Here is a 57,671-nt window from a genome sequence, read left to right on the forward strand (position 1 = left end):
TCAATCCATGGAAAATGGAGATATGGTATGGTATGGCTATCTGACAGATATAAGCCAGCAAAAAGAATTTGAAAGCAAATTGGATGTGGCTCGGAAAACTGCCGAAAAGGCGAGCCAGATCAAGTCTGATTTCCTATCCATGATCAGCCATGAATTGAGGACTCCACTCAATGCCATCTCTGGATCAGTCTACGCTATGCTCCAAGATGACCCATCGGAAAATCAAAAAAGCACACTGGGAACAATCAATTTTGCGGTAGAAAATCTAATCATCATGATCAATGATCTATTGGATTTTCAAAAAATAGAAGCCGGAAAATTGTCCATTGAAAATGCACCTTTCCAATTGAAAGACTTGGTAGAGCAGGTTATGAAAGGCTTGACTTTTCATGCCAAGGATAGTAAGAATGACTTGAACCTGCATCTGGATGGTGATCTCAACTTGATGGTAAAAGGAGATAAAACTCGCCTTTCCCAGATTTTGAATAACCTGATCACCAATGCACTGAAATTTACCCAAGAGGGGAATGTCGACGTGAGTTTGAAACTGCTACGCAATTCTGGGACTCAGGCCAAAGTCTATTTTGAAGTTAAAGACAATGGAATCGGCATAGCTGCTGAAAACCAAGAAAAAATCTTCAATGATTTTGATCAAGTGCAGCCGAGCTTCAGTACCAAATATGGTGGTACAGGTCTTGGATTGGCGATTACCCGGAGACTACTTCAACTGATGGGAGGGACCATTGGGCTCGACTCCCAGCTGGGTAAAGGAAGCACTTTTTATTTTGAGCTGCCTTTTGAGGTAGTGAATACACCGATAGCCAATGGTGCTCAGCCCGATAGATCTAGAAGAGATTTTTCCAACCTTCACTTTTTGATGGCGGAAGACAATGATGTCAATGCCTTGGTCTTGGGAAAGATAATTAAGAGATGGGGATTTACCTATGATCGCGTGGAGGATGGGGCTGAAGCTGTCGAAGCCTGCCAAAGTAAGCGCTACGATTGTATTCTGATGGATATCCAGATGCCTGTCATGGATGGATTTGAAGCGACTGTCGCCATCAAAGAAATGGTTAACACTCCGGTGATCGCTTTGACAGCTGCGGCCAAACTGGAGATTATGGAAAAAATAGAGGACTGTGGCTTTGATGGGTTTGTAGCCAAACCCATCGATGCATCAGAGCTTCTCAAGAAAATCCAGGATGTCATCCTTGAAGTAGATCACAGTTCCTGAGCTTTCTCAAAGTACTCTTCTACCAAGTCCATTTCTGGATAGTCTTGGTATAGCTCATCTAGAAACTGCAACGCAGAAATCTTATCCCCTTCCAGCACATAATAGATTCCTTTGTTTCTATAGGCATAGGGGTTGTTTTCATCCATTTGTATGCTTTGATTGATCAGGTCGATTCCTTCCTCATTTTTGCCTAGATAGAGGAGATAGAGCCCTTTGTTATTATAGAAATAAGCCTGTCGGTTGTTGAAGGAGATCGCTTTATCGACTGCATCCAGTGCTTCCTGATAGTTGCCTTCGTCAAATGCGATCATGGACCGAAGATTATGCAGGTTTGGCTCAAAAGGATTGATGCTTTCGGCCTGGATCAGCAAATCTTTGGCTTTGTCAAAATCTTTGAGGTAATAATGAATCGTCGCTTGATTGACCAGCAGGTCAGAATTATCCGGATCCAATTCGCTGGCTTTTTGAAAATGCAGAAGAGCATCATCGAATTCCTCGAATTTTTCGGCTACCAAACCTGCTAAAAAGTGACCTTCCCAATTTTCTGGATCATTTTTCTTCATCCAGTCGGCATCACTCCGAGCATTGTAAAACTCACCATTGTCCAAGTAGCTCAGTCCCCTCTGAAAATGGGCCTGAGAATAATCAGGACGATAATAGATTGCTTGCGAAAAGTCCGAAATCGCCTGACCAAACTGATTGAGTTGCACATGGGCCACGGCTTTGTTAAACCATGCGTCCGCATAGGCCGAGTCCAGTTCCAAGGCTTCCTGATACAGTTGGATGGCCGAACGAGGGTCATTTTCCTCTAGCTTTTCATTTCCTTTGAGAAGAAACCTTCCTTTTTTGTCCTCTACGGAGTCACAAGAAAGGATACTAAATGCCAGTATTCCGTAAAGAATACTATTCTGAATTTTCATTGTCTTCTGTTGGTTTGGCTTTCTTAGAATTGGGTTCTTCTCCCATGAGATATGCAAAAGGTCTCGTTTCCTCACTTAGGTCAAATATTTCTCGGAGAATTGCCATAGTAGGGATCACTAAAACCATACCAGCTACTCCCCAGATTGTACCTCCGATCAACAAACCCAAAAACGTGATAAATGCATTTAGGTTGACATTGCCTCCGACGATCTTGGGAGTCAGGAAATTTCCCTCTACCAACTGGATGATCTGATAGCAGACGAGCACCGCCACAGGGTAGAACAAGCTGTCTTTGGTCAGAAATGAATAAGTCACCGGTAGCAAGACGCCGATAAATGGTCCTACATAAGGTATGATATTCAATATCGCTCCCAGCACTCCAAAGAAGATCGCATGCTGGATGCCCAAGGCGGTATATGCAGAGATATTGAGAATTGCCAAAATGATCATGACTTTGCCTACTCCGATGATGTAGTGCTGAATCACATTGGTCAGACTGTTGATCCTCATCCTCACGAGTACAGGATCCCGGTCCCTATAGATCATAATCATCATCCTCGTCAGATGATGCCTATAGATAAGGAAGAAAAACATAAAGACAGGAATCAACACCAGCCCTGATAGTGAGCCTACAGTCTTAAGAGCAAAGTCAGAAATACTGGAACTGTTCTCCACCAGCACACTTTTGAGGTAGTCCGTATTTGCTTTCTTTCTTATCTCATAGTCTGCTTGCAGATTGGCCTGAGTCCACTCATCGATCTGCTCGCCATACGTAACAAGCTTGGTAGACACATTGTCAAAATCATTGGTGAATGATGCGACATTGGCGATGATAAAAGTCAATAGGCCCCCTACGATCAAAGTCATGGAAAGCAAAGAAATCACACACGATAGACTCTGCGGCACTTTTTTTCTTTCCAGCCAATTGGTCAAAGGCGTAAAAAGGATCGCAAAGAATCCTCCCAAAAAGAGCGGAATCAGAAGGCTTTTGCCAATTATCAGGAAAAACACCAAGACGATGATGAAAAGCATAATCGACAAGGCAGAAAGATAGGGGGGGATATTGAGCTTTTTGGAGACCATTATCTTAATTTTTGAGAAGATAGAGCTACTATTTCAGAATTCAAAAATCAGGAAATCAATCCGGCTCTTCGGAGAAGCGCTTCGGGTTGAGGCTCTCGACCTCTGAATCTTTTGTAAAGTATGGAAGGGTGCTCCCTGCCACCTGCAGAAAGGATATGATCCTGAAAAGCCTGCGCGGTATTTTTGTCAAACACACCTTTCTCCTGAAACAGCTCAAAGGCATCTGCATCCAAGACCTCCGCCCATTTGTAACTATAATAGCCGGACGCATAGCCCCCTTGGAAGATGTGGGAAAAGGAAGTACTCATCAGGGTACCTTCCACTTCTGGCAAAAGGGCAGTTTTCTCCATACAGGATTTTTCGAAATCAGGAATGCTCGAGATCTCATTGGGAGCGATGGAGTGAAATGCCATATCCAAAAGCCCAAAGCTGATTTGTCGGACAGTCTGATAGCCCTGCTGGAAATTTGCCGCTTTTTTGATTCGCTCCACTAAGTTTTCTGGAATTTTCTCTCCAGTCTCATAGTGTACCGCAAATAGATCCAAACATTCTTTTTCATAGCACCAGTTTTCAAAAATCTGCGAAGGAAGCTCTACAAAGTCCCAAAACACACTTGTGCCGGAAAGCGATTCATAAGTACCTCTGGCCAGCATGCCATGAAGGGCATGACCAAACTCGTGGAATAGCGTCGTCACTTCATTGAAGGTCAATAGACTCGGCTTGCTTTTGGTAGGTTTGGTAAAGTTGCAGACAATAGACACATGAGGTCTCTGCTCTTGGCCTTGGGAGACAAATTGCCCTTTGTAGCTGGTCATCCATGCTCCGTTGCGCTTGCCGGCTCTTGGGAAATAGTCAGCGTAGAAGACGGATACAAAATTCCCGCTTTCGTCTTTGACTTCATAGGCCAAGACATCTGGATGGTAGACAGGAATGTCTTTGTTGGGGATAAATTGGAGACCATAAAGCTTGGAAGCTGTCTGGAATACTCCTTCTATTACCTTTTCCAATTGGAAATAAGGTCTCAGCAACTCATCATCTAGCTCATATTTTTCTTTTTTGAGCAATTCGGAATAGTAAGCAAAGTCCCACTTTTCCAACTGCTTCAGGCCATCCCGTTTTTGGGCATAGGCTTCCAGTTCTTTCACTTCCTCTTTTGCTTTGGGAAGTGCTTTTTCCAGTAAGTTTTCCAAAAAGTCCATCACTGCTTTTGGGCTTTTGGCCATGCGCTCTTCAAGGACAAATTGCGCATGAGAAGAATAACCCAAGAGCTGAGCACGCTCATTGCGAAGTCGAAGAATAGAGCGGATGATTTCCTGATTATCCAGCTCATCACCTTTACATGCCTTGGTGTTGTAGGCCATAAACAAGGTCTTGCGAAGCTCACGATTGTCTAGATAAGTCATCGCTGGGATATAAGACGGAAAAGCCAAGGTGAAAGCCCATTGGCCAGGTTTTCCTTTTTCTTCTGCAGTCTGGGCAGCAGCTTCTTTGATACTTTCCGGTAATCCTTCGATAGCTGCCTCTTCCTCTACATAATGCACATACTTATTGGTTTCAGCCAGAACATTTTCTCCAAACTGAAGTGAAAGCTGCCCCAGTTCCTGATCGATTTTTCGGAGTTTTTCAGCATCCTCTTGGTTGAGGTTTGCACCATTTCTCACGAAGGACTTGTATGTTTTATCCAACAGTGTCTCTTGCTCTGGACTCAGCGTCAATTGGTCTTTTTGGCTAAAAACCTGAGCAACCCGCTCAAATAATGCCTGATCCAAAAGAATGTCATTGGAATAGGCGGTCAGCAAAGGGGAAATCTCCCGAGCCAATTTTTGGATTTCATCATTGGTTTCGGCCGAATTGAGATTGAAAAATATACCGGAAACGATACCGACTTGCTTTCCTGCCATATCCAAAGCCTCGATGGTGTTTTCAAAAGTCGGAAGTGCTTGAATTTTGATTTGCTCAATTTCCTTTTTTCCGGACTCTATGGCTTGTTTGATGGCGGGCAAAAAGTCCTCAGTTTTGATCTGATCAAATGGCGCTGTTTCAAAAGGCGTCTGGAAAGGCGCCAAAAGTGGGTTACTCATACAGAAATATTGCTTTAGGGTATTAATCGGGAGCGATCCATTTTGGTTCTAGCAAATGCCCGACTTTTTTCATTTCTGATGCTAATTTACCCAATTGTTGCTGAAAGCTCTCCACTTGCCAGGGATGATGTTGGATTTTTTCGGATTCGGCGAGTGCCATTTTGTATTCTTCAAACCTTCCCAAGCCAAAAAGCGCCTCTGCCTTGTTGACCAGTATCCAGTATTTTTGGGAAAAATAATACTCCCGTAACTCCTGACCATCTTTGCTGCCATCATTCATAAGTGGGGAATCATTCTTTTCCTTGCTGAGAATGATGGGCCAATCCCGCTCACAGAGAAATAACACACGATTCCATGTTCTCTGCGCAAAGATCAGGTCTGCAATTCGCTCCTGATCATTGTTGGCCAAACTAGAAGTAGCCCGATAGACCAAAGTCATGGCCAGATTGATCCCATTGTAGCGATTGTTGAGTAGGTAGTAGCTTCGCTGATAGTAGAGAATGGAGTCCTCCAGATGCTGATTGCCCTGCCCATTCTCATAGAGTTTTTTCTCTACTGCACCTGCAGACGAGACCGTCTCCGGATCATTGGTGTGTGCCAAATTGATGGATTTGAGGAGATCTAGAGCTGCGTAGAGCGAACTCAAACTGTCTGGGTCCGCAGCTTTGTATGTGCAAAAAGCCAATCTGTGAACCAAATAAGTGTCTTTTTGATCTCCTGAAAGCAACATGGCTGAGCGAAATAAATCCCTGGCTTTTTTAAATTCCTTCACCTCAACGGCATCTTCCGCCTCCTGGATAATCAGGGAAAGGGCCTTGCCGACGCTGGGGCTGGCAGGATTGGGAGCTGCAGGCGCTTCCAATATCGCCTCCTTGATTTCTTCTTGGATCTTTGGTGGGATCAGGGAATTGAGATAGGTGTATACCGGGCTGTCTGACTCATCTTTGTCTATCACTGAATCGATCAGCTTGCCCAAAGCTAATCTGAACCGCTCCACCTCTTCGTAGTCGATCGCGTCTCCCAGATGCTGGTAGCTGGTGATCAGGATATGATTGAGATCAAAAGGATAGACCAATTTGTCCTCTGAAATGACGATGGTGGTAAAAGGACGCAATGCATGTCTGACTCCCAATTCATAAAGTGCATTCGGGTTGGCAGTAGAAAGATCTGCTATCACCAAGTCCGCTTCCAAAAGCTCCCGGTACATCTGCACATCGATATTGCCGGAATGAAGGATCTCATCAGCCCTTACACATTCCAGATTTTTTGCTTCTACGACAGGCTTGATGAGGAGGCGGTAGGATTTATTCAGATCTAGTTTTCTTCCGTTTACAAAATCGGTTTTGATTCCAAATCCCATCACGACAAAACATCTTCGTTTAGATTCTCCCATTTTTAAAAAATTGATAAAGAGTGGTTTAATCTGTTAATCTAAGTTTTTCATAGAAGAATTCATATTTCCCTAAGGGATATCTTGGGCTGAAAAAGAAAACAAAAAAATAGGCCGGGATTTCCCGGCCTAGATCAAATCAATACTCAATATCGCAACTCATGCTTTCGCTTCCTATCGGAGATCCATCCGGTACTTTCAAGCTTTCCTGTACGACCAACTCCTCTGGCAATTCCAAATATGCGTGAATTTTATCTGCCAGATAGGCGGAATGTGCTCCTATCAGACCAGATGAGTTTCTACCTTTCAGTTTTGAATCAGCCAGATTTGCAAGTTTGTATCGAACCAATGCTCTCACGGAATTGGATGCCTCAGAACTTTTGGACAAAGCAATCAGCTGATCCACAAGTTTCGCTTCAGTCATCAATTTAATCTCCGCCTGAAGTCCTGATGGGAGAGAAGGAGAGAAAACTTCATCACTCACTTCATTCAGGATGTCTTCAAAGCCCGGAAGCTTGCTGTCCTGTAGATTTTGTAGGAACATCCGGTTGGCTCTGCCAGTTTCAAACAAAAAGCTAAATGTCAGATCCACAATGCTTTCCGCAGGGGCAATCGGATCAAATACCGGCCCGGTACGTGAAACGAAAGTCTCTCGGTTTCTATAAAATCCATAAGGACGAGGTGGGATCAGGGCCAAAATATGGGCTGGTACTTCCAATTCTTCAGGAGAGATAGTTCTCATCAAAGCATCCAAGGCTTTTTGCTGGTCAGCATCAGCTACCCATTGATGTCTGGCTTGATTATCCCCCTTCACTTTGTAAGTATAATCCAGTCCTCCGATCACTTTGCTGGTTGCTTCCAGCTGATAGCGATGCATCAAAAACAAAGGAACCAATACTTCTTCGAGCATGGCTTCTGGAGTTCCTTCAGGGATGGCATTCAGCCCAAAAGTGGCCAGTTTGGCTTTTCTGACACCCAACATGCGTTCGAGTTCGTCGGATGCTGAAGCCCCATTGTCCCAAAGATGGGAGCGCGGATGAGCACCACTCGGATCTCTGGAGTCGGAATCCGTGATGAATTCGTAGCCAGCATCGTAGGTTTTTTCCAGAGTTTCATTGATGAAATCAGCTTCGCTTTGTCCTGCTGCAGGATAGCCATATCCTACGGTAATAGCCCATTTGTCCCATTCGCCGATTTTATCATCATAGGCCTCACTCAGGTTGATTTCTCCAGAAGAGTCCAGAGTGATCATCGGGTAAGGGTAGTCCATCACAGAAGATCTGCTCTCTGCGGAGGTTGCGTAGCTGTGTGCCAAACCAATAGTGTGCCCGATCTCATGAGCTGAAAGCTGTCTCAAACGCGCTAAAGCCATTTCCAACATTCTTGGGTCAGCTTCTTTGCCCTCTTCGAATGGCTGTATCAAGCCCTGGGCAATCAAGTAGTCTTGTCTCACTCTCAGAGAACCCAAGGATACATGTCCTTTGATGATTTCACCTGTTCGGGGATCTCTCACACTACTACCATAGGACCATCCTCGGGTAGATCGGTGAACCCATTGGATGACATTGTATCGCACATCCATCAGATCCATGCCTTCAGGTGCCAGTTCCACACGGAAGGCATCCTTGAACCCGGCAGCTTCAAAGGCTTGGTTCCACCAGTTACCCCCCTCAATCAAGGCAGATGCTACTGGTTCGGGAGTCCCGCGATCAAGATAATAGACAATCGGTTCTACTACTTCAGAGACTGCGGCGTCGGGATTTTTCTTTTCAAGTCTATGTCTTGATATAAATCTTTTGACAATAGGCTCGGAAATTTCCGTGGTGAAATCCATGTAGCTGATAGAGAAGAAGCCTGCTCTCGGATCAAAATCTCGAGGGCTATAGGCATCGTCCGGCAATTGGATAAAGGAGTGTCTCTGACGGACCGTAACCGCATCTGCACTCGGTGTCACAGAGCGGATCAATCCACCGGATGCATTACCCGTAAGTGTGACTATTGCTTCCACCTCGGTGTTTTCAGGGAAATTTTTGGTCATCGGGTAGTAAAGTCCAGAGCGGGAAGCATCAGCTCTATAGCTGCCTTGACGTCTTTGGGTCAGTCGATCCGCTACACCATGGGTGTCTTGCAGGTAAAAACTCGTGGCATCTACGACATAAGTGCTGCCATCTTTTTGGGCGATCTCAAACCCCCAAAGTACGGATTCGGCAAAAGCATCTTGAACAGCCTTTACTTCGGATGGATTATCCGAATAAGCTCTGAAATCGTAGTTTTTCTGTACCAGAAGCAACTTGTTGCCGGTTTTTCTGAATTCCACAATCCGAGTACCGCCCAATTGCCCACGATCCAGACCAAGATCATTGGAGCCGACACCGGCGGTCAGGGAACTCACATAGAGGAACTCTTCCTCCAGTTCATCTACCTGTAGGTAGATTTTTCCTTTTTCTTCATCTAGGTAAAAGTCAATAAACCCTTCTTTTTTGCTCATTTTGGACAAGTCCAGGTTTTGGGCCTGTACCTGAAACAAACAGAAAAGAAGGACTAAGGTGGTGGTAAATGTTCTTTTCATAAGGTTTGATCTTTGAGGTCAAATTATCAAATTTTAAAAGGTATCCGCACACCATTGATGGAAAATTAGCGATTGATAAAATATCGGATCAAAAATGTACTTTCAGTTTGCGTATTTCCCTCAATAGTCTGTAAGCCGCTGCTGATTTGCTCCCGATCTGTATAGCTGGTACGTGCTATTCGGCCATAGACGGTGATTTTTCGGCTGAGATCATATTCTCCTATGAGGTAGTAGCGCTGCCCCTGTCCAAAAAATGCTGGGACGGAAAAAGTCCAAAGCACGTGATTTTCGAAAGCGTAGATTCTGGAGTCGTAGTCTTGGGTGTCAAATAGGGCATAGCGAGCCGTTAGCTTCCAGTTTTCTCCTCCATATTTCACATCCTGCAAAATCAAAAACCCGGGATTTTTCTCATTCAAATGATAAATCTGGCTCCATTGGATTCTAGACCGGATGCTTAAGTTTCGGTTCACTTGATAGTCAAGATTGAGCGTGCCGTTGAATCGGGTTAAAGCACTCGTTTGATAAGCCAAACTGGGTTCTCCACTATCGGGAATATTTCTATCCTTTTGCTCCTCTCTGACTTGAAGGTATGCTTGGATCGTTCGATTGGGCCGATAGGTGACTCTCGCAAGCCACTCATAGCCCTTTGAAGGAGCATAGACCCGGTATTTCAACCAAGGGAATCTAAAGAAATCATAGAAAAAGTTGAGTTTCCAAGGAGTGGAAGGCCGAATTTCCAATCCCAAATAGCTGCCTTGTTCATTGATGGGGCGAGTGCTTTCAGCAAAGGAATTTCCATAAAACGTATGAAAGTCTTTGTCATACTTTCTCCAGAGAAAAGATAAGTCCACTTGCTTATGGAGGCTGCTGACAAAACCAATGACTGTTCCCATTCCTCCCGAAATCGACCTTGCTGTCTCTCCAAATAGGAAGAAATTCTTCCAATTGTAATTGACATACATACTGGCGATTTGGTTGTTTTTGCCTTGGAATTCATATTGGTTGTAGATCGTGGGATTACGTATCCACTCATGGTCAAATTCAGTGAGTAGGTAGTTGACTCCGACTGTCAGCCGATTTGAAGGATGGCGGTATTGGACATTTGCTCCCAGGCTCAGTTCTTTCAATTGATTTTTGGTGCTCAATTCACTTACTGTTCGGTGAAGTCCGCTTTGATTCAGTGAACTTACGGTGAGTTCTTCTTGACTGAGGCTATCCAGACTTTCAGCGATTCGACCATCTCGGGGAGCATAGGAGCTAAGCAGGCTGAATTCCCAGTCTTTATATATATAAGTGGCTCCCAAGCCTCTGAAAAATCCAAATTCCAAGGCAGCTGTGTAGGGAAGAATCCCGAAAGAGCTTTTGCGGATCGTAGGGACAGTTTCAGCGCCTTTGCCCAAAGCATATCCAGCTCCGAATACCAAACCTTGTCCAAAAGAAGCCTGATAGTCTCCCAAACTGATTGTTTTCCATTTTCCCACCTGATAGCGGGTCAGATGAAATGAAACGAAATTGAACCCATAGCGAGCGGTAGGACGATCCCAGATGAATTGCTCTCCGGCATCTTTGTCCAAAGTCATTCCCATGCTAAAATCCCGCGGATGCTGAATCCTCCATCTAAGATAGAGATCATTGGGGTCGCCGAGATAGCGTGTGCTCAATGCTCCGGTACTGCTCGTGTCTGGAGCAGTGAATCCCCGCCTTGTCTCCCAAATTCTTCTACTTCGAAATAGCACATACGCTTGCTCTTCCTGACTTACTCTTTTCCAAAAACTCTGTTGATTTTTTGACGCTTGGTTTAGCTGGACAAAAGGGAGAATCTGATTGATTGTTTGTAGATCAAAGCCAGGAATGGCCTGTAATTCGTACAAAGAGATCAATTTTCCATGTTGGTTTCTATAGTTCAAAAGCTCACTCACTTGATGGGGAGAGAGGAGGTAAGTGGCTTGTAGGACTTCGGCATCTGCTTCATTGATATCTATGGGATTTTGATAAAGTTGGAAAAGCACTTCATAGATGCTCTCATAGTCCAAATCTTCATCCTGAACAGCAAATAGTCGCTCGATGAGTTCTTCCAAGGGAATAGTGGGCTTGGGAGGGTTTTGTGCCTTTATAGACATTCCCAAAAAGGAGAGCAAAAGACCCATGAATATGCGTTTCAGTCTTCCTTCCATTTCATTTCCAAACTAAGGTGATGACTGGCTCCCAAAGCGGAATTTTGCCCATAGGCATAGTGAATGGCGAATCTTCCAGGAAGTATACCCAAACCAAAAAACAATCGAGATGGCTGGGTATTGATCCCGGTTCTTAGAATGACCCATTCCTGAATCGAATAGGAAAGGCCAAGTTTGCTGACAGGCTTTTCGCTGATGTCCTTTTCTATTTCTAGATACAGGTTCAAACTCTCCTCTACCTGATAGTGAGCTCCCATCTGGATGGCGGTAGGTAGCCTCTCGGATGATGCTGCGCTGATCTTGGCTCGGTTGATATTGCTGATATGTGCTCCCAGAAATAAATCAGGGCTGAGCTCTGCGATCCCTCCAAAACTGAAGATCATACAACCCGCGGATCCAAATCCCTCGATCTGGGTTTGATACCATTCTGCCTTCAGGCCCATAGATACGATCCCTAGCTGATTGGAATAGCCTAGCCCAAAGCTTTGCTGATTAAACAGTTTTCCTCCAAATCGACTGATGCCCAATCCCCAACTTCCTTTAGCACCTGGTATCACTGCAGCGAAATCCAAGGTGCTCAAATCACGAAGACCATACCTCTGATCATAGCTCACAGCAATAGCAGACTCCGAAATGCGGGCAAGCGCTCCTACATTATTGAAAATGGACCAAACATGCGGATTGTGAACCTTGATATTTCCCAAAGCCTGATTCTCCGCTCCGTGGGTTTGGGTCAAAGGACCAGTCTGCCCAAATGAAATGAATGGGCATGCCAGCATCAAAACCAGATAAAAGTAAGGTTTCATAAAACTGCTCAAAAAGTAGATAGATAAGTTAGTTAAATTTTATCTAACTAGCTATCGCTGAGGCAGTAATTAAAATGGAGCTTTGAAGTTGAGGAAGAAATTGGCTCCTCCATTGTCATTGAGGGAATACTCAAACCGGATCACATTGTCATACAGGCCCACCATATCGATACCCAAACCATAGCCGATCAGATATTGATTGGTGAGTTGGGCATTTTCTGGTTTGAAGTTTCTGTCTTTGACATAGCCGTGATCAAAATTACCACTGAGATAAAAGCGGAAAGGAATGGTGCTAAACTGCTCAAGCGGGACAATATTGGAGATGTCCAGTTCCAAGTCAATAAACTTCCATCGGAAGCTGTTTTTATGGACATAGAGCTGTTGCCCTTCTATGACATTCAATTCATAGCCTCGGATGAAATTGGGACTGTATCCGATGCCGCGTACCAGCGTGTAGGGCTGACTGATGCTTAGAAACCAGTTAGCTGTCAGTCCGGTAGCAAAGTGAAACTTGTCACTGATCTTCCAGTATTTGTTGGCGGTAAGGTTGACTTCCACTTCATCCAACTCATCGGTATAGAAGATTCCATACTTGGTCGCACTGAGTTGGAGCAATTCCCCATCTGTGGCATAAGAGACATTATCTCTGCGGTCATGTCTAAAGGTATAGGTCGCGTAGAGATAGCGTAGCTTGGTATCATCCGTCTGAAAATACTCCGGATTTTGGATCAGTACATCAGGATGGATCTTGGTGTTGTTGTAGCCCACTGTCAAAAAGTGGAAATTGTAGAAAGTCCGACGATAGGTATATCTCAGGGCTGTACCAAAGTTTTTCCGAAGGATGTCCTCATTGTCATTGGTGTAAAACACCTGCTTGTTGTTACTTGACTTGAGAGGGATGTTTTTCTGCTCGAAAAAATTCACCTGAAGCGCCAAACCATGCTTCTGATTCTTGTCAATGTAGGGTTTGCTATATTGGATATCCAGCTCTTTGGTAAAGCCAAGTTGTCCGGCAAACCTTAACTTTTCATTTCGTCCGCCCACATTGGAGTGGGAGAGTCTCAATCCATAATTGACCCGGGAAAAATCCCTGTTTTGATTGGTCCACCATTCGGAGAAGTTTCTGTCAGCCAATTCAAAAATCACAGAAGGCAGGACATACCATCTTTCTTTGACGGCGATGAGCACTTCTACTTCTTCCTCTCCCGTGATCAAGGGAGTGATTTCTACCGAGGTAAAAAGCCTCAGGTTATAGATTTTCTTTTGATCTGCCTGGATGATTTCCAGGAAGGTATTCCAATCGTAAAAATAATCCGTCGTGAAGTCCAGTTCTCTCAGGATGACATTCTTCTGGGTTTTTTCATTCCCGATGATAAAGATATTATTGACCTTGACCCGCTCAGGTGTAGCTGAAGTGACAGGAGCGAGGGAAGTGTCCTGAGCTGTAGCCGATGGCTGAGCTCCGAGCATTCCCAAGGCGATCAAAAGAAATAGATATTTAAATTTAAGTTTCAAAAGGAATTCTGATTGGGTACTTTTGGTTGAGATGCTAGACCTCGCCAAAAGGTAATACAAATGCTGAAAACCCTCATTAGAAAAATTGCAATTTTCCCTGTGTTGGTCTATCAATACATGATTTCACCTTTGTTTCCGGCGAGTTGCAGATTTACCCCGACCTGCAGTCAGTATATGAAGGAAGCCATCCTAAAGCATGGGCCTCTCAAAGGAGGCTGGCTTGGGATCAAGCGGATTTCCAAATGCCATCCCTGGGGAGGTCACGGACATGATCCTGTCCCTTAAGCTTTTGTAGGAAATCCCTTTTTCAGGGCACGGATCACAAGGAATATTCCGGCAGCGACTAGCGGTATACTGAGCAGCTGGCCCATATTGTATTGCATGCTGTCCTCAAATGCTACTTGGTTTTCCTTGAGAAATTCCCACCCAAAACGCATTCCAAAGACCAAGATCAGAAACAAGCCCAAAAGCAAACCTTCCGGTACACCTTGTTTGTATTTGACCCAAATGCCCAATAGAATCAGGAATATCAGGAAGTAGGATAGGGATTCGTAGATCTGAGTCGGATGCTTGACTCGGCCAAAGGTCTTCACCGTGGCGATATATGCTGATGCATTTTCTTCCAATACCAGATCCAGAGGACTTTCCGGAGCTTCTGCCAAATTGATTTTGGAGGACTGGAACTGCGTCAATGCATATTTGATGTCACTCTTCAGAGTAGATTCCAGCGTTTCTTTGGTATAGTTTCCCTTGTTGATGACCAGTTCGATATTGACGGGGACTATGCCATTGCCTTGAAGCTCTTCATCACGATCAGCAGGTTTATAGGCGTCTATGCTCTCTATCGGTACCCGAAGTGATCCCAAAAGGTCTTCCGTATCTCTCATGTAGACGATTCCTGTATCAGAACCTGTATCCTTTCCACCGATTTCCGAATTCATCAGATTTCCAAAGCGGATCAAGGCTCCGGTCATAGCCGTCACGATCACGATGCGATCTACTACCCAGAGATAGCTTTGTCCGGGAGTCTTTTTGGCATACAGCCAAAGTGCAAAAAGAATCGCTATGGCTGCACCGTGTGATGCCAGTCCACCTTCCCATACTTTGAGTATCTCGATCGGGTTGCTCAGATACTTGTCTGGCTCGTAGAAAAGCACATGGCCCAAACGGGCTCCGATGATGGTAGCGAGTACCATGTAGATGGTCAATTTGTCTACCAATCGCTCATCCTGACCTTCTTTTCGGAAGAAATAAACCATGAACTGCTGGGAAATAATAAATCCCAAAGCGAAGAGGATACTATACCATCTGAGCCTTTCAAATCCCGGAATGATGGCAGGATTGGGATCCCATACGATGTAATTCAGCAAATAGGTCAGCATGATGGCTTATTCTGATTGTTCTAAAATTTGTAATTCTTCGGCAAATCCACCCGACAAAATCGGGAATCTGTACCAAGTTTTTGGGTCTACATTGAATTGATCCAAGTGAAAGCTCGGAGCCAGTCGCTCTCGCTTCCATTGATTTCGGGACCAAAGTTGAAAGAATTTTTTAATATATCCCTTCAATACGGAAGCTTCTAGTTGGAGTTCTTCTTGCAAGATCAGATAAATGTCCAAAGGAGAACGCTGATCTCGGATGGCAAGCTTCTCTATTTCTACGATCACCTCGTAAGGCATAAGATCTTTTTCATCCGTCTGTGTGCGCTCCAGAGGCCTGAGTTCTGCCGTAGGTTGGAGTGAGTTGACATAGCGAAGTCCGGGACGATCAAGATTTGCCTCTGCCCATCTCAACCACTGCAAGATGAAATACTTATCCACAGCGGCGATAGGGGAGATACTGCCGCTGGTATCTCCATCCATAGTGGCATAGCCCACATCTCCCTCAGATCTATTGGAAGTAGATAGGAGTAGGGCATTCTGGATATTGGCCAGCATCCAGATGATCGGAGAGCGGGCCCTGGCCTGGATATTTTGTAAGGTGATGTCATCTTGCTCCCAGGTGAGTTTTCTCCCAAGTGCTTTTTCTATTTTGGAAGTATACGAATTCACTTCCTCATCGATGGTCCAGTGATGAAAGACTGCCCCAAGACTTTCTGCCAATTTTTTGGCACTTTGAAGGGTGTCTTCTGAGGAGTTTTTGGTGCCTTGGTAGGCGGTGGTCAAGAGTCTTCCAACTAGGGCCTTTTCAGGATCTCCGGAAATGGTGGAGGCGTCTAGACCAGTTTTTCTACAAAACTCTTCCAATCCCAGCTCTCCCAGGCCTCTTCTCACCATCTCAGCCACCAGAATAGCAATCGTGGAACTATCCGCTCCACCCGACAGAGAAAGAACAAACCCTCTACTGCGACTCTTGCGAAGGTAATCAAAGAGCCCCAGGCTGGCCGCCTGTACAAATTCCTGCTCTTTCTCTAGCACAGGAGCGACTGACTGAACCTTGTCTTCTAAATAGAAAGACTGTAGCTGGACGTCCTGATAGGAAAGTAATTGGTTGCGATGGAGCAGTTTGCCTGATTTGGCTAGCATGGTTTCCCCATCAAAGATCATTCTTCCGGCTTCATTTCCCAGTAGATTGACATAGCAATAATAGCAGTCAAAAATACTGGAGCTGGACTCAATCAGTTCTTTTCTTTGTAGCGTTTTGCCCATGGCAAAATGGCTTGCGCTGGGATTGAATATCAAATCGACTTTGCGCTCCTGAAGTCTGTAACCCGGGCGCACGGGGCCTCGCCAGGCATCTTCACATATTTCAAACCCATAGTGAACGTCCTCCAAATGGAAGGTCAGATCTCCAAAAGGGATCTGCTCCCCGAAGAAGTCCACTTCTATTTGCTCGTGGGCTATCCATGGGGTAAACCATCGGAATTCGTAATGAACTCCGTCTATAGCTAAAAATTGCTTGGCCACGAAGCCTTTGAGCTGTCCGTTTTCCAGGATGGCCACAGTATTGTAGACTTTTTCCTGAATACGGAAAGGAAGGCCTACTGCTACCGTAATGTCTTTTGTATGGGGGAGGAGTTTGCGGAGCTGCTCCAAAGCTTTTTTGGGATACCAATAACTAAGAAACAAATCCTCAGACCCATAGCCTGTGATTGCGAGTTCAGGCAGGCATAGCAATCGAATGCCTTCAGTTTTGGCTTGACTGATAGCTGCTGTAATCCTGCTAAAATTGCCTTTCCAATCGAGTGGTGTTTGATTGAGAGTGGCTGCTCCGATTTTGAGTCCAGTCATGGTTTGAGTTAAAGCAAATCAAGTGGCGATGTTCAGTTCCTCACAGGCATTTTTGGAAGCGTCCTGTTCCGCTTTCTTTTTGGTACTTCCCTTGCCTTGGGCGATTTCTTGGCCTTCCACTTCTAGGGATACAATAAATTCTTTGAATCGCTGGTTCCCTCTCACCTGCAAAACTTTATATTCTACAAACTTGGAAGATCTCTGGGACCATTCGATGATTTTGCTTTTGTAATTGGTCGTGGTGGCTATCATGCCTTCCAGATCAAAATGAAGCAAAATCCGTCTGAGAATAAATTTTTTGGTAAAGCTGTAGCCATGATCCAAGTAGGTGGCTCCTATGAGTGCTTCCAGCATGTCTCCATAGAGGGATTTATTGCCGGTGAAGTTGCGGTCTCCGAGCTCCATATCCAGGATTTTTTTCAGTCCTATTTTGATTCCTGTTTGGTTGAGGCTTTCCCGATTGACCACTTTGGAGCGGGTTTCGGTCAGGAAACCTTCATCCCGAAAGGGATACTTCTGGAATAGATGCTCAGCGATGACAGCGCCCAATACGGCATCCCCCAAAAATTCCAGTCTTTCGTTGGAGATCTTGAATCCCTTGTCGGTTTCTTCTCCCAGTCCGGCTGGAGTCAGGGCGAGTTTGTATAGGGAAATATTAAAAGGCTTGCTACCTGTCATCAATTTGATGGAGGCAGCAAGCCTTTTGTCTTTTTTACTGAGAAAGAGAAGATGTACTCCGAGTTTCTGAAAGAGTTTCAAACCCAGATCAGTTAATTTTTTTGAAAATGACAGAACAGTTGTGTCCGCCAAATCCAAACGTATTGCTCAGCGCATAGTTTACTTCTCTTTGCTGTGCTTTATTGAAGGTCAGATTTAATCCCGGATCAAAGGTTTCATCGTCGGTGAAATGGTTGATGGTAGGAGGGATGATACCATGATTGATGGCAAATATGGAGGCAATCGCTTCGATCGCACCTGCAGCTCCCAGCAAGTGACCAGTCATAGACTTAGTACTGCTGATATTGAGTTTGTAGGCATGCTCTCCAAATACCTTCTGAATGGCTTTAGTCTCACTCACATCTCCCAAAGGAGTAGAAGTCCCGTGTACATTGATATAGTCAATATCCTCTGGCTTCAAATTGGCATCCTGAAGTGCATATTCCATCACGGTGCTGGCTCCCAATCCTTCCGGATGTGGGGCAGTGATGTGATTGGCATCTGCGGACATCCCACCGCCTACGAGCTCAGCATAGATCTTGGCTCCTCGGGCTTTGGCATGTTCGTATTCTTCCAGGATAAGTGCTCCTGCACCTTCACCTAATACAAATCCATCGCGATCTTTATCAAATGGTCTGGAGGCAGTCTCAGGAGAATCATTTCTCTGGGAAAGCGCCTTCATGGCATTGAATCCACCGATACCGGCTTCGGTCACGGCAGCCTCAGAGCCGCCGGAGATAAAGATGTCTGCTTTGCCAAGACGGATGTAATTAAATGCATCTATCAGGGCATTGGTCGCAGAAGCACAGGCAGATACAGTCACGAAGTTTGGACCTCTAAAACCATACTTGATGGAAATAAAGCCCGCACTGATGTCTGCGATCATTTTAGGAATAAAGAAAGGATTGAAACGGGGCGTCCCGTCTCCATTGGCAAAGTCAGTGACTTCGTCCTGAAACGTTTTCAACCCGCCGATCCCGGAGCCCCAAATGACACCTGCTCTGGATTTGTCGATTTTTTCTAGATCCAACCCGGAGTCTGTCATGGCCTCATCGGCAGTGATCATGGCATATTGCGTATAAGGGTCCATTTTGCGGGCCTCTTTGCGGTCTATGAACTGATCCAACTCGAGGTTTTTCACCTCACATGCAAACTGGGTTTTGAAAAGTGAAGCGTCGAACTTGGTGATTGGCGCAGCGCCACTTACTCCCGCAGTCAAGCCCTTCCAAAATTCAGTGGAAGTATTGCCTATGGGGGTAAGGGCACCAATACCAGTTACAACAACTCTTTTTAAATTCATGGAATGAATTTATTGGTTATTATTTTACGTTAGCCTCAAGGTAGGAAACAGCCTGTCCCACCGTGCCGATTTGCTCAGCCTGATCATCTGGGATAGAGATGTTGAATTCTTTTTCGAATTCCATAATAAGCTCTACAGTGTCAAGAGAGTCAGCTCCCAAGTCATTGGTGAAGCTCGCTTCCATGGTCACTTCAGATTCTTCTACGCCCAGTTTGTCAACGATGATGGCTTTTACTTTTTGTGCAATTTCAGACATTTTGTGATCAGTTTAGTTAATAACACTCCGCAAAGAAATATATTTAAAAGCTAATTGACAAAGAAATGATTCAAGTAAATTTTTCGCCAAATTGCCTTTCCTTTGTGTTGAATTTTTATTTCTAACTTTGTTTTGCTCCATTTTCTTCCTCCATGAAGAAGGTAAAATTACAGATTGAACATACGTATGATTTTGATGTTTTGGGTCTTGTGTCCCCAGTGAAGGACTATAAGATGGCCTGGTTGATCAATCGCCAATTGGACCTGGATCTCATAAAAGTTGACGATTTAGAAATTGAGTTTCTTTCCGATCCTCATCTGAAAATTAGTCAATATTTCCTTTCTTTACCCCATGGATACGTTCAGCTTCTCAAAAACAAAGCCCTAGATACCCATCATCAGGTGTCTTATCTCATCCCGGAGCTTAAGTACATGGACTATTTCCTTTTGGTACAAGACCAAACCTTTCAAATAAGTATTCATACCTTTGCCAGCGAACTTGCGAAAAATCCATTTGTTCAAAACGTGATGAAACTGGACGTCAGCAAACTTAAATCTAAAGAAAATCTGTTAACTTATTAAAAATCAATGAGTCATATCAACAAGACCAAGATACTAGCGACTATCGGCCCTGCTTCTAACAATTATGAAATGATTAAGAGCTTGGCAGCTGCCGGTGCAAACGTTTTTAGATTGAATTTTTCTCATGGTACACACGAAATTCATCATGAAGTCATCCAGATCATCCGTCGTGTCAATCAGGAGAATGGCCTGAACCTCGGTATCTTACAAGATCTCCAAGGTCCCAAAATCCGCGTAGGTGAAGTAGAAAACAACGGGGTAGAAATCAAACCTGGTGAGCCTATCACCATCACCAACGAACCTGTAGTAGGTACCAGCAGATTGGTCAGCACCGTCTACCAAAATCTTCCCAACGATGTAGTAGCAGGGGACCGTATCCTGATCGATGATGGCAATCTGGAAGTGGTAGTCAACGATACAGATGGCAAAAACGTCAACTGTACCGTGATCCATGGAGGTATCCTTAAATCCAGAAAAGGAATCAACCTTCCAAATACTAAAGTTTCTGCTCCTTCTCTGACAGAAAAAGATATTGAAGACTTGGCATTCGGACTTAGTCAGGATGTAGACTGGATCGCTCTTTCCTTCGTCCGCTCTGCGGATGATATTTTGGATTTGAGAGAGCGTATCCAAAAAGCAGGAAAGCATTGCAAGATTGTCGCCAAGATCGAAAAGCCTGAAGCCCTTGAAAACATCGATTCTATTATAGAAGCGACTGATGCGATCATGGTAGCCCGTGGCGACTTGGGTGTGGAAGTTCCAATGGAAATCGTTCCGCTTTGGCAAAAAAGAATGGTTGAAAAATGTAAGCTAGCTTGCAAGCCTGTCATCATCGCTACCCAGATGATGGAGAGCATGATCCAAAATCCTCGTCCTACCCGTGCTGAGACCAACGATGTAGGGAATGCGGTATTGGATGGAGCAGATGCTGTCATGCTTTCTGCTGAGACCGCTTCCGGCAAATACCCTGTGAATGCTGTCAAAGCAATGACCAGCATCATCAGCTACTTGGAGCAAAATGCCGATGTATATCACAACCTCTACAAAATCCCTGAGGATGACAATACCTTCCTAAGCAATAATCTGATCCTAATGGCTGCCAGACTTTCCAGAAATGTGAAAGCAAAAGCAATCGTGGGAATCACTTCGTCTGGATTTACAGGATTTAGAATTTCCTCGCATAGACCTTTGGCGAATATTTTCATTTTCACCCGCAACAAAAGCCTAATCACTCAGATGTCTTTGGTATGGGGTGTGAAGGCCTACTTCTACGAAAACCAAGTGTCTACCGATGCAACTTTTGATGACATCGAAAATACGCTGAAAAGTGATGGACATGTCAACTCAGGCGATCTGATCATCAATACTGCAAGCATGCCTCTCAAATCCAATGGCCGTACCAATATGCTTAAAATTCATATGGTCAACTAGGCCGGAGTCTCTGAGCTATAAATGGAAGGCTGTTCTTAATTCTAAGAGCAGCCTTTTTCTTTTTTGTGTATATCCGCATTTGCACCACAATCCAAATTCTCCTTGTTAATCAGGGCCGGAAGACCGATGACCGAAGTTTACTAAATTGGTATTTCATAGCTGTTTTTTAGCCGATTCCAGATTTAACTGGCAAGATTGCGGACAATCATATTTTTTTTCAGGTACTACCACGATTTTTATGGAGTTTACTACTGGCTGTTCATAGCTGGCTTCTAGCTTTAAAAATTAGTATTCTTCCTTATTCTAGTTCAGTTTTTTCAAAAGCTAAAAATGTCATTTCATTGATTTCAGGATGAGTAGTTAATGCACCTGTTTCTTTAGGTTAACTGTTTAATCCTACAATTCACACCTCTTCCGCTACAGTTCATCCACATCAATTGATCAATTTTTCAGGCTTTGAGTTGTCTTAGAAAAATCTACAACTATGACAAAACTACTCAAATACCTACTTGCCGTATTTTTTATCGGCTTGGCAGCGGCCTGCGAAAATGAAGATTATCAAGGTCCTTTGCCTTATCCTACACTGATGCAAACAGCCGAGGAATCCGGCCTGACTACTTTTGTGTCTGCGGTCAGAGCGATTCCAGGTTTGGAAGCTAGCCTTCAGGATCAAACCGAAATAACTGTTTTTGCCCCATCCAATCAAGCTTTTGAAAATGCCCTGATGGCTTTTGGAGCTTCCGATCTGAGCGAACTGATGATGAAGATCGGTGGAGCAATGAACCTAGAGACGGTGCTTGGTTTTCATGTGATTCCGGGTTCCTATTTGGTACGTCAGCTGGATGAAACAGCGACTATCACCACTTTGGCTGGTCAGCCTCTGCAAATCAATAATGACCTGGGAGCAGTGACAGTAATCGATGCGGCTGGCAATACATCTAGAGTCGTAGAGACAGATATCAAAATGGAGAATGGGGTAATTCATGTGATCGACCAAGTATTGATACCTTCCATCGAATTACCAAAACCTACCTTGGTAGAAGCTGCGCAAGATGCAGGCTTGACAACCTTGATTGCTGCTGTATCTGCAGTGGATGGATTGCCAGAAGCCTTACTGTCCGCAGAAGCGATTACCGTATTTGCACCTACCAATGAGGCATTTGCAGCTGCTCTCGATGCTTTCGGTGCAGCAGATTTGGATGAATTGATCATCAAGCTGGGTGGAGTAGACAATTTGGAAAAAGTGTTGGGCTTCCATGTAGTGCCAGCAGTTGCTTTTTCTGGAGATCTGCAGGCGATGAATACATTCACTACCCTGTCTGGTCAGGAGATTATGGTGGAAGTATCCGGTAGTACGGTGACTGTGACAGATCAGTGGGGGAGAACTGCTCAGGTAGTTGCTGCAGATGTCGAGATTGCCAATGGCGTAGTGCACGTCATCAATAATGTCATGCTACCGGATCTGATGCTGCCTACCATTGTGGAAGCTGCTCAATCGGCTGGTCTGACTACCTTGATTGATGCTGTGACTGCAGCAGATTTAGGAGAAACACTCTTGGGAGCAGAGGCGGTGACTGTCTTTGCGCCAAGCAATGATGCTTTTGCTGCAGCTTTGGATGCCTACGGTGCCGCAAATCTTGATCAACTCGTAGCCAAACTAGGAGGGATGGAAAATCTTCAGACCGTACTTGGATTTCATGTGGTGCCGGCTGTAGCTTTCTCTACAGATCTCGAAGCAACCAATACCTTTACCACACTTGCTGGACAAGATCTTATGGTAGAAATGTCTGCCTCTGGCGTGACTGTGACCGATGCGATGGGAAATACCGCTAATGTTGTTGTTGCCGATGTAGCCGTGGCAAATGGAGTAGTTCATGTGATCGATGGGGTTTTGCTTCCTGAGATCAGTTTGCCAAATGTGGTGGAGGCTGCTACCGCTGCCAACTTGACTGTGTTGCTAGATGCTGTGACAGCTGCAGGCCTTGGGTCTACACTTTTGGAGGCTGAAGCTATCACCGTTTTCGCTCCCACCAATGATGCCTTTGTCAATCTTCTAAATGAATTGGAGCTGTCCACTTTGCAGGAGCTGATAGATGCGATTGGAATAGAAGGAGTGCAGAAGGTATTAGGCTTTCACGTAGTACCGGCAACCGCCTTTTCTTTTGATTTGCAAGATGGTACACAGTCAGTGCCTACCCTAGCCGGAGAAAATTTGCAGGTCACTCGCACTGGAGCCACCGTCATGGTGATGGACAGTGAGGGTAATACCTACTCAGTAGTGGCTGCGGATGTTGCGATTGAAAATGGCGTAGTCCATGTCATCGACGGAGTGCTACTGCCATCTATGTAAGTTAGTTTATTGGTTGAAAGGGGCTTGTCTCAGATCTTTTTTATTCGATCCAGTGATTTTAAAAACTAGATTGGATTAGGTTTGAGGCAGCTTCTTTTCTTATTAAACTTTTTGACACCCTTTTTCTTATCGTTAACCAAATAAACACAAGCTTATAGTTCTTTTGGAGCCATCACGATTTTAATGCAGTTTACTTCTGCATTGTTAATAAATGGTTTCTGGAGGCTTTCATCCGGATGGGTGAGCCTTGCGGGATTTTCGGTTTTGGACTGGATTGATCGCCGCTAAGAAAATGACTTAGCTCCCGAGAGACGAGGGAGATCCAGTCATTTTTAGGTGTGAAATCCAGAACAAAATTCCGCTGTTTTGCAGTTTAAAATATAGGGAAAAAAGATGCCAGCGGAAAGAAAAGACCGAGGCTCAAGGCTTTTTGCCTGCCCGCCTGTGTGCGGGGTTACTTTTTGGCCGCCAAAAAGTGACAAAGATAAAATCTATAAAAAAATGGAGGAAGGTGAATGCAATGTTGATTCTCTAAAGAAAAATTAATCAATGATACATAGAAACTTTGCTTTCTGTAGGAGGAATTAGTTTAAAGGCCAACTTGCTTTTCCATTAAATTCCGGGTAGAACCGTTCTTTTCAACATCCTGTAGACCGCGGACAGCCGTCAGTGGTCGATTATCCTGTGCTAGCTAGGTATATATGTTGGTTATTGGCAGAATTGCGGATAATCAGATTAAGATTTTTTTAGTCCGTTTGCATCAAACAATCTTGAGAAGTCGAAAGTTAGGTAGTGGAAATAAAGCAAACCCAATAGACCCATTTCCATGAACTTTTTGCTTATAGATCCAGATTCGGAAAACAGGAACTTTATCAAATCCATTCTATCCATGAGATTTCCAGAATGGAATCTCCTGCAGGAATCCACAGATTTTGATCTTCTCCAAAAGGATTGTTTGCCGACTAGCGAATTAGATTTGATCATCAGTCAGGCAAGAATAGGAGAGAGACTACTTTTTGATCATTTACCACTTGGTAACAAACAAATCCCGATAGTATTGATCCATGAGGATGAAAGTCTGGCGATCCAGTCGCATTCCCATTTTTGTCTGGGGTATCTGCTTTCTCCGTTAAGTGAAAAGTCCGTGATACAGATTTTTCAAAAAATCAGAATGATTCAGAACTATTCCTTTTCAGAAAAATCAAAAAACTGGATGAATAGAAGTTTTTTAAAGCATTCTATTTCAGAGGTATATAAGAAGCGATTTTTAGCGAAAGTTGGAAATAAATATGTCTACATCCCTGTAGAGAGTATTGCCTATTTTTATTCTGACCAGGGGATTACATATCTGGTGGAGGCTCGCTATTCCAGTAAGTATATTGTAGAGTATAGTTTGCTTGAGCTGGAGTCCAAGCTGCTGGACCCCTTCAAGTTTTATAGGATCAATCGCTCAATTATTGTGCATTTGGATGGCTTGGTAGAAATCAAACCCTATCTCAATGGCAGGCTTTCCTTAACTCTCTCTGTCAAGAGCGAAGAAGCGTTGGTTGTGGCTAGAGAAAGAGTCCCCGAGTTTAAAAGTTGGTTGGATCAGTAGTCAGAAAAGTCAGAAGGATGAAGCTGAATGGTTGTCCGATGCCGGATGTAAGAAGCTGGAGGTTGGAAGTTGGGAAGTTGGAAGACAGTAGACGGAAAACAAAAATTGGAAAACCGAACGAATCCCCCTTGAAGGAGTTACGACCAATTGGAACGCAAAATCATGTCAAAGGGGGTTAGGGGGATTGATCCTGTCCCAAAGAATTATGGCAGTTCTAAATCAGAAGACGGGAAGTGGAAGTGATCAGTCCCGATAATTATCGGGATCAGTCGCAGTGGTCAGATTATAAAGTACGAAGGTGCAAATACGAAATTCGGTCGGGAGCTTTGGAAGCAGGAAGTTGGAGGTTGGAAGACGGGACAAATCCCCCTTGAAGGAGTTCTCACCATTTGGAACACAAAATCATGTCAAAGGGGGCTGGGGGGATTGATCCTGTCCCAAAGAATTATGGGAGGAATGTTTGGAAGAATTTAAATCCGAGTTCTAAGTCAGAAGACGGGAAGTGGAAGTGATCAGTGGTCAGATTATAAAGTACGAAGGTGGAAATACAAAATTCGGTCGGGAGGCTTGAAAGCAGGAAGTTGGAGGTTGGATAACCGAACGAATCCCCCTTGAAGGAGTTCTCACCATTTGGAACACAAAATCATGTCAAAGAGGGCTGGGGGGATTGATCCTGTCCCAAAGAATTATGGGAAGGATTATTGGAACTGGTTAATTGGAAAAACAGGTAGTAAGCGGTAGCTAGGACCAACCCATCAAAGCTACGAAATGAGCCGCTGTGTGGCGATTTGATTGTAGAAGAGAGATGCGAATTAACGAAAGAGCTCCAGAGGAGCGATTTGATATCTTACTTGTTCGAGGTTTGCAATTGCCAGCGTATATCCCTTTTCCTAATCCTAGTCAGTATGGTTTTGACCCCAAACCAACCTATAGTCACTTGAAGGGAAATAGATCATAACTACTTGAGACCAAAGGCTACGCGATATCCTCTGAAGGCCCGGCAGGAGGGACCAATATCACTTTTTCTTTTTCCACTCTCACCGCTCCTGGTGCCAATCCTTTCATTTTTCGGACAAACTTGGCCTCTGTATAGATCACCGGTGCAAGACTATCGGACTTGAGCTTGGAATAGAATGCTGCAAGAGAGGCTGCCCGCTCCAAGACGTATGTAGGTATACTGAGCTTGCCCTTATTTCGGATGACGACATGAGAGCCTGCTACCTGTCTAGCGTGCAACCAGAGATCTTCTTTGTGGATAAAGTTTCGCAGCATCTCATCATTGTCCTTGGCGGATTTGCCCACCCAAACCGAAAATCCATTGATCTCGAATTGCCTGAAAGGAAGATTGAGCTGTTCCTTCTGCAAGGCCTTGTCCTCCTGATTACTTTTCTTAAAGTCTTTCAGGTCCCGAAACCCTTCCATCAACTCCAGTTGAAAAACTTTCTCCTCCAGCTCTGTGACTTTCGCTTCCTTGGCTTGAATAGCCTGCTCTATCTGGTTTACCTCGATTTGTCGGTTTTTATTCTTTCTGTACAGATTTTCAGCCAATTCACTGGCTTTTTGATTGGGTTTCAACTGTACTTTTAGCTTTTCTCCAGTATAAAAATTATCCAGCTCATAGCTTGACACTCCTTGCTGAAACACATGTAGATTAGCCATGATCACATCTGCTACCTGGGAGGGAGGTTGGGAATGGATCAGTTCCTCTAGCTTTTGCCTGGATTTGTGGATGTAGTTTTGGGTCTTTTTCAGTTCATCCCCATACTTTTTGAGAAGCTGCTTTTTTTCTTTTTCAAAATTTCCGATGACCAAGGCCTTATAAAAAAGCTCATTGACAGCCTGAAGGGGATCAGAAAAGGTTTGCTGAGCCTGCTGAGCAGGGAGCAAGGTGAGGAAAATGTCACCTTCAGATTCCGCCAGGGAAAACAGGGGCGTTTCCAGCATATCCATCACAGCCTGAATGAGTTCCCACTTTCTATCCAGATCAGCTTCTATATAGCCTTCATTTTTGAGCCACTCCCTCGGGACTTTTCCTAGCGTCGGCAGAAACTGAGAGGCATTGCCATTTAGTCTTTCAAACTCTTCGCGGCTCAGATCCAAGTTTTTCTCCAGCTCTCTCCAATCCAGATTTTTGTCTTCCCGAAATTCATTCCTGAATACTTTGACCGGAACAGTCTCTCCCGCTTCATAGTAAAGCACATTGCTTCTATTTCCATGCAGCTTGAAAAGCAAGAGTGCTCCAGACTCCATCAAAAAATAAAATGCCCGCTCAAAACGCAGTACTTGACAGCTTTGGATCTTTTCACCGATCAATTCCTGAAAAAGATCAATAGAGTTTCTTTTGGCCCGGCTAAACTTTTCGGGAAATGAATAGTAAATCTGAGGCGGTAGAAAATGCGCCCGAATGTACCTTTCTCCTGCTTCACTTTGCGTTTGGATGATCAGTTCGTCTTTACTTTGAGAAAAGCAGGAGGTAATAGTTTTTCCCCGAAATTCTTCAGCAAGACTTGGACAGAGATAGGTGAGAAAATGATAATTGAGATGCATCAGGACAAAGATAGCTCCAAGCCGTCAAAGGCAAGGTGTATTCCCGGAGGAAGCTCTTTCTCAACCTCAGAATGAAGCCCCAACTTATGCGAAATATGGGTGAAATAGGTGTTTTTGGCTCCCAAAACTTCTGCCATTTCTATGGCTTCATCCAATGTGAAATGGGAAATATGGGGAGTTTTTTGCAAGGCATTGATGACTACTGTCTCAGAGCCTCGGATCAGTTGGATGGAGGATTCAGGGATATGATTGGCGTCTGTGATGTAGGTGAAATCGGCGATACGAAAACCCAAAACCGGAAGCTTATAATGCATAACCGGAATAGGGCTGATGCCGACGCCTTCTATGGAAAATGGATGTTCATCGATCTCGACAGTTTCGATCTGGGGCACCCCGGGATATTTATTTGCAGAAAATACATAAGAAAACTCCCGTTGGATTTGCTCCAAAACCTGCTTCCTGGCAAAAATCGGCATGTCTTTCTGCTGCTTGAAATTGAAAGGGCGGATATCGTCCAGGCCTGCTGTATGGTCCTTGTGCTCATGGGTAAAGAGCACCGCATCCAGCTGTGATATTCTTCCCTGAAGCATCTGCGCACGAAAATCCGGTCCCGTGTCTATCACCAGATGCAGTCCATTTATTTCTATGAAAATGGAGGAGCGGGTTCTTTTGTCGCGGAAATCCAAAGAACGACAAACCTCACAGTCACAGGTGATCACAGGGACTCCCTGAGAGGTGCCGGTTCCTAGGAATCTGACTCTCAAAATTTTAACTGGGTTTGTTTCAACTCCTTGAGGAAGTCCTGAGCTGATTTTTCCTTGAAATCTTGTGGATTAAACTGCAGCTCTCCCAGAATGTCGATCAATGCATTGATCTTGCCTTCCAGTGGAAAATATTTATTGACGATGACGATTTTGGTGTCTTTCAATACACAGTAGCCGGACTTGAAACTCCCTTTTTCGTAGCGCAACATATAGTCAGAGGCCGCAAAGAGATTTTCCAGTTTGTCCAAAAAATGCTTCGTGTATTTAATCGCCATTTAGCTGAGAAATTTTTTGACAGTAGCCAATACCTGATCGTAGTCTAGGGGTTTTTGGATAAAGGCATCAAAACCGGCCTTGCGAAAATCATCGTGGGTCAGGTTGTGAATATTACCGGAAATCGCAATGATGGGCAATTTTGATTTCGTCTCATCAGGCAAGTTTCTGATGGCCTTGGTGCAAGAGATCCCGTCCAATACAGGCATGCTTATGTCCATCAAGATCAGATCATAGTCACCTTTTTCCAACAAGTCCAATACCTGCTTCCCATTTCGGGCAGCGGTCATCTCGTAGTTTTCAAAGGCCAGAACGTTTTTTGTGAGGTTGATGATGACGGAACTGTCTTCGCCTACCAATATTTTTTTGGGCTTACTCATGGTTCAAAAATAGTTGCTTCATTTAAATATTTATGAAAAGACTCAAATTCCTTTTGGAGATTTTCAAATTGAATTCTGAACTCCTCCATGTTTCCGTTTTTAGCCGCAATTTCTGTTTTTTGAGTGGCTAGAAAGAGACGGTTGGCACCTAAAGTTCCCGAATTTCCCTTGAGAATATGCAGAGAGGCGGGGATGTCTTCCTCCTGCTGCGAAGAGAGCTGCTCCCGGATCTGATGCAGAATGGTCTTGGATTCTAGGACAAAATCCAAGTAGACCTGCTTGATCATTTCCGGTTTATTGTATTTGCCCAACTGCTCTACTACATCCGAATCCAGGATGACATCTTTCAGTTCGACACTGTCTTGTTCAGTTTCGGACTGAAGGGGTTTGTTGATAAAACCCTGAACAATCTCAATAAATTCCCTTGGCCTGATAGGTTTGGTGATAAATTCATCAAAACCCTGAGTCAGGAAAGCTTTGCGATCGGACTCATCTGCATAGGCAGTCACCGCTATAATAGGACAGCTTGCGAGGGACTCGTTTCGGATTTGATTGAGAGTAGAGATGCCATCGAGATGAGGCATTTGTATATCCATCAATATCAGATCAAAATCCTGGGATTTTACTTTCTCTATTGCCTCCAGTCCATTGGTAGCACTTTGGTAGTTCCAGATCTGCCCGATGAGGTTTTCAAAAAGCTTGCGGTTGAGTTCATTGTCCTCAACGATCAAAATATTTTTGCTTTTCATCCTTTAGTTTAGAATTTTACTGCAAGAATCCATGATGACACACACTTCTACACGCTATTTGATTTTGGTAGTCGGCCCCACGGCGGTGGGAAAGACCGAATTGTGTCTCAATCTAGCCAAAAAATTCCAGACCGAAATTGTCTCTTGTGACAGTCGACAGTTTTATAGAGAAATGAATCTGGGTACTGCCAAGCCGGAACCGGAGGAACTGGCGCAGGTCCCTCATCACCTGATCAATTCCCTCTCCATCGAGGAAAACTATGATGTAAAGCAATTCGAAAAGGATGCATTGGAAATACTTCTTCGCCTTTTCAAAAAGCATCAAGCCGTGATCATGACGGGTGGTTCTGGGCTTTTCGCAGATGCTATCACAGAAGGCATGGATGAGATGCCTGAGATCGATCCCCAGATCAGGAAAGAGATCATCGCATCGTATGAGTCAAAAGGACTGGAGTACCTTCAGGAGGAGGTCAGACGACTGGATCCAGAATATTTTGAAAAAGTAGATGTCCAAAACCCTCAGCGACTGATGCGGGCCTTGGAAGTTTGCCGTGGTACAGGGCAGACCTTTAGTTCTTTTCGAGTCAAAAATAAAGTTCAAAGACCCTTTGAAATAGTTAAGATTGGACTACATCGAGAGAGAGAAGAACTCTACAGGCGCATCGATCAACGGATGGACTTGATGATCAGCAAGGGTTTATTTGAGGAGGCAGAAATGCTATTTCCCCGTCGGCAACTCAATTCCCTTCAGACTGTGGGGTATCAGGAGATTTTTGGCATGTTGGAGGGAAATTATGATAAAGAGGAGGCGATTAGGCTTCTCAAGCGAAATTCCCGACGCTATGCCAAAAGACAATTGACCTGGTTTAGACGAGATACTGAAATCCACTGGTTTACTCCAGATGAACAGGAAGAAGTAATCCGTTTAGTGGCTGAAAGAATTGGGTACGGAGAGTAGGTGGTAGTAGATAGTCCAGAGTCAGCAGACCATAGTCGATAGTCGATAGTCTACAGTCCATATTCCACAGTCAACAGACCAGCGACCGCAGTCGACTGCAACTGACCACTGATCTTCTGTCTCCGGTCTCCTGTCTTCCAAACCTCCTACCTCCAACTTCCTGCTTCCAAACTTCCTACATCCTACATCCGACAAACTTTCAGCTTTCTCACTTCAGACTTCAGAATTGTCTGACCACTGATCACTGACCACTGATCTTCCGTCTCCCGTCTCCCGTCTCCTGTCATCCAACTTCCAAACCTTGTTTCATTAGAAGTGTATCAAATCAACTATTAATCAGTATATTTAGGTCCTTATGTCCAAAGATAAATCACAATCTAAGCAAGCTAGTGAACCAGATTTAGCCGGTTACCAAATACTTCAAGGCTTGGAATTGGTTTTAAAAAAGAAGGTTGAAATAACCGAGGTATGCAAGAGCTTTAATGTTGAAAGATTGGATTTATTTGGGTCAGCTGTTAATGGCGAATTTCATGACACCTCTGATTACGATTTTTTGGTTCGGTTTCACTCCATACCACTACATGACTATTTCGAAAATTTTATAGGGTTTCAGGTAGCTTTGGAAAAGCTATTGGGAAGAAATGTAGATCTTATTGAAGCTCAAACTCTTAAAAACCCCTATCTGATCCAGTCTATCGAAAAGGAAAAGCTCAATATCTATGAAGGAAAAAAGTCTTAAATGGCTTTTCGATATATTTCTATCCATTCAGGAGATTCAGGGATTTCTGGATGAATACAATATTAAATCCTTTAGTAGCTATTCTCAGAATAGATTAATCAAAAGAGGCGTCGAACGAAATCTAGCTATAATTGGTGAGGCCATGAATAAAATCAAACAGACCGATGTAGAATTGTTTGAAGAAATTCAATATGCTAAAGCCATAATCTCTCTTAGAAATCATATTGTGCATGCTTATGATAATATTTCTGACGAAAACATTTGGTCAATCTTGATCAATCACCTTCCGAAACTCAATAAGGAGGTGAATACATTGATTAGGAAATGATTAATCCTATATACTGAACTTTTTATTCTAGCCGTATTTTCACTTCCAACTTCCCAACTTCCAGCATCCAACTTCCAACTCCCGTCTTCCGTCTCCTGTCTTCCAAACCTCCCAGCTTCCCGCCTCCCAGCACCCCCTTTACCTCAATTTCAAATAAGACCTAGCCTCCTGAGCTACAAAATCATTATTGGATTGCGATAGTTGCTTCATGGCTTGATCAAAGGCTGAGTTTTTGATTTTGTGCTTTTCAAACAAACGGATTACCCTTACCTGAAATGGAGATTCCAATTGCAATACATGTTCTGACAGTCGTTTTATACTGATTGTGTTTACAGTCTTTGAACTTTCCAACAGGGCCAAAATCCTATTCCTTTTACCATAATCCCCCATTTCAAATAGGTCAAATAGTAGATTTGTAATTTGATCATCCTCAAGATCTCTTTCAGAAAAGGCTTGAAGCGCATTGTCTGCTAAAGAAAAGTTGGGACTTTTTGTAAGTTCAGCAATTTGTTGTCTGGCTATTGGAAACTCTGAAAGCCTGCCTTTCAGTACTTTTAACAGCCATAGTTGATCAGCAATCTCGGGTGATTTCAATGCTTCAATGACAAAGGCCTCATTCAGGGTCTCTCGAGTCCAGTTTTCTATAAATTGTCTATCCGGACCATATAGAATCTGATAGAGTTTGTATGTTGTATAGGCAGCTCCTTCGACAATATAGGCGAGCAAATCTTGATTAGTAGCCCCACTGACACCGTCTATTCCGACCAAAGGTGCCTGAGATTCCAAAACTAATTCATTGTAGGATATTGACCCCAAAGGAAGATTGGGGTCTGCCAATAATGAATTTAATCGCTCATACTCTTGAACTGAAAAGGGATCATGTTCTTTCTTACTTAGAAATTCTCCTTCTGGCAAACTATACCCCAGATATCTACCTGTTGGGTTCCAGTGGACTTTAGCAACCAGCAGCCTGCATTGATTGTCAAAACAAACGCTGGTACGGATGTTTTTGGAATATGAAATTGGAATATTATCCCTTCCTAAATGTTGGATAAGGGTATCTGGAGGCATATACTCTTCTTGTACTGGGCTGACCTTTGATCTATGATGGGTTTCAGGTACAGCAATTGTAGCTGGAGTGCCGTAATAAATAGAGGCTTTGTTTTTCTGAACTTCCTGTGGACTGGTCATGAGAAACAACAGAAAAACAAAACCTTTATGTAAAATTGGTTTAGACATAGTCAGATTGACTAGGTACCAATCCTCCGTGATTTTGAATTAGAGTAGCAAGGCTTTCAAAATCTACAGCTTCAGGACTGCAATTTTGATTTATGGCCAAGGCAGCTGCAGCTGCGGCGGCTTGTCCCATTCCCATACAAGAGGCTTGGACCCGCAAAGCGGAATTAGCCAATCTATCACTACTGAGACATCGGCCTGCAACAAGAAAATTTGTACTGCCTTTCGGGATAAGAGCCCTCAGAGGCACCTTAGCTACCACGCCTTCGGATAGATGCTTTGGAGTCACTCCATGCTCTATGATATGTAGGTCGATCGGATAGTAGGAGTAAGATACAGCATCAGGATAGTTTCTGCCAGTCACATAGTCTTCATGCGAAACTTGATAAAGCCCTTCTATCCTGTAGGTCTCTCTGACACCCGCCTCAGTGCACATAGCTACGATTCGGGTGTTTTCACAACCTGGCTGCCGACGCAAAAACTCCAAATGCTTAAGCAGAGATGTCCTTCCTTTGATATTGGTAAGCGTATGCGACTCGGATGTGGTAGAGTCTGCTCCAGCGATATGCTGTATATTATCTCCTTTGTTTTTCAAAAGCCCTATTATATTTCCCCTAAATTCTGCCCTGACCAATTCTCCTTTTTGGATGGCTTCTTCATAGGCAGCTTTGATGTGATTGAGATCCAAACTGTCAAAGTCATAGCCGCCTAGGGTAAACATCAAGGTGCCCGGCTGAGATTCTGCCTCCTTGAGTACGGTAAATCCTGCGAGCTGGGCTGCAATGGCATTTCCGCTGCAATCAATGACCTGTTTACTTTTGATCTGAGTATGAATGCCTTTACCAGAAGTTTCAATTAGCCAATTGCTTCCGTCAAATTCCAGTCGGGTAGGGGTTTCATAATAGCGAATCTGGACTCCAGCCTCCAGGCATTTTTGCTCCAACAAAATGGTGTAAATGGAAGCATTGAGTCGTACCTGATGTCTCCAATGTTCTCGGCCATGAGGGATAGAAAAGTCAGGTAAAGTGTCTCCATTTAGGGCAACTGCATCTTGTACTGCCTCCCATCCTATACCGCTTATGATTTGCTTTCCCCAAGCGAAAAAGATACCCGGAAATGCCACACCGGCTGTGGTAGTGGTGCCGCCCAGTTGGCTTTGACATTCTATGAGGATAACCCGTTTTCCAGCCCTTCCAGCTTGGATGGCTGCAATGGCCCCGGCCGTACCCCCGCCCACTACCAAAATATCTGTTTCCAGTTCTCTTTCCTGAGTTTGATAGGGAGGGAGAATCAAGTCTGCTTTGGCTATTTTTGGTGCTGTGATACCAAAGGAAATAGCTCCCAAGGTGGACAGCATTGTTCTTCTTTTCATAATGAAATTCCTTATTGCTCAGAGAAGATGAATTCCTCTCAGCATAGATTTTTGTTAGAATTAATACCCTGGGTTTTGGTCAGTTTCAGGATTGATCGCACCGTTGAAATTGATTTCCTGCTGTGGAATAGGCCATAAATAATGAGCCTCAGCGATAGTCTTTCCACGGTATTCCAAGATTGTCTCAGCGGCTTTCCCAGTTCTCTTTAGATCATACCATCTCTTGCCTTCGAATATGAACTCATAGGCTTTTTCTTGCAGGACCGCGTCTATGAATGCCTCCAAATCGCCTGATTCAAAGCTGAGATCTATCTCAGAAGAGGCAGTAGGATTCATGCCATAGGCTCTTCTATGCACTTGATTGAGAGCCTCTATTGCTTCAGCTGTTGGAGCCCCTTTTGCACGGGCATCGGATTCAGCAAAAAGGAGTAGTGTTTCGGCATAGCGGTAGATGGGTAGATCATTTCCTGCTCCACTCTGGCTGATGGCATCTGGATCGATATATTTATTGCTGACGATGGTCGTGGCACCTAGGCCAAAGTCCACTTGATCCCACATTGACTTTCTGATATCTGCATCGTCCCACTCTTGGTAGAATGGATCCTGAGCATCTGCGTAATGGGCATAGGCTCCTCCAAAACTGAAATAGCCTGTGCTGGGATGGTTAAGAATCCATAGAATGTAATTCCCTTGACCTGGTTCTCTGGCATATTTCAGGTAAAACACCTCTTCACTGCTATTGAGCAGGTCTGCACCATAGATGTTTTGTTGGAAGTCCTCAATCGAACTCACTGGTACGAGACTAAATGCCTCTGCATCTATCACCTCTTTACTTTTGCTACTTGCAAGTTCATAGTTGCCCCGATGCATATATACATCAGCTAGCATTGTTTTGGCAGCATAAAGGGTAGGTCGTCCTTGATTTTTGGCCACCTCAGGGAGATTTGCTTCAGCAAAAATCAAATCATCGATTATGAGCTGGTAAATTTCTTCCTCCGAACTCCTGGGAAGGTCTATCTCTTCCATGGTATTCTCGGTTCTCATGGGGACGCCGGCCCAATTTCTTACCAAGTCAAAATAGGCCATTGCTCTCAAGAATTTTGCCTCTGCGGTGTAGTAGGCTATATCATCTTGGCTTATGTCCGTACCCGAGGGAGCGTTTTTGATGACTAGGTTGGCATTGCGGATGGCTAAGTAGAAGGAGTCCCATCTAGAGCCAGCGGTATTGGTGTTGGTGGCATTCAAACCGGCAAAGTCGTTGTATTGAGCACGGCTGCCTCTACCATATCCCCAATCGGTATGAGTGTCCAATATGACTATTTGCTCCGCTCTGGTGGATCTGAGAGGGGAATAGATGGCATTGACTGCCGCTTCCACTTCCTCTGCAGTATTGTAAAAATTTTCTACGGCCACAGTCTTTGGATTTTCCTCAAGAAGATCCGAGCAGGAGACTAAAGCCAAGAATCCTGCTATATAGATAAGTTGATGTTGAAATTTCATGGTTTTTGGGTTTTGTCCAAGGTGTTTTTTTAAAATCCAATTCTCATTCCTGCAGTCAATGTCTTCGGGATAGGGTAGGAATAATGATCTATCCCTAGTTGGGTACCGGCACCTCTAGAATTGACCTCAGGATCCCACCATGAGTAGTCGGTAAAGGTGATGTAGTTTTGCGCACTGACATATACCTGCAGACTTTTCACACTTGAGTTTTGGATAGGAAAGGAATACGCGAGCTGGATGTTTTTGAATCTCAAGTAGGATCCATCTTCCACAAATCGGTCAGACATCCTTGCCGATACATTTCTGCTGATGATAGGGTACTTGGCATTGGGATTTTCTGGACTCCAATGATCATAGAGCACCTCTTTTGGCATGTTCATACCCTGCCCAAAGTCTAAGGTGCTTGGGATGGAGCTGACATTGAAGATGTCATTGCCTTGGGAGCCTTGGATAAATATCGTGAGTGCAAAACCCTTAAACTCCATCGCTGAATTGATTCCATAGATATAGTTGGGGTTGGGATCACCGATATAGGTTTTGTCATTATTGTTGATCGTGCCATCTCCATCAAGATCTCTAAACTTGATTCTGCCAGTCTCATCGTATCCATCCTCTTCAAATCCCCAAAACTGTCCTATAGGTCTTCCTTCCCGCAGTATGGTGATATTGTCTCCTACCACTAGCACATTGGTAAAGGCTCCCAGAATATCTTCCCCATTAGCCAGACTAATGACTTGGTTTCTATTGAATGAAATATTGCCATTGAGTGACCAGTGGAAATTGGAGGTATTGATCACATTTGCATTCACTGCAAATTCCACCCCTTTATTTTGGACCTTACCCACGTTTTGGATGGTAGTGGTGAAACCCAAAGAACTTGGTAGTCTTACAGTATTGAGTAGATCTCTGGTGTTTTTGATGTAATAATCAGTGCTGAAGGTGAAGCGATCATCCAGGATCCCAATATCTACACCCACATCAAATTGCTCAGTGGTTTCCCACTTGAGATCGCCTGGCAATACAGAGCTGGGAGCAAAAGTATTGTACATTCTATCATCGAATATGGTATTGCCTGGACTGAGCTGATTGAGAGTAGCATAAGGGGAGATCGCCTGACTTCCGGTCAGACCATAGCTGGTTCGGATCTTCAAGTCAGAGATACTACTGTTGTTTTTCAAAAACTCTTCTTCTGATACTTTCCATGCAAATGCACCGCTTGGAAAATATCCCCACTTATTCCCTGGGCTGTAGCGTGATGATCCATCACTTCTGAAATTGAAAGTCAGCAGGTACCTATCTTTCAGTGAATAATTGATTCTACCGAGATAGGAAAGTAAGACGGACTTGCTATAGCCACTGCTAGGAATTCCCGGGGTTTGTGATGCTTCCAGACTATGTGTCTCAAAGGCATCGCTGAGAAAACCTATGCCACTTCCGCTCAGATAAGTGCTTAGGAAATCCTGATAGGTAAAGCCTCCCAGAATGGTAAGATTATGAATGGAGGAAAAAGTCTTTTGGTAGGTAGCGGTGGCTTCCCCTAGCAAACTCCTGAATTGGGAAGTGCTGACACCCGCTCTACCGTCTGAATTGAAAAAATTTCGGGTAGTATAGGAGTCAGTTCTGTCATCCCGGTTTTCTATTCCTCCGGTAGCCTTGATAGAAAGCTCAGGAATGGGCTTGTATTCAAAAGTCAAGCTACTCAGGACGACATTTGCCTTGACGACATTGCTCTGTTCATTGATGAAATTCAGTGGGTTGATAATATCCGGTGCGATGAAGGGATATTCATTCCCCAGCACGGTGTATGATCCATTTTCATCATAAGGCTGAGAAATCGGGGAAGCTGATATGGCAGAGCCTATCATTGAGTTTCCTCTTTGTCCACCCCCACTATCTCTCCGCTCGGTCTTTAGATGGGAGAGGTTCGTGTTGAAATTGAGAGAAAATTTATCGCTGATCTGATGATTCAGGTTGGTCCGCAGGTTGTAGCGATCATAGTCGCTTCCTTTCACGATTCCCTCTTGCCCAAAAAATCCTCCAGCTACCGAAAATTTAGTTTTTGCATTCCCTCCGCTCACATTGACAGATGAAGAAAATATAGGAGCGTCTTGAAAGATCAGGTCCTGCCAGTCGTAGCCTTCACCAAAGGAATTGATTTCTTGATCTGTGAAGTAAAGAGGGATATTGTCATTCGCCGCCTGCATATTTTGCAATTGGGCATATTCTGTCCCGTTCATCAGGTCCAGTTTTTTTCTGAGGGATTGTGAGCTATAGCTTGTTTCAATATCCACCCTTGTTTGGCCTTCAGATCCTTGCTTGGTAGTGATCAAAACCACTCCATTTGCTCCTCTCGACCCATAGATGGCAGTCGCAGAGGCATCTTTGAGTATCTCGATGCTTTCTATATCATAACTATTGAGCTGGGTAGGATTGCCTGAAAACGGAAAACCATCAATGACATACAGTGGATCATTTCCTCCCTGAATAGAATTGGTACCCCGAATCCGTATGCTTACCGGAGCTCCCGGAGATCCATTGTTTTGAATCACCTGAACACCAGCCGCACGCCCATTCAGAGCCTGCATGACATTGGTAGTGGGGAAGGAGTTGAGTTCCTCAGATTTGACCTGAGCCACGGAACCCGTCAGGTCACTTCTTTTCACTGCTCCATAGCCAATGACTACCACCTCGTCCAGAGACTTGGCATCTTCTTCCAAGGTGATATCCAAGATGCTTTGATTGGATACAGTGTGCTTTTGGGAGTGAAATCCCACAAAGGAAAAAACCAAAACTTGTCCTTCCTCTGCACTGATCTCATAGTTTCCCATTTCATTGGTCACGGTCCCTGATGAAGTGCCCTCGATGATAATAGTGACACCGGGTAGGGGGAGCCCCTGCTGGTCTGTGACTGTACCCCGAATCTCAACTGCTTGCACCAGCGCGATTTCTATAGGGGGATTGCTAGATCTCTCTACTTTTTTGACAATGATGTTTTCATTGATCTGCTTAAAGTTGAGCGAAGTAGCCTGAGCTATCTCCAACAGAATCTCGTACACAGTCCCTTTTTGGGGTGCATCGATAGGGAGGGAAGCTGTGATTTCTTCTTTGGAATAGACAAATCTGAAATTTGTCTGCCGCTCGATCTCCTGCAGGATGGGTACCACAGTTGACCTGGTTTTTTTCAATTCCACATACACCTGATCGATACTTTTTACCTGTGCCTCACCCGTATTGGCGAGGAGCAGACTCATAGTCAGAGCTTGGATCAGGAAGGCATAGATGAGTTTTTTGGACATGTCCAGTAAATGATAGATTATAGCATTTTTCATACCTTTACATCGGTTAAATCTTTGAGAATGGGTTTAGCTAATTGACAGAAAGGAATGCTTCCTGATCTGTCGGCTGGAAGTGTTGGCGCACTTTCAGCCACATTTTTTGTCATGAGTTTTAGGGCATAGGCAGATCTTTATTTTTTGCTGAAGTCAATGAATATTTCTTTTCCTTGGATTTCATAGCTGAAGTCCAGTTTGTAGCTCAGACCTAATAGGATGTTTTCCAAACTCTCATCCTGATAGCTCGCAGTAGTACTTGGGATAGATCGGGGAGCATTCTCAAGATGAAATTCTACTCCAAACCAATTGCTCAATTCATCCAGCACTTCTTCAAAATCGGCCTGATCGAGACTGATGATTTTTTGAGTCCAGGAAATAGCCTTTTGGATGTCAATCTGACGAATATGCCCTATCTCATCTGCGAGGATGACACCTTCCCCTGGTTGGAGGATTTTTTCAGCATGGAGACGTCTGTCAGACACTTGGATGATTCCTGTCACCAGACTGACTTGGGTGTTTTTACCTTCAAAGCTTCGGATGTTGAAGGAAGTGCCCAAAGCTTGAGTACTAAAATCTCCTGTATGCACTATAAAAGGACGAAGGCTATCTTTTGCCACTTCAAAAAATGCCTCCCCAGAGAGAAATATTTCTCTGGACTCAGAGTCAAATTGATTCTTATAGCGAACCTCACTACCCGCATTGAGGGTGATTTTTGATCCATCGCTGAGACGAATACTTGATTTGGTTCCGGGAGCATTTGTATTGGTTACCCATGCTACTTGCTGCTCTTCAGCAGACAGAATAAGCTCCTTGTCCTGAGTGCTTATCCACCAGCCAAATCCAAGTAGAAGCACGATAGATGCGGCTATGCCATAGCGAAGGATAGGAAATGGTCCGGATTTTTTTGGGATAGATAATTCAGAATGCTTTGAAGCTGCTTTATCAGTTGCTTTTTGATGGATTTTATTCCAAAGGCTGAGGACTTCTGATTCTGAAAGCTCAAGACTAAGGCTCTCCTTCTTGTTCCTGTCCAACCAAAGCACCATTTGCTTGGCTTCACGGATCAGCAATATTTTCTCAGGATGATCCTTCAGATAGGATTCCCAGTATTCCCGATGTTCCGACTTGGGGTTTAGTACATAGTCCCTAAACCGAACATTCATCACAAATTGCTCAACAGTAGCGTATTCTTTTGCATTCATTACCCTACAGAGGGCAATGTGTACAGATGTTATCCTGTTTTTTTATGAAAAAATAAAATTTTATGGATGTGTGGTTTAAATGGCTATTATTTTACCAATAGTTGATCAAGACAATGAATTTATTACTGATATGAAAATGGATAGTACATATTCCCGGTTGTCCTGCTTCCAACTCCCGTCATCCTTCTTCGGTCTCCAGTCTTCCAAATCCCAACCTCCAACTTCCCGACTTCCAACTTCCCAACCTCCTGCTTCCTACACCAGACAACAATTCATCCTTCTAACTTGAGCTTATAGAATTAATATTCCGTTTCCATCCTCCGGCACTGATTCTTGTCTTTTTATTGAGTCCCTCGGCCGGAGGGAAAGGCCTCCTTTTTTTTAACCGTGGGTTCAGTCCTCGATTCCATCGGGACTACACCAACGGCTACCAATATTTCGCCCCTACAGGGCTCTCATGTCGATTTCATTCCTTCGGCTTTCAGCGTAATTTTTCAATCTTTCAATTTTCCAATTCATAATCTGTCAACCTCCAACTTAGCGACTTCCAACTTCCAAGCCTCCCGCATCCAACCTCCAACTTCCCAACCTCCAGCTTCCTACATCCAACTCCCGTCTTCCGTCTCCGGTTTCCTGTCTTCCAAGCCTCCCACCTCCAACTTCCTGCTTCCCAACATCCTACTTCCAACTTCCGACAACAATTCATCCTTCTAACTTGAGCTTATAGTATTAATATTCCGTTTCCATCTTCTAGCTGATAGCCCAATTTTCCAATTTTTCAATCTTTCAATTTTCCAATTTCTGACATCGGACAACCTTTCAGCTTTCTCACTTCATCCTTCAGACTTTCCTGCCCACTCCCGTCTTCCGTCTTCTGTCTCCCGTCTTCCAAACCTCCCACATCCAACTTCCTGCTTCCAAGCTTCCTTCATCCATCATCGGGCATCTGACATCGGACATCGGGCACTAATAAAACAGATGAAATAGTATCGAAACCGTAACAGTCGAGAGAACATTTCTCAGCTTTTTCAGGGCCTTCCATGCTAGGGTATAGGTGGATTTGAGATTGATTTCCAGGACATGTGCCGCCTCTGTATAGCTGTAGTTTTCAAAAAATAATAAGTGAATCAGTTTACGCTGTCGGGAGGAAAGATGCTTAAATGCTTTTTCCAGTTGCCGGCTTTGCTGGGCAAAATTCTCCTCTTCTAGAAACAAATCCAATTCTGAGGTATCAATCAATTCTACTGATTCTCTGGAAATATTCTCATCTAGGGAGAATAGTTGCTTTTTGTTTTTTGCGCGCTTGATTTTATTCCCGAGGGTCCTAAGTAGATAGAATTTGCAGTTGGAGGGTAGGCAGATGCTTTCCCGATAGTTCCATAGATCCAAAAATACCTCTTGGATACAGTCCTGAACCAGATCCTCCTCAGGACAGATGCTCATCCCAAATCTAAAAAACTCCTGTATATATTTTCTATACAGAAATTCCATTGCATGCATATCCCCAGACTGGAGTTTTTTCCAGGCCTCTTGATCTTCTTCAGATAAGGCATGCAGTTTTTTCACAGGTTGTTTTGGGTTGGGATCGGTCCCAGCTTTGTAGCCTGACCAAATTCTTATAATCTAATAAGGTACCGATTTATAGTATGGCAACCATCCTGCAGCATCGGGTAGAGCTTTCTGGAAAAAATGTTTTGATTGGGAGGGACTTACAGTCAATACTCCACAGTCGACAGACCATAGTCGATAGTCTACAGTCTATAGGCCACAGTCCACTGTAACTGCGACTACTCGCATCCGTCATCGGACATCCAACAACAATTCATCCTTCAGACTTTTCTGGCCACTGAACACGATAATTATCGGGACTGATCACTGACCACTGATCTTCCGTCTCCGGTCTCCTGTCTTCCAAACCTCCCACATCCAACTTCCAACTTCCGTCTTCCAAACCTCCCACCTCCCACCTCCAACCTCCAGCTTCCTACATCCGACATCGGACAACCTTTCAGCTTTCTCACTTCAAACTTCAGAATTGTCTGACCACTTATCACGATAATTATCGGGACTGATCACTGATCACTGATTACTGCATCTGCCCACTTCGAACTCCCGCCTTCTAACCTGAATCTTCCAAAAATTCCTCCCCATAATTCTTTGGGACAGGATCAATCCCCCCAACCCCCTTTGACATGATTTTGTGTACCAAATGGTGATAACTCTTTCAAGGGGGATTCGTCCTGCCTTCCAATTTTTGTCTTCCGTCTGCTGTCTCCGGTCTCCTGTCTTCCAAACCTCCAACCTCCCGCTTCCTAGCTTCCTACATCCGACAACCTTTCAGCTTTCTCACTTTAAACTTCAGAATTGTCTAACCAATGACAACTGATCACTGACCATTGATCTTCCGTCTTCCGTCTCCGGTCTCCTGTCTTCCAAACCTCCCACCTCCAAACTTCCCGCACCTCCCTTTCCAAAAATTCTTTCCAACAAAAATTTGCTTGTCAAAAGCAACCGAGTAAATTTATTACTCAGTCAGTATTGCTTCTGCCTGGTATTGTGAATTAAGACCAAGGCTACTTGTATCGGCATATTCCAAAGTTGCTCCAGGTCTATTGGCAGGTATAAAAGTAACGTCCTAAGTATCAGTCGGGACAGGAGTTCTTGAATCCGTCTCGAACTAAATTTTGGAGCTTACCACCCTTAAGTCATGATGTGACTGAAAGGGCGAAGCTGTGAGAAATCAACAGGAAATTGACGAAGGCCAATCAGGTTCAACTCCGGCTCTGGTACTGAATGAGCCCTTTGCTCAAATCAATAATACAAGTACTTCAATCATAGGCTATTACTGGCACGAGCCCAGCTGGGCCCACAAAAACACCTAGATTCGAACCCTAGTAGACTTGAAAATTTCTCCGAAACCTTTCAGCTTTCTCACTTTAGCTTTCAGAATTGTCTGATCACCGTGACTGAATACTTAAATCATCGGGCATCGGACACCGGACATCCTGCAATCTCAATCCACTTTAAACTCTCCATTCTAAACTTTAAACTCAACCTTGCTTTTCAACTCTTTTGAATTTCTGATTTTCCTTCCTCTAGTCTTTAAGGGCTATAGGTTTGTGTTTCAGAAGGATCTAAAGGTACATATAGATTTGTTCAGCTTTGATTATTTAGTGCTGCAAGGGCTTCGCAAAAGAATTGATGATTAAATCAATCAAAAAAAGAGTATTCTGGTTAATTGCCCTTCAGCGAAAAAATAACCTTGGGAAGTTTTTATTTTCAGTTTCTCAAAGCTTTATGAATGCGCTGAATAATAAGATAAATGATCCTGATTTAAGCGGAGAAAACTGGTTTTTAGAAAACCTTAATCATTCTGATATAAAAGTAGTCTTTGATGTTGGTGCCAATGTCGGTAACTGGTCAAAAAAAATGAAAGAGGTCAATCCAGAAGCTCAAATTCATGCTTTTGAACCGGTTCCAAATACTTTTAAAAAGTTAGAAAACAACCTTAAAGCATTTCCTAATATAAAACTGAACCTGTTAGGACTTTCTTCTGAGTCTGGAAAGCTGAATTTTAATTTTTATCCTAATTCCTCCTATCTATCTTCTGCATTTGAGCATGATTTAGGAAAGGAGGGACAATCAATAGAAGTAGATGTAATCCAAGGTGATCAGTATTGTGAGGATAATCATATTCAGCAAATCGATTTATTGAAAATTGATACGGAAGGTTTCGAATCAATGGTATTGAAAGGGTTTACCACCATGTTTGAAAACAATAAGATTCGTCTTGTTCAGTATGAATATGGACCCATGGCCATAGATTCTAAATTCCTCTTATCGGATTTTTATAAATTCTTTGAGACGAAAGGTTTTCGAGTTGGGAAAATTTATCCTAAATGGATTGATTTTAGGCCGTATTCAAAAGAGATGGAAAATTTCATACTGTCAAATTTTGTGGCAATTAATCTGAATAGTAATTACCTAATTTCTAAGCTTGAAGACAGTAATTAAAGTAAGCAACCTCTCCAAACGCTACCGCCTAGGGCTAAAGGAAAAACAAGCTGAAACCCTAGCGGGTCAAATCGCCAATGCAATTAAATCGCCTTGGCAGAATCTGAAAAGACTTCGGCAACTGAGTCGATTTGGCGAAGAAGATGAATCGGTGTTTTGGGCGCTTAAGGATGTCTCCTTTGAGGTGAAGGAGGGCGAAGTATTGGGAATTATCGGTAAAAATGGAGCAGGTAAATCAACCCTCCTTAAAATCCTTTCTCAAATTACTGAACCGACTTCAGGGAAGATAAAAATCTATGGCAGAGTAGCTTCCCTTCTGGAAGTGGGTACCGGATTTCATCCGGAGCTTTCGGGCAGAGAGAATATCTATATGAACGGTACCATCCTGGGCATGACCAGAAGAGAGATCGATTCTAAACTGGATGAGATTATCGATTTTTCGGGAGTGGAGAAGTTTATCGATACTCCCGTCAAGTTCTATTCCTCTGGCATGAAAGTTCGCTTAGGCTTTTCGGTGGCGGCACATCTTGACCCTGAGATTTTGATCATTGATGAGGTCTTGGCTGTAGGGGATTATGAATTCCAAAAAAAGTGCTTAGGGAAGATGGAGGATGTAAGTAAGAATCAGGGTAGAACGGTGCTTTTTGTTAGTCATAATATGCAAGCTGTATCAGCTTTGACGAAAAAATCTTTGCTTTTAGAAAGTGGAAAAATAAAGAAACATGGAGCAACTACAGAATTGATTGAATATTATTTGTCGGGCTCAAAAAAATCCGAATTCTCTTATTTAGATGATATAAAAAAGGATGTATATATAAAATCCATCAACTTGAAAACTTCAATAGAAAATAATATTCATTTTTATAAAGATGATTTTGAAATTGAATTTATTGTTAATTCCAATTTCCCATTTAAAGATGCTGCAATATCTTACCAAATCATTAATTCAGAAAATGTATCTGTGATTCATATACTAAATTTAAGTTCTGAAATTCCATTTTTAATGGAATCTGGATCTTACAGATTGGTTTCTAAAATACCAAAATTGTCTCTTTATCCAGATAAATATAGGCTCAAAGTTCACTTTGCAGATAACTTCTTGAAATCAAAATTCCAAACTATCGAAGACGTTTGTCCATTTGAAGTTCAACTTAAAGATGAACTTAGAGAGTATTATTGGTATAAAGGGCATGCCACTTTCGTTCCTCAAAGTGAGTGGTGTGTAAATAAAATTTCTTAGTATGTCAATTAAGGATATAAGGTCATATTATAATTCCCAGCTTAATAAACGAGTCAAGGATTTTGTTTATGGTAATGAGAGAGTTTTTAGAGCTTATGAAGAAGTTTATAAATTGATTAAAACGTATCAGCCTAAGAGAATACTTGAAATAGGTTGTGGGATTGGCGATGTTTCCTTTAGATTAGCAGAGGAGTTCCCAGATATTGAGTTTGTTGGATTTGATATTAGTGAGAGTACGATTGAGTTTGGAAGAAATGTTTTTAATTTGGCTAATCTTCAACTTGTTTTTTACGAGAACCTTAAAGAATTAGATTCCTTTCTTAAAGATCAGAAATTTGATTTTATATTTCTAATTGATGTTTATGAGCATTTTGATGATGAAAGCATTTATTCATTTAGGAATCTTATTAAAAACAGGGATAATGGAAATACTTTGATCTTCTTTTCTTGTCCAACAATTAATCATCAAAATTATCTTAGAAAACATAATCCACAAGGCCTTCAACCAATTGATAGAGATGTGGAAATAAAAGATTTTTTGAATTTAAGTGAGATGCTTCAACTTGAATTGATTTATTATAAAGTTATTTCAGTTTGGAGTTATTCAGATTATCAACATGCAGTAATAGGTAAGCTTCCGGATTCTGGAAACTTTTCAGATAAGCTGAAAGTCAAAAAGAAAGGGATAAAGGATCTCCTCAAAGAAAGAATAAAAAATAAAGTAGGATCTCATTCAAAATATATCCTTAAAAAAGAGGAATTAAAAAAATACCTTGTGGATTGAGCTAATGAATAAATTGAATATTTGCTTTACTTCTCCATCCACAAATGCTTACTCTGAAACCTTCATTCAGAATCTAAAGTCTGGATTGTCTGGAAATGTTTTTCATTGTTATGGTGAGTTCTTTCCATTCCTGACTTTAAAAGGCTCACTCCAGAATTATAAGACTCCTCCTATTTTTGATTTGATCAAGAAAAGGCTTGGTTTCATAACTCTTCCACTAAGAGAGTATTATTTTTCTAAATACTTAAGAGAAAATAAAATTCAGATAATTTTTGCCAATTATGGTCCATCAGGGGCTGCTTTGGCACCAGTTTCCTATAAGATGGGAGTGCCCTTAATCGTCCATTTTCATGGATTTGATGCTTCAGTTTTTAAGGTAATCGAGAAATATAAAGAAGGGTATAAAAGAATGTTTGAGATAGCCTCTTTTATCATTGTGGTTTCAGACGAAATGAACCAGGATTTATTAAATCTTGGGGCTCCTGAAGGTAAATTGATAAAAATCACCTATTCCCCAAATTCTCGATTTTTGGAATTAAAGCCTGACTACCAAAGTAATCAAATTCTGGCTGTTGGTCGGTTTGTAGAAAAGAAAGCCCCTTATCTCACTTTAATGGCTTTTAAAAGTGCAAAAGAGAAGTGTCTGGATTTAAATTTGAAGTTTGTAGGTGACGGCGAATTTCTATCTGTTTGCAAGGACTTATGTGAGTCCATGCAAATTCAAGGAGTAGAGTTATTAGGTGTGAAATCTCCTGAAGAAATCGCTTCTCTCATGGAACAATCCTTTTGTTTTGTTCAGCATAGTAAACAGGCGATTAATGGAGACAAGGAAGGTACACCTGTTGCTATTTTGGAAGCTATGGCGACAGGATTACCAATTGTCGCCACAAAACATGCAGGAATTCCAGATGTGGTTTCACATAAAAAGAATGGATTCCTAGTCACTGAAGGTAATATAGAGGCTATGGCAAGTTGCATTATAGAATTGTATCAAAACCGGGAAAAAGCAAAAAACTTTGGGATAAATGGAAAAGAGTTTATCCGAAATAATTTTAGTTCAAAGGATTATTTTCAAAAGATAAACTCCCTTATCACTACCGCTGTAACTAATGGATAATCAACCTCTGGTCTCTATCCTTTTCCCGAGTTACAACAAAGCTTCCTACCTCCGAGAGACATTTTAGATTTGGGGATCTCTAAAGTAAAATCAAAGTTTAGACTATCTAGTTTTTTTGTGTGAAGCCAATCAATCCTAGTGAGCTACCAATCGTTGTAATTGGATATAATAGGCCAAATTCTTTGGCTAGACTATTGTCTACGTTAGCGGATTCGGATATTCCCGACGGAGTTAGGTTGGTAATAAGTTTGGATAAATCGGAAGAGGATTGCTGCGCGAATATCGCCAATGATTTTAAATGGGAGTTTGGCCAAAAAGATGTTATTCTTCATGAAGAAAGATTAGGGCTTAAATCTCATGTTCTTTTTTGTGGGAGATTATCAGAGAATTATCAAGGAATAATAATGCTTGAGGATGATTTAATTGTATCACCAAAATTTTATCAATATTCATTGCGTGTTATCAGCCAATTTAGTGATGATAATAGAATTGGAGGTTTTGCCCTATATTCACCAAGATTGAGTGAAACATCTCTGCTCCCATTTACCGCATTGGAAGATGGATACGATAATTTTTATATGAAAATTCCATGCTCATGGGGTCAAATATTCTTAAAAAATCAATGGCTTAATTTTGAAAAATTTGTAGCAAAATATAATTATCAAGGTGTTAATCAAATTGATTTACCTGACAATGTCTTAAAATGGCCTGATGTCTCATCATGGAAAAAACTGTATTTCCAATTCTTAGTTTTTGACAATAAATATATTTTCTATCCAAGAATAAGTTTAAGTTCAAATTGTGGTGATGTTGGTCAGCATTTTTTAAAAAATGTTCGAGTGTTTCAGGTTTCTTTGCTAGTTGGCGAATTGAATTATAATTTTTCGTCACTCAGTCAATCCAAATCGATTTATGACCAGTTCCAAGAGGTTGATAGTTCAATTGCCCCTTCTTTTTTGGGGCTTGAATCGCTTACTTTTGATTTATCTGGTTCGAAAAGGCTATGTCAAATTAAATCAAAATACCTTTTGTCAATTAAGAGATGTGACAAGCCAATTAAAAAATATCCATTGATATCTTATCCGCCTGAACTAGGTGTTTTACTTTCACTCGAATGTGATCTAAGTGAAGGGAACTCTATTTCTCTTGGTAAAGTCGAGGATTTTAGTTCCGACCTCGGTATTAAGATTGAACAATTAGAAGTATATGATGTTAGAAAATTTAATGAATTTGAATATCAAAAAGGAAGGGCCAAAGTCTTAAATTCAACTAGGTATAAAATAGGTGATTTAATTGTGTCTCCATTTAGATATATTAAGAATTGGTTTTGATTTTGTTACATTCTGGTATGGGGAACCAAATGTTTCAATATGCATTTGGTAAGCTTTTAGAAGAGAAAAGGAAAGTTCCTGTTTACTTTATCTGTAAAGTATCTGAGTTTAGGTTAAATGGATTTGCTGGAATTAACTACATTAATTCTTCAAATAAATTCATTTCACTATTTGAAAGATTTTTTTTGCGATATAGATTAAGGTACAAAGAGTTTCACTCATGTCTAGAAGAAATCGACTTGAATGCAATTTCCAATTTTAGTTATGTTTCTGGATATTTTCAATCTTCCAAGGTTTTCGAGGAAAATCGGGATTTTGTTAAAAGTTTGTTTAAAGTGTCTTTAACTCGATTTTTTGCTTCAAATGATTGCGTGACTCATATTAGAAGGGGGGATTACCTTACTACAATATTTGCCGAAATCAATTCAAATGCGGTTGTTCCAGAGGAATGGTTCGTAAACCAATTAAATTATATTAAAAAGGAATATTCACCTGAAAATTTTAAGGTAGTGGGGGATGATGGAAACTACTTGAAATATTTTTGTAAGAAGTTGGAATTGGATACATCAGCCCTAATTCAGAGCCCTATGGAAGATTTTGTGAAATTAATGACTTCCAAATACTTGATCATTTCCAATAGTTCCTTTGCTTGGTGGGCCGCTTTCTTGAATATTCATGAGGACGCCGTAATTATTGCGCCTAGAAACTGGGTAGGTTTCCACGTTGGAATTGAATATCCAAAGGGAATAATGAACTCGCGATTTATATGGAGATAAAATATTTTCATAAGGAAGAGATCCATAATACCTCATCTGCAAAAATTATTCTTCCGTTAGTTTTGGATTTAATTAATCCAAAATCGGTTTTGGATGTAGGTTGTGGTATCGGGACTTGGCTCTCGGTCGCCAAAGATTCAGGTATTTTGGATTTGTTGGGTGTTGATGGAGACTATGTGGATCGGGCTCTCCTTTCCAAGTATTTAATGGAAAGTGAGTTTGAATCCCATGATTTAACTCAACCGCTTGAATTGGGTAGAAAGTATGATCTCTGCATCTGCTTAGAGGTGGCCGAACACATTCCTGAGTATGCAGCTAATACTTTGGTTGATAGCTTAAAAAAGTACTCAGATGTAATTCTTTTTTCTGCAGCAATTCCGGGACAAGGCGGACAGAATCATTTAAATGAAAAATGGCCAGCTTATTGGGCAGAGAAATTTTCAAAGAATGGATATGTTTTTTTGGACATTATTCGTCCATTAATTTGGAATAACTCGAAAGTTGATTTTTGGTATAAGCAAAATATATTTTTAGTAGTCAAAGAGTCTCATGAATTAGCCGTTAAGTTTCCAAGTTCTTCTCTTTCCTTGGTTCATCCGGAATTGTATAATACAAAAAATAAGATTTTTGAAAACCGAATAGCTCATTTAGAAAAACAGTTGAAGGTGCACCCTTTAAAGCGATGGCTAAGCAAAATAGTGTCCAAAAAATGAAGTTGATTGATTTAGCCCCTTTTGAAAGAGTTTCTAATTACAGTCTTTCTGGAATCCATGATATATCCATTTTGATCAAAACTTTGGAGAGAGAGGCGCATTTAATTCAGCTGTTGGCTTCCATCCAAAAATATGGCTTTCAAGGTCCGATTTTGATAGCAGATGATAGTAAGGTGCCTTATGGGAAATCTGTCAAGGCTAAATTTCCGTATCTGAATATTCAATATTTGGAACTTCCTTATGACACAGGTACGGCAGAGGGTAGAAATGAGATGCTAAAGTTGGTGGACACCCCCTATTTTTTACTTTGTGACGATGACTTTGTATTTGATCGAAGATCTAGAATTCCCTTAATGAAGAAATATCTAATTGATTATCATCTTGACGTTTTAGGAGGTGTCTTCATTCAATACAAACGAAGAGGACGAACAAGAGAATTTTTCAACAATGTTAATGCTCTTTTGATGAAATTTGATTGGTTTCTCCCATCGTATCAGAAGTACGATTATTATGCAAACTTCTATATTGATTCCCGTGTAATATATTTCAAAAAAAAGCCTTTCATTGAACCAGTAACTGCATGTGATCTAACACATAACTTCTTTTTAGCACGGACGGACAAAGTTTTAGACTTTGGAGGGTGGAATCCAATTTTAAAAGGAGGAGAACATCAAAACTTTTTTATAAGGGCAAAATTGGCTGGTTTAAAAATTGGAACTACTCGTACTTGTGGCGTGATACATGATCAATGGACACCTAATTCAGAATTATATAAATCACTTCGTAATAGAGGTGATTTTTACAAAAAAATAGCTTTACAGGAGTTTAATATAATTGAAGTTAGGGGCTATAAAGAAGCTTTAGGAGAAGATTTTTTTTCGAAGTGAAAGTATCTGTTATTATACCTGTATACAATCAGTCTCATTATTTATTTGAATGTATAGAATCAGTAATTAGAAATTGTTTTTCTGAATTAGAAATTATTATTGTAAACGACGGAAGCACTGACGATACGGAAACTATTTCAAAGGAATTAGCTCTGAAATACGGAAATATCAAAATTATTTCTCAAGAAAATAGAGGGTTGTCAGAAGCAAGGAATTCTGGATTTAAAGAGAGTGTTGGTGATCTAATTCACTTCTTAGATGCAGATGATAAAGTTTTTTCTATGGCTTATTCAAACATAGTAGATAGATTTCAAGAGAGTCATGATTTGGATATTTTAGTTTCTGGATATTCTTATTTTAGGGGAAGAAAGTTTATTCATACTCATCAATTTTCTGGTTATGAAATTTTCTTAAAAAATTTAGTTCATTCTAGTATTGCCCCACCTGCCTCGTTCTTTTTGACTCGAAGAATCGTCCAGCGAGTTGGGCTTTTTGACGGTTCCTTGAAAAGTTGTGAAGATTGGGATTATTGGATCCGAGCCAGTAAGATTGGAGCGAAAATTGTAACTATTCCTGAAGTTTTGGTTGCTTATAGATACGTTCCCAATAGTATGAGTCGAAATCCTAAAGTGATGTATAAGGCACTGACCGAAGTCAGTCGAAGAGCTGGGAAAAAAGATGCTCGGCTTCCTAAAGATGCGCCTTTTAATCAGGAATACAATTTAGACTATTTAGAAATCCAAAAGAAACATTTGATTCGTATGCTTGGAGTAATGCTTCATCAAGGAAATGTGTTAGAAGCTGAAAAATGGTATCGGTTAGAACAAAATAAGTGGAATTGGAAAATAATTCCTGAAGATTGGAAAGGCTTAAGTTCTTACCTTTCATGGGCCTATTTCTTTGAAAAAAAAGATATAAAAGATTTGCAAAAAGAGACTTTTCTTAATGTAGAAGATTTTTTTATCCAATTGGGGTATTCAAAAAAAAAGAGTAGACACCTTTCCCGAATGGTTTTTGCACCTCAGTTAAAAAAATTGAATCATATCCGATATGGAAAAGTATTTGGGGCTGTTATAAATCGTTTATTAAGGTTTTGAGTTGTAGTATTATCATCTGCACCTACAATGGAGAAACAAAGCTCCAGAACACGTTAAAGGCTATTATCAATCAAGAAACTACTTTTCCTTGGGAATTGATCATAATCGACAATAATTCATCTGATAATACTTTTTCCTTTTCTGAATCGTTACTCAAAAATTCCGGAATAGACTATCGTATAGAACGATTCTCAAAACCCGGTAAAATGTATGCATTTTGGCATGGAATCAGTTTCGCGAAATACGCTTTCATTTTAGATTGCGATGATGACAACGAACTTTTCCCTGATTTTCTGGAGGAAGGTCTAAAAATATTAAATGCCAAACCTAAACTAGGTGCTTTGGGTAGTCTTGGAATATTACCTGCTCAAAAGGTTCCTGATTGGTTTAATCAATTTTCCAAAAGTTATGCTTTAGGGCCCCAGGGGAGAAATCTAGAGCCCTTACCAAAATTTGCTTATTTATATGGTGCTGGCTGCTTTTATAGAAAATCTATTTTAAATGATTTAAGTGAAAAGGAGTTTGAGTCCTTACTTTCCTGCAGAAAAGGGGAAGAATTGACTTCAGGGGGGGATGTAGAGTTTTGCCATGCCATACAACTATTGGGGTATGATTTGATGTATTCAGAAACCTTAAAATTCTTCCATAATATAGGGTCAGAACGGATTAGTTTTGAATATTACCTTCGCTTAAAAAGAGGGATTAGTAGTAGTTTTCCTATTTTGGCTTCGTATAATTTAGATACCTATCCAGCCTTTAACGATTTTAGAAAACATTTGATTAGTAGCTTTTTCCTTTTAGTAAAAGGGATAATTAAAACAGCGTTTTTGCCTCAAAATAATTATCAAAGAAAGGTAGATTATGTGGTCGTAAGGGCTAAATTTTTTGCTTTTCTTAAAAATTACCAAGTAGCTGTTGATGGATACAAACGAAACCAAAAAATTTTTGGATCCTAAAATCTCCATCATTATTCCTTTTTTTAATTCAGAATCAACGCTGAAAAGAGCGGTTGATTCAGTGATTTTGCAATCATTTGAAGATTGGGAATTGATTTTAGTGAACGATGGGAGTACCGATCAATCGGAGTGGATTGCTAAATCATTTTTGGGCGATCACCGGATTTTATATTCCTATCAGGAAAATATGGGAGTCAGTGCAGCTCGCAATTTAGGAGCTAGTAAAGCCAAGGCAGATTGGCTAATATTTTTGGATTCAGACGACGTTCTTCGTCCAAATTCTTTTACAAAGATGAATAGTTGTATAAATGAGTACCCTGATTATGATTATTTTCATTTTGGTATCTGTTCAATAAGTCAAAAGGATGTAAAAGAAAGAATTCCAAGTAAATCAGTATATGTAGGAAAATTAGCGGGCTCGGTTTTATTGAAAAGAATTCTTTTTGAACAAGTAGGTGGATACGATGAAAATTTGAAGTTTTCAGAAAATACAGAGCTTTTTCACCGCATCCATCTATTGCCAGTCAAATTTTTACAAGTAGCCATTATTAGTGTTGAATATTTCAGTAGTATGGTAGGAGGATCTAAAAACACTCAAAATATTCTTCATGGGCTCCTATATATTTTAGACAAACATAAAGATTCGCTTTCTCCTCATATCAAGTTCCTTTATCATCAATCTGCAGGGGTTATTTTTATCCGCTTCAAGAAAATATCTTTAGCCAGATATCATTTTTTGCAAGCTTTAAAATTTAAACCCTGGAAACTACCTACATGGGCTAGATTAGGACTAACATTTTTTCCTCCATTGGCAAAGAAAATTTATCAAACTAAAGTTAGCTTTGATTAAGTTGGGAGCGTTTATTATCACCTATCATCGTCCACAAATATTGTTGGACACGATCAAGGCTGTTTTTTCTCAAACTTATCCTCCTGGTTTTATCTGGATTATTGATAATTCTGAAAATCTGGAGACCGAACATGCTGTTGCCTCTTTGCTTGATTCCCGAATCCGTTACCATAGAATGGGCTACAATGCTGGACCTGCCGGAGCTGCTGTTATTGGCTTGGAACTTTGTAATCAGGATGGAGCAGATTGGATCTATTGGGGTGATGATAACGACCCCCCTTTTTTTGAAGATACCTTTGAAAAATTATTGGCCTATAAAGATGAAAATCCTTTTTGCGGAATTTTAGGCTCTGTAGGCCATTTCTTTGATAGAAAAAGGGGAGTAATAAAAAGGATTCAAAGCAGATTGCTGGAAAAGAAAGAATGTCTGGAAGTGGATTGCGTAGCTGGAAATATGTCTATGATTGTCAATTCCAAAATGATCCGAGATGGGATACTGCCTAATCCTGAATTATTTTTTGGCTTTGAAGAATTGGATTTTTGCTTAAAAGCCAGTCGCCGAGGATATAGTATTATTGTTCCTTGTTCACTTTTTTTGGATTTAAGAAAGCTACATCAAAGGACTGATTTTGAAAGACCTTTATACAAAAAGAAAGAGAATTTGGTCAGAGAGTATTATAGCTTAAGGAATTTATTGATGATTTCTGATTCTTTAACTCTAAATGCTATGAGGAATCAATTGTTGAAAAAGGCAATTGGCAAAATTCTTTATGGATTTAGATATGGACTAGTTTATGGATATAGAAATGCAAAGATGATTTTTCGAGCTGTTTATGATTATTATCAAGGAAAATCTGGATTTACATTAGCACTTTCTGTTCCTCCAAAATGATCAATCAAATAGGTGTAGTCATAGTTACCTATAAAAGGGAAAATTCCTTACAGTTAACTCTAAGAGCAGTTTTAAATCAGGGTATAAATGCTTCAAAAATCTGGGTTATTAACAATAATCCTTTAGAAAAGTTAAAAGCAACAACATCCAATCCGGATTTTATGGGGGTTAATTTTCTTCATCAAAGCAAAAACATTGCTTCTGCTGGAGGTTTTGCTCTTGGTATGTCCATAGTAGCAAAAAATGGATTGGATTGGGCCTGGTTATTCAATGATGATTCGAGGCCGGTCAAGGGGTCTATAGAATCTATTATTAATCATCATGCCAGATTAGAGGTAAGTAAAACGGGCATGGTGAAATTAGCCAATTTAAATTCTAATGGTGAAGCAATTTTACAATATTGGAATGGTAGTAGGAAACCTAAATATGTGCCTATTTCCCAAGATTTAATAAAGACCGACTTAATTACTTTCGATGGTTGTTTGATTTCATCAAACTTAATAAAAGAAGTTGGTACCTGTGATCCCAGTTATTTCATGGGTACTTATGAATTTGACTATTGCTTGAAGGCCGCAGATCATAAATATGAAATATATACTATTCCTAATGGTTTAATTGAAGATGAAAAAGCGGGTTCAACTGGAGGGACTCCCCCTTGGAGGCAATATTATAATACCAGAAATCATTTGCTTCTCGGAATCCAAAGAATGGACTTTCAAATAATCTGGGCATGGATGATTAGAGAAATTAAATTTTCTTATGCCATATTAAGATGGGAAAATAAAAAAACATTTCGCTTAAAATTAAAAGCATTGGCTACTTGGCATGCTATGATTGGAAAAAAAGGAATGATATTGGACCCTGATTCTTTTCAATAGAAGGTTTGAATCAGGTGATTTATTTTTATAACCCTAATCCTCAAAAACATGGAACTTTTGAACCGAGGTTTGGACTAGAAAATTGGATTGATCAAACTGTTTCGAGATTTAGTGAAAATAAAACAAGTATAAATTTATGCTTAGTTTCAGAAATCCCTGATTCAGGAATAATTGTTTTTCATTCAGGTTTTTTTGATAAAAATATCAAGCCAAATTCTGATCAATTATTTATTTGTGTTGCCGCTGATTATGGAAGACATAGGTATGCACAAATTCATTTGTTTCAAAACCACTTTCAATCTGTTATTAATTGTCGAAACAAAAGGTTAATAGCCGACATAATGTTTCCATTTTGTGATTCATTTTTTGTTCCCCATTGGTCTCAACCAAGAATAAAAAAAAGGATTAAAAATGAAAAGGATTTATTTCGGATAGGGTATTTTGGTAATTCAAATAATTTTGATGAGGATTTAAACAAGGAAATGGATTCATTTTGCAAAAATCGTCATTTAGTATTTGAAATTGTAGATGATTGGAAAAGATGGAAAGATTATTCTGACTTTGATTTAATTTTGGCGATTAGAGATTTGAAGGGAGGCAATTATTTAAATAAGCCATTTTCTAAACTTATAAATGCCTTGATTGCCGGTGTACCTATGATAGCAACGAATGAAAGTAGTTCTATTTATTTTAAAAAAAATTATTTTCCTGAATTGCCCATTATTACTAGTAAAACAGAACTTTTTGCAAAGATTTTGGAGATGAAGGAAAACTATGGATATCATCTGAAAATGATTCAAAAAAATGGTTTGAGTATTTCAGATGTTTACGAAAATGAAGTGAATAAAAGTTGGGAGGAGGTTTTTCAAAAGTCAGAAGAGTTTTTATTTAAATGGAAAACATCATCAAGGCTTCTTAAATCTCTTTTTTTTAAGTCAAGAACAATTTGAAAATCCTATTTACCCAAGACGCCCTAGTAAATGCCGGTGCGGAGCGCAGTCATTTGGAGATTCTTTCTCGTTTTTCGCAGGAGGTAGATGTGGGATTTGTGTATTTCTATCCTAAGCATGAACTAAAAACTGAATATGAAAAAGCCGGAATCCGGCTTATTTTTTTGGATATCCCGGAAGGCTATCATTTTAGATTGGCCATTAGAAAGTTGGTCTTGCTTATACAAAGTGAAAAACCCGATTTGTTAGTCTCTTGCCTTTGGAGAGCTGATATTATCACTCGATTGGCTTCATGGATTACAGGAGTTCCTTTGATTGGGACATTGGTAAATGATAGCTATAGCCCTTTGGCTTGGAAAGACAAAAAGGGTCTGAAATATAAAGTCGTTTACTGGTTGGATCGATTGACAGCAGGTATTCCTTTGCATTGGATCGCCAATGCCCAAGCCTTGGCTGATTCTCATGTAAAGACTTTGGGGATTAAGCAGGATAAGATTTCGGTGGTTTATCGTGGGAGGCCCGTCATTGCGCCTGCCCGCAATGGCGGGTGCGACGCAGGAGCATCCAGTCC

At 41.7% G+C, this 57,671-nt stretch carries 52 protein-coding genes (2 of these 52 cut by a window edge); 25 read left to right on the forward strand and 27 right to left on the reverse strand.

Going from position 1 to position 57,671, the window contains the following annotated elements:
• Window positions 1-1,234, forward strand: partial view of a PAS domain-containing hybrid sensor histidine kinase/response regulator gene (locus G460_RS0120705; RefSeq protein ID WP_026957123.1) — the 3' portion only. The gene continues 1,658 nt to the left of window position 1, outside the view; the window shows 1,234 of its 2,892 coding nt (coding positions 1,659-2,892); its start codon lies off the left edge, out of view; its stop codon occupies window positions 1,232-1,234.
• Here the strand turns inward: G460_RS0120705 and G460_RS0120710 are convergent.
• From G460_RS0120710 to G460_RS0120745, 8 genes are all read right to left on the reverse strand, one after another.
• Window positions 1,222-2,154, reverse strand: a complete 933-nt coding sequence (locus G460_RS0120710; protein WP_026957124.1) for a tetratricopeptide repeat protein — start codon at window positions 2,152-2,154, stop codon at window positions 1,222-1,224. The two genes, G460_RS0120705 and G460_RS0120710, sit on opposite strands and share 13 nt — an antisense overlap.
• Window positions 2,138-3,238, reverse strand: a complete 1,101-nt coding sequence (locus G460_RS0120715; RefSeq protein ID WP_026957125.1) for an AI-2E family transporter — start codon at window positions 3,236-3,238, stop codon at window positions 2,138-2,140. Before G460_RS0120715 ends, G460_RS0120710 begins: the two co-directional genes overlap by 17 nt.
• A 47-nt stretch (window positions 3,239-3,285) precedes the next feature.
• Complete coding sequence (locus tag G460_RS0120720) at window positions 3,286-5,319, reverse strand: M3 family metallopeptidase (protein WP_026957126.1); 2,034 nt, start codon at window positions 5,317-5,319, stop codon at window positions 3,286-3,288.
• Between the two features lie 22 nt (window positions 5,320-5,341).
• Complete coding sequence (locus G460_RS0120725) at window positions 5,342-6,712, reverse strand: tetratricopeptide repeat-containing protein (RefSeq protein WP_026957127.1); 1,371 nt, start codon at window positions 6,710-6,712, stop codon at window positions 5,342-5,344.
• A 136-nt stretch (window positions 6,713-6,848) separates the two neighbouring features.
• A complete protein-coding gene (locus tag G460_RS0120730) occupies window positions 6,849-9,278 on the reverse strand; it encodes a zinc-dependent metalloprotease (RefSeq protein WP_026957128.1) in 2,430 nt (809 codons plus the stop codon).
• A gap of 65 nt (window positions 9,279-9,343) precedes the next feature.
• Window positions 9,344-11,452 carry a ComEA family DNA-binding protein gene (locus G460_RS0120735; protein ID WP_026957129.1) on the reverse strand — a complete coding sequence of 703 codons (2,109 nt, stop codon included), beginning with the start codon at window positions 11,450-11,452 and terminating at the stop codon, window positions 9,344-9,346.
• Entirely contained in the window at window positions 11,437-12,258 is an 822-nt protein-coding gene (locus G460_RS0120740; protein WP_035464843.1) for a hypothetical protein, read from the reverse strand. Before G460_RS0120740 ends, G460_RS0120735 begins: the two co-directional genes overlap by 16 nt.
• Before the next feature lie 69 nt (window positions 12,259-12,327).
• Window positions 12,328-13,773, reverse strand: coding sequence for a POTRA domain-containing protein (locus G460_RS0120745; protein ID WP_026957131.1), 1,446 nt, complete (start codon window positions 13,771-13,773; stop codon window positions 12,328-12,330).
• Window positions 13,774-13,833: 60 nt separating this feature from the next.
• On the opposite strand from G460_RS0120745, the gene yidD reads away from it, so the two are divergent.
• A complete protein-coding gene (gene yidD / locus G460_RS0120750; RefSeq protein WP_084421479.1) occupies window positions 13,834-14,058 on the forward strand; it encodes a membrane protein insertion efficiency factor YidD in 225 nt (74 codons plus the stop codon).
• On the opposite strand, the gene G460_RS0120755 is transcribed toward yidD, so the two are convergent.
• Genes G460_RS0120755 through G460_RS0120775 form a run of 5 tightly spaced genes read right to left on the reverse strand, consistent with a single transcriptional unit; the run spans window position 14,055 to window position 19,276 of the window.
• A complete protein-coding gene (locus G460_RS0120755) occupies window positions 14,055-15,155 on the reverse strand; it encodes a prolipoprotein diacylglyceryl transferase (protein ID WP_026957133.1) in 1,101 nt (366 codons plus the stop codon). The two genes, yidD and G460_RS0120755, sit on opposite strands and share 4 nt — an antisense overlap.
• Before the next feature lie 6 nt (window positions 15,156-15,161).
• Window positions 15,162-17,003 carry an NAD(+) synthase gene (nadE, locus tag G460_RS0120760; protein ID WP_026957134.1) on the reverse strand — a complete coding sequence of 614 codons (1,842 nt, stop codon included), beginning with the start codon at window positions 17,001-17,003 and terminating at the stop codon, window positions 15,162-15,164.
• 18 nt (window positions 17,004-17,021) lie between these two features.
• Window positions 17,022-17,762 (reverse strand): ribonuclease III, encoded by a 741-nt coding sequence (gene rnc / locus G460_RS0120765; RefSeq protein ID WP_026957135.1) that lies wholly within the window; start codon window positions 17,760-17,762, stop codon window positions 17,022-17,024.
• Window positions 17,763-17,769: 7 nt separating this feature from the next.
• The gene (gene fabF / locus G460_RS0120770) at window positions 17,770-19,020 is read right to left on the reverse strand and encodes a beta-ketoacyl-ACP synthase II (protein WP_026957136.1); all 1,251 of its coding nucleotides are present in this window, start codon (window positions 19,018-19,020) and stop codon (window positions 17,770-17,772) included.
• Between the two features lie 19 nt (window positions 19,021-19,039).
• The gene (locus tag G460_RS0120775; protein WP_024282156.1) at window positions 19,040-19,276 is read right to left on the reverse strand and encodes an acyl carrier protein; all 237 of its coding nucleotides are present in this window, start codon (window positions 19,274-19,276) and stop codon (window positions 19,040-19,042) included.
• A gap of 152 nt (window positions 19,277-19,428) precedes the next feature.
• Here G460_RS0120775 and G460_RS0120780 point away from each other — a divergent pair, with 152 nt between their 5' ends.
• The 4 genes from G460_RS0120780 to G460_RS22805 all read left to right on the forward strand — a co-directional run bounded on the left by G460_RS0120780 (window position 19,429) and on the right by G460_RS22805 (window position 25,235).
• The gene (locus G460_RS0120780; protein WP_026957137.1) at window positions 19,429-19,857 is read left to right on the forward strand and encodes an IPExxxVDY family protein; all 429 of its coding nucleotides are present in this window, start codon (window positions 19,429-19,431) and stop codon (window positions 19,855-19,857) included.
• Between the two features lie 6 nt (window positions 19,858-19,863).
• Window positions 19,864-21,288: a pyruvate kinase gene (gene pyk, locus G460_RS0120785; protein WP_026957138.1), complete on the forward strand. Its 1,425-nt coding sequence runs from the start codon at window positions 19,864-19,866 to the stop codon at window positions 21,286-21,288.
• A gap of 484 nt (window positions 21,289-21,772) precedes the next feature.
• Window positions 21,773-23,638 (forward strand): fasciclin domain-containing protein, encoded by a 1,866-nt coding sequence (locus G460_RS22415; RefSeq protein WP_084421482.1) that lies wholly within the window; start codon window positions 21,773-21,775, stop codon window positions 23,636-23,638.
• An 826-nt stretch (window positions 23,639-24,464) separates the two neighbouring features.
• Complete coding sequence (locus G460_RS22805) at window positions 24,465-25,235, forward strand: LytR/AlgR family response regulator transcription factor (RefSeq protein ID WP_051316170.1); 771 nt, start codon at window positions 24,465-24,467, stop codon at window positions 25,233-25,235.
• A 975-nt stretch (window positions 25,236-26,210) separates the two neighbouring features.
• Here G460_RS22805 and G460_RS0120805 read toward each other — a convergent pair.
• The 5 genes from G460_RS0120805 to G460_RS0120825 are packed head-to-tail and all read right to left on the reverse strand — an operon-like array spanning window position 26,211 to window position 29,948.
• Entirely contained in the window at window positions 26,211-27,782 is a 1,572-nt protein-coding gene (locus tag G460_RS0120805) for an NFACT RNA binding domain-containing protein (RefSeq protein WP_026957139.1), read from the reverse strand.
• Window positions 27,782-28,546 (reverse strand): MBL fold metallo-hydrolase, encoded by a 765-nt coding sequence (locus G460_RS0120810; RefSeq protein WP_026957140.1) that lies wholly within the window; start codon window positions 28,544-28,546, stop codon window positions 27,782-27,784. Before G460_RS0120810 ends, G460_RS0120805 begins: the two co-directional genes overlap by 1 nt.
• On the reverse strand, window positions 28,543-28,821 hold the full coding sequence (locus G460_RS0120815; RefSeq protein ID WP_026957141.1) for a hypothetical protein: 279 nt from the start codon (window positions 28,819-28,821) through the stop codon (window positions 28,543-28,545). Before G460_RS0120815 ends, G460_RS0120810 begins: the two co-directional genes overlap by 4 nt.
• Window positions 28,822-29,199, reverse strand: a complete 378-nt coding sequence (locus G460_RS0120820) for a response regulator (RefSeq protein ID WP_026957142.1) — start codon at window positions 29,197-29,199, stop codon at window positions 28,822-28,824. It abuts the gene before it with no gap.
• Window positions 29,196-29,948 (reverse strand): response regulator, encoded by a 753-nt coding sequence (locus G460_RS0120825; protein ID WP_026957143.1) that lies wholly within the window; start codon window positions 29,946-29,948, stop codon window positions 29,196-29,198. The genes G460_RS0120820 and G460_RS0120825 overlap by 4 nt, the downstream gene beginning before the upstream one ends.
• A 31-nt stretch (window positions 29,949-29,979) precedes the next feature.
• Here G460_RS0120825 and miaA point away from each other — a divergent pair, with 31 nt between their 5' ends.
• A complete protein-coding gene (gene miaA / locus G460_RS0120830) occupies window positions 29,980-30,906 on the forward strand; it encodes a tRNA (adenosine(37)-N6)-dimethylallyltransferase MiaA (protein WP_425393942.1) in 927 nt (308 codons plus the stop codon).
• 21 nt (window positions 30,907-30,927) lie between these two features.
• Here the strand turns inward: miaA and G460_RS23370 are convergent, their stop codons facing one another.
• Window positions 30,928-31,101, reverse strand: coding sequence for a hypothetical protein (locus G460_RS23370; RefSeq protein WP_169817546.1), 174 nt, complete (start codon window positions 31,099-31,101; stop codon window positions 30,928-30,930).
• Window positions 31,102-31,261: 160 nt separating this feature from the next.
• On the opposite strand from G460_RS23370, the gene G460_RS0120835 reads away from it, so the two are divergent.
• On the forward strand, window positions 31,262-31,645 hold the full coding sequence (locus G460_RS0120835; protein ID WP_084421485.1) for a nucleotidyltransferase family protein: 384 nt from the start codon (window positions 31,262-31,264) through the stop codon (window positions 31,643-31,645).
• Window positions 31,626-31,973 carry a HepT-like ribonuclease domain-containing protein gene (locus G460_RS0120840; RefSeq protein ID WP_026957146.1) on the forward strand — a complete coding sequence of 116 codons (348 nt, stop codon included), beginning with the start codon at window positions 31,626-31,628 and terminating at the stop codon, window positions 31,971-31,973. The genes G460_RS0120835 and G460_RS0120840 overlap by 20 nt, the downstream gene beginning before the upstream one ends.
• Window positions 31,974-32,111: 138 nt before the next feature.
• On the opposite strand, the gene G460_RS22810 is transcribed toward G460_RS0120840, so the two are convergent.
• The 5 genes from G460_RS22810 to G460_RS0120865 form a co-directional block, all read right to left on the reverse strand.
• Window positions 32,112-33,212 carry a hypothetical protein gene (locus tag G460_RS22810; RefSeq protein WP_157366993.1) on the reverse strand — a complete coding sequence of 367 codons (1,101 nt, stop codon included), beginning with the start codon at window positions 33,210-33,212 and terminating at the stop codon, window positions 32,112-32,114.
• Window positions 33,205-34,581, reverse strand: a complete 1,377-nt coding sequence (locus G460_RS0120850) for an FAD-dependent oxidoreductase (protein WP_026957147.1) — start codon at window positions 34,579-34,581, stop codon at window positions 33,205-33,207. The genes G460_RS22810 and G460_RS0120850 overlap by 8 nt, the downstream gene beginning before the upstream one ends.
• 60 nt (window positions 34,582-34,641) lie before the next feature.
• Window positions 34,642-36,081 carry a RagB/SusD family nutrient uptake outer membrane protein gene (locus tag G460_RS0120855; protein ID WP_026957148.1) on the reverse strand — a complete coding sequence of 480 codons (1,440 nt, stop codon included), beginning with the start codon at window positions 36,079-36,081 and terminating at the stop codon, window positions 34,642-34,644.
• Window positions 36,082-36,110: 29 nt separating this feature from the next.
• Window positions 36,111-39,410, reverse strand: coding sequence for a SusC/RagA family TonB-linked outer membrane protein (locus G460_RS0120860; protein WP_026957149.1), 3,300 nt, complete (start codon window positions 39,408-39,410; stop codon window positions 36,111-36,113).
• 137 nt (window positions 39,411-39,547) lie between these two features.
• Entirely contained in the window at window positions 39,548-40,615 is a 1,068-nt protein-coding gene (locus G460_RS0120865; protein ID WP_026957150.1) for a FecR family protein, read from the reverse strand.
• A gap of 387 nt (window positions 40,616-41,002) precedes the next feature.
• Between G460_RS0120865 and G460_RS0120870 the strand changes: the two genes are divergently transcribed.
• The gene (locus tag G460_RS0120870; protein WP_026957151.1) at window positions 41,003-41,329 is read left to right on the forward strand and encodes a hypothetical protein; all 327 of its coding nucleotides are present in this window, start codon (window positions 41,003-41,005) and stop codon (window positions 41,327-41,329) included.
• Window positions 41,330-41,581: 252 nt separating this feature from the next.
• Here G460_RS0120870 and G460_RS0120880 read toward each other — a convergent pair whose 3' ends face one another.
• From G460_RS0120880 to G460_RS23470, 3 genes are all read right to left on the reverse strand, one after another.
• Entirely contained in the window at window positions 41,582-42,181 is a 600-nt protein-coding gene (locus G460_RS0120880) for an RNA polymerase sigma factor (RefSeq protein WP_026957152.1), read from the reverse strand.
• A gap of 293 nt (window positions 42,182-42,474) precedes the next feature.
• Window positions 42,475-42,636, reverse strand: coding sequence for a hypothetical protein (locus tag G460_RS23270; protein WP_157366994.1), 162 nt, complete (start codon window positions 42,634-42,636; stop codon window positions 42,475-42,477).
• A 337-nt stretch (window positions 42,637-42,973) separates the two neighbouring features.
• On the reverse strand, window positions 42,974-43,102 hold the full coding sequence (locus G460_RS23470; RefSeq protein WP_281171671.1) for a hypothetical protein: 129 nt from the start codon (window positions 43,100-43,102) through the stop codon (window positions 42,974-42,976).
• A 714-nt stretch (window positions 43,103-43,816) separates the two neighbouring features.
• Here G460_RS23470 and G460_RS0120900 point away from each other — a divergent pair.
• The 15 genes from G460_RS0120900 to G460_RS0120970 form a co-directional block, all read left to right on the forward strand.
• Window positions 43,817-44,629 carry an FkbM family methyltransferase gene (locus tag G460_RS0120900; protein ID WP_026957153.1) on the forward strand — a complete coding sequence of 271 codons (813 nt, stop codon included), beginning with the start codon at window positions 43,817-43,819 and terminating at the stop codon, window positions 44,627-44,629.
• Window positions 44,613-45,869 carry an ABC transporter ATP-binding protein gene (locus G460_RS0120905; protein ID WP_026957154.1) on the forward strand — a complete coding sequence of 419 codons (1,257 nt, stop codon included), beginning with the start codon at window positions 44,613-44,615 and terminating at the stop codon, window positions 45,867-45,869. Before G460_RS0120900 ends, G460_RS0120905 begins: the two co-directional genes overlap by 17 nt.
• 1 nt (window position 45,870) lies before the next feature.
• Window positions 45,871-46,653 (forward strand): class I SAM-dependent methyltransferase, encoded by a 783-nt coding sequence (locus G460_RS0120910; protein WP_026957155.1) that lies wholly within the window; start codon window positions 45,871-45,873, stop codon window positions 46,651-46,653.
• A gap of 4 nt (window positions 46,654-46,657) precedes the next feature.
• Window positions 46,658-47,770, forward strand: a complete 1,113-nt coding sequence (locus G460_RS22430) for a glycosyltransferase (protein WP_051316172.1) — start codon at window positions 46,658-46,660, stop codon at window positions 47,768-47,770.
• A 119-nt stretch (window positions 47,771-47,889) separates the two neighbouring features.
• Complete coding sequence (locus G460_RS22435; RefSeq protein ID WP_051316173.1) at window positions 47,890-49,101, forward strand: hypothetical protein; 1,212 nt, start codon at window positions 47,890-47,892, stop codon at window positions 49,099-49,101.
• 17 nt (window positions 49,102-49,118) lie between these two features.
• Window positions 49,119-49,877: an alpha-1,2-fucosyltransferase gene (locus tag G460_RS22815; protein WP_051316174.1), complete on the forward strand. Its 759-nt coding sequence runs from the start codon at window positions 49,119-49,121 to the stop codon at window positions 49,875-49,877.
• Window positions 49,868-50,590: a methyltransferase domain-containing protein gene (locus tag G460_RS22445; RefSeq protein WP_051316175.1), complete on the forward strand. Its 723-nt coding sequence runs from the start codon at window positions 49,868-49,870 to the stop codon at window positions 50,588-50,590. The genes G460_RS22815 and G460_RS22445 overlap by 10 nt, the downstream gene beginning before the upstream one ends.
• Entirely contained in the window at window positions 50,560-51,477 is a 918-nt protein-coding gene (locus G460_RS0120935; protein ID WP_026957156.1) for a glycosyltransferase family 2 protein, read from the forward strand. Before G460_RS22445 ends, G460_RS0120935 begins: the two co-directional genes overlap by 31 nt.
• Window positions 51,474-52,574 carry a glycosyltransferase family 2 protein gene (locus G460_RS0120940; protein ID WP_026957157.1) on the forward strand — a complete coding sequence of 367 codons (1,101 nt, stop codon included), beginning with the start codon at window positions 51,474-51,476 and terminating at the stop codon, window positions 52,572-52,574. The genes G460_RS0120935 and G460_RS0120940 overlap by 4 nt, the downstream gene beginning before the upstream one ends.
• Window positions 52,571-53,530 (forward strand): glycosyltransferase, encoded by a 960-nt coding sequence (locus G460_RS0120945; protein ID WP_026957158.1) that lies wholly within the window; start codon window positions 52,571-52,573, stop codon window positions 53,528-53,530. Before G460_RS0120940 ends, G460_RS0120945 begins: the two co-directional genes overlap by 4 nt.
• Window positions 53,493-54,380: a glycosyltransferase family 2 protein gene (locus tag G460_RS22820; protein ID WP_026957159.1), complete on the forward strand. Its 888-nt coding sequence runs from the start codon at window positions 53,493-53,495 to the stop codon at window positions 54,378-54,380. The genes G460_RS0120945 and G460_RS22820 overlap by 38 nt, the downstream gene beginning before the upstream one ends.
• A complete protein-coding gene (locus tag G460_RS0120955; RefSeq protein ID WP_245578779.1) occupies window positions 54,373-55,272 on the forward strand; it encodes a glycosyltransferase in 900 nt (299 codons plus the stop codon). The genes G460_RS22820 and G460_RS0120955 overlap by 8 nt, the downstream gene beginning before the upstream one ends.
• Window positions 55,269-56,150, forward strand: coding sequence for a glycosyltransferase (locus tag G460_RS0120960; RefSeq protein ID WP_026957161.1), 882 nt, complete (start codon window positions 55,269-55,271; stop codon window positions 56,148-56,150). The genes G460_RS0120955 and G460_RS0120960 overlap by 4 nt, the downstream gene beginning before the upstream one ends.
• Window positions 56,151-56,155: 5 nt before the next feature.
• Window positions 56,156-57,100 (forward strand): hypothetical protein, encoded by a 945-nt coding sequence (locus tag G460_RS22455; RefSeq protein WP_035464846.1) that lies wholly within the window; start codon window positions 56,156-56,158, stop codon window positions 57,098-57,100.
• On the forward strand, window positions 57,097-57,671 hold the beginning of the coding sequence (locus G460_RS0120970) for a glycosyltransferase family 4 protein (RefSeq protein ID WP_026957163.1). Its footprint extends 724 nt past the window's final position; the window shows 575 of its 1,299 coding nt (coding positions 1-575); it begins with the start codon at window positions 57,097-57,099; its stop codon lies off the right edge, out of view. Before G460_RS22455 ends, G460_RS0120970 begins: the two co-directional genes overlap by 4 nt.

It is taken from the genome of Algoriphagus vanfongensis DSM 17529 (assembly GCF_000429465.1).
GTDB classification, from domain to species: Bacteria; Bacteroidota; Bacteroidia; order Cytophagales; family Cyclobacteriaceae; genus Algoriphagus; species Algoriphagus vanfongensis.

Excerpts from the sequence above, each read along its gene's own strand:
- G460_RS0120710 (WP_026957124.1), bottom strand. The coding sequence starts at position 2,154 with ATGAAAATTCAGAATAGTATTCTTTACGGAATACTGGCATTTAGTATC.
- G460_RS0120715 (WP_026957125.1), bottom strand. The coding sequence starts at position 3,238 with ATGGTCTCCAAAAAGCTCAATATCCCCCCCTATCTTTCTGCCTTGTCG.
- G460_RS0120720 (WP_026957126.1), bottom strand. The coding sequence starts at position 5,319 with ATGAGTAACCCACTTTTGGCGCCTTTCCAGACGCCTTTTGAAACAGCG.
- G460_RS0120725 (WP_026957127.1), bottom strand. The coding sequence starts at position 6,712 with ATGGGAGAATCTAAACGAAGATGTTTTGTCGTGATGGGATTTGGAATC.
- G460_RS0120730 (WP_026957128.1), bottom strand. The coding sequence starts at position 9,278 with ATGAAAAGAACATTTACCACCACCTTAGTCCTTCTTTTCTGTTTGTTT.
- G460_RS0120735 (WP_026957129.1), bottom strand. The coding sequence starts at position 11,452 with ATGGAAGGAAGACTGAAACGCATATTCATGGGTCTTTTGCTCTCCTTT.
- G460_RS0120740 (WP_035464843.1), bottom strand. The coding sequence starts at position 12,258 with ATGAAACCTTACTTTTATCTGGTTTTGATGCTGGCATGCCCATTCATT.
- yidD (WP_084421479.1), top strand. The coding sequence starts at position 13,834 with ATGCTGAAAACCCTCATTAGAAAAATTGCAATTTTCCCTGTGTTGGTC.
- G460_RS0120755 (WP_026957133.1), bottom strand. The coding sequence starts at position 15,155 with ATGCTGACCTATTTGCTGAATTACATCGTATGGGATCCCAATCCTGCC.
- nadE (WP_026957134.1), bottom strand. The coding sequence starts at position 17,003 with ATGACTGGACTCAAAATCGGAGCAGCCACTCTCAATCAAACACCACTC.
- fabF (WP_026957136.1), bottom strand. The coding sequence starts at position 19,020 with ATGAATTTAAAAAGAGTTGTTGTAACTGGTATTGGTGCCCTTACCCCC.
- G460_RS0120775 (WP_024282156.1), bottom strand. The coding sequence starts at position 19,276 with ATGTCTGAAATTGCACAAAAAGTAAAAGCCATCATCGTTGACAAACTG.
- G460_RS0120780 (WP_026957137.1), top strand. The coding sequence starts at position 19,429 with ATGAAGAAGGTAAAATTACAGATTGAACATACGTATGATTTTGATGTT.
- pyk (WP_026957138.1), top strand. The coding sequence starts at position 19,864 with ATGAGTCATATCAACAAGACCAAGATACTAGCGACTATCGGCCCTGCT.
- G460_RS22415 (WP_084421482.1), top strand. The coding sequence starts at position 21,773 with ATGACAAAACTACTCAAATACCTACTTGCCGTATTTTTTATCGGCTTG.
- G460_RS22805 (WP_051316170.1), top strand. The coding sequence starts at position 24,465 with ATGAACTTTTTGCTTATAGATCCAGATTCGGAAAACAGGAACTTTATC.
- G460_RS0120805 (WP_026957139.1), bottom strand. The coding sequence starts at position 27,782 with ATGCATCTCAATTATCATTTTCTCACCTATCTCTGTCCAAGTCTTGCT.
- G460_RS0120815 (WP_026957141.1), bottom strand. The coding sequence starts at position 28,821 with ATGGCGATTAAATACACGAAGCATTTTTTGGACAAACTGGAAAATCTC.
- G460_RS0120820 (WP_026957142.1), bottom strand. The coding sequence starts at position 29,199 with ATGAGTAAGCCCAAAAAAATATTGGTAGGCGAAGACAGTTCCGTCATC.
- G460_RS0120825 (WP_026957143.1), bottom strand. The coding sequence starts at position 29,948 with ATGAAAAGCAAAAATATTTTGATCGTTGAGGACAATGAACTCAACCGC.
- miaA (WP_425393942.1), top strand. The coding sequence starts at position 29,980 with ATGATGACACACACTTCTACACGCTATTTGATTTTGGTAGTCGGCCCC.
- G460_RS0120835 (WP_084421485.1), top strand. The coding sequence starts at position 31,262 with ATGTCCAAAGATAAATCACAATCTAAGCAAGCTAGTGAACCAGATTTA.
- G460_RS0120840 (WP_026957146.1), top strand. The coding sequence starts at position 31,626 with ATGAAGGAAAAAAGTCTTAAATGGCTTTTCGATATATTTCTATCCATT.
- G460_RS22810 (WP_157366993.1), bottom strand. The coding sequence starts at position 33,212 with ATGTCTAAACCAATTTTACATAAAGGTTTTGTTTTTCTGTTGTTTCTC.
- G460_RS0120850 (WP_026957147.1), bottom strand. The coding sequence starts at position 34,581 with ATGAAAAGAAGAACAATGCTGTCCACCTTGGGAGCTATTTCCTTTGGT.
- G460_RS0120855 (WP_026957148.1), bottom strand. The coding sequence starts at position 36,081 with ATGAAATTTCAACATCAACTTATCTATATAGCAGGATTCTTGGCTTTA.
- G460_RS0120860 (WP_026957149.1), bottom strand. The coding sequence starts at position 39,410 with ATGAAAAATGCTATAATCTATCATTTACTGGACATGTCCAAAAAACTC.
- G460_RS0120865 (WP_026957150.1), bottom strand. The coding sequence starts at position 40,615 with ATGAATGCAAAAGAATACGCTACTGTTGAGCAATTTGTGATGAATGTT.
- G460_RS0120900 (WP_026957153.1), top strand. The coding sequence starts at position 43,817 with ATGATTAAATCAATCAAAAAAAGAGTATTCTGGTTAATTGCCCTTCAG.
- G460_RS0120910 (WP_026957155.1), top strand. The coding sequence starts at position 45,871 with ATGTCAATTAAGGATATAAGGTCATATTATAATTCCCAGCTTAATAAA.
- G460_RS22430 (WP_051316172.1), top strand. The coding sequence starts at position 46,658 with ATGAATAAATTGAATATTTGCTTTACTTCTCCATCCACAAATGCTTAC.
- G460_RS22815 (WP_051316174.1), top strand. The coding sequence starts at position 49,119 with ATGGGGAACCAAATGTTTCAATATGCATTTGGTAAGCTTTTAGAAGAG.
- G460_RS22445 (WP_051316175.1), top strand. The coding sequence starts at position 49,868 with ATGGAGATAAAATATTTTCATAAGGAAGAGATCCATAATACCTCATCT.
- G460_RS0120935 (WP_026957156.1), top strand. The coding sequence starts at position 50,560 with ATGGCTAAGCAAAATAGTGTCCAAAAAATGAAGTTGATTGATTTAGCC.
- G460_RS22820 (WP_026957159.1), top strand. The coding sequence starts at position 53,493 with ATGGATACAAACGAAACCAAAAAATTTTTGGATCCTAAAATCTCCATC.
- G460_RS0120960 (WP_026957161.1), top strand. The coding sequence starts at position 55,269 with ATGATCAATCAAATAGGTGTAGTCATAGTTACCTATAAAAGGGAAAAT.